The organism is Virgibacillus sp. W0430, assembly GCF_051846935.1.
GTDB lineage: Bacteria > Bacillota > Bacilli > Bacillales > Amphibacillaceae > JBPYCR01.
This window is the reverse complement of sequence record NZ_JBPYCS010000015.1, coordinates 1-57,671: the sequence shown is the minus strand read 5'-3', so window position 1 is coordinate 57,671 and position 57,671 is coordinate 1. Positions and strand designations below refer to the sequence as shown.

The 57,671-nt window shown below is 36.9% G+C and carries 56 protein-coding genes, 1 other RNA gene and 3 other annotated features (1 of these 60 running past the window's edge); of the genes, 50 read left to right on the top strand and 7 right to left on the bottom strand.

The genetic code is table 11. From position 1 onward, the window contains the following. On the top strand, positions 1–605 hold the 3' portion of the coding sequence (locus ACLIBH_RS09445; RefSeq protein WP_439316459.1) for a valine--tRNA ligase. It extends 2,041 nt beyond the left edge of the window; the window shows 605 of its 2,646 coding nt (coding positions 2,042–2,646); its start codon lies beyond the left edge, outside the window; its stop codon occupies positions 603–605. A gap of 199 nt (positions 606–804) precedes the next feature. Here the strand turns inward: ACLIBH_RS09445 and ACLIBH_RS09440 are convergent, their stop codons facing one another. Together ACLIBH_RS09440 and ACLIBH_RS09435 are read right to left on the bottom strand one after the other, a co-directional pair. Then, positions 805–1,662, bottom strand: coding sequence for an ATP-grasp domain-containing protein (locus tag ACLIBH_RS09440; RefSeq protein WP_439316458.1), 858 nt, complete (start codon positions 1,660–1,662; stop codon positions 805–807). After that, positions 1,652–2,566, bottom strand: coding sequence for an ATP-grasp domain-containing protein (locus ACLIBH_RS09435; RefSeq protein WP_439316457.1), 915 nt, complete (start codon positions 2,564–2,566; stop codon positions 1,652–1,654). Before ACLIBH_RS09435 ends, ACLIBH_RS09440 begins: the two co-directional genes overlap by 11 nt. A 100-nt stretch (positions 2,567–2,666) precedes the next feature. On the opposite strand from ACLIBH_RS09435, the gene ACLIBH_RS09430 reads away from it, so the two are divergent. The 27 genes from ACLIBH_RS09430 to yajC all read left to right on the top strand — a co-directional run bounded on the left by ACLIBH_RS09430 (position 2,667) and on the right by yajC (position 25,876). Further along, positions 2,667–3,947 (top strand): bifunctional folylpolyglutamate synthase/dihydrofolate synthase, encoded by a 1,281-nt coding sequence (locus ACLIBH_RS09430; RefSeq protein WP_439316456.1) that lies wholly within the window; start codon positions 2,667–2,669, stop codon positions 3,945–3,947. A gap of 112 nt (positions 3,948–4,059) precedes the next feature. Next, positions 4,060–4,923 carry an SPOR domain-containing protein gene (locus ACLIBH_RS09425; protein WP_439316455.1) on the top strand — a complete coding sequence of 288 codons (864 nt, stop codon included), beginning with the start codon at positions 4,060–4,062 and terminating at the stop codon, positions 4,921–4,923. Positions 4,924–5,084: 161 nt separating this feature from the next. Then, positions 5,085–5,777, top strand: coding sequence for a RadC family protein (radC, locus tag ACLIBH_RS09420; RefSeq protein WP_439316454.1), 693 nt, complete (start codon positions 5,085–5,087; stop codon positions 5,775–5,777). Positions 5,778–6,158: 381 nt separating this feature from the next. Then, the gene (locus ACLIBH_RS09415) at positions 6,159–7,202 is read left to right on the top strand and encodes a rod shape-determining protein (protein ID WP_439316453.1); all 1,044 of its coding nucleotides are present in this window, start codon (positions 6,159–6,161) and stop codon (positions 7,200–7,202) included. A gap of 12 nt (positions 7,203–7,214) precedes the next feature. After that, the gene (gene mreC / locus ACLIBH_RS09410) at positions 7,215–8,096 is read left to right on the top strand and encodes a rod shape-determining protein MreC (RefSeq protein WP_439316452.1); all 882 of its coding nucleotides are present in this window, start codon (positions 7,215–7,217) and stop codon (positions 8,094–8,096) included. Beyond that, positions 8,093–8,632, top strand: a complete 540-nt coding sequence (gene mreD / locus ACLIBH_RS09405; RefSeq protein ID WP_439316451.1) for a rod shape-determining protein MreD — start codon at positions 8,093–8,095, stop codon at positions 8,630–8,632. Before mreC ends, mreD begins: the two co-directional genes overlap by 4 nt. Positions 8,633–8,715: 83 nt before the next feature. Beyond that, positions 8,716–9,405 (top strand): septum site-determining protein MinC, encoded by a 690-nt coding sequence (gene minC, locus ACLIBH_RS09400; RefSeq protein WP_439316450.1) that lies wholly within the window; start codon positions 8,716–8,718, stop codon positions 9,403–9,405. Beyond that, the gene (gene minD / locus ACLIBH_RS09395; protein ID WP_439316449.1) at positions 9,398–10,195 is read left to right on the top strand and encodes a septum site-determining protein MinD; all 798 of its coding nucleotides are present in this window, start codon (positions 9,398–9,400) and stop codon (positions 10,193–10,195) included. Before minC ends, minD begins: the two co-directional genes overlap by 8 nt. 653 nt (positions 10,196–10,848) lie before the next feature. Next, positions 10,849–11,628, top strand: coding sequence for a peptidoglycan DD-metalloendopeptidase family protein (locus tag ACLIBH_RS09390; RefSeq protein WP_439316448.1), 780 nt, complete (start codon positions 10,849–10,851; stop codon positions 11,626–11,628). Beyond that, the gene (locus ACLIBH_RS09385; RefSeq protein WP_439316447.1) at positions 11,612–12,472 is read left to right on the top strand and encodes a site-2 protease family protein; all 861 of its coding nucleotides are present in this window, start codon (positions 11,612–11,614) and stop codon (positions 12,470–12,472) included. Before ACLIBH_RS09390 ends, ACLIBH_RS09385 begins: the two co-directional genes overlap by 17 nt. Positions 12,473–12,864: 392 nt before the next feature. Continuing rightward, positions 12,865–12,936 (top strand) — a sequence feature (ribosomal protein L21 leader region). Positions 12,937–12,952: 16 nt separating this feature from the next. Further along, the gene (rplU, locus tag ACLIBH_RS09380; protein ID WP_439316446.1) at positions 12,953–13,261 is read left to right on the top strand and encodes a 50S ribosomal protein L21; all 309 of its coding nucleotides are present in this window, start codon (positions 12,953–12,955) and stop codon (positions 13,259–13,261) included. Positions 13,262–13,270: 9 nt separating this feature from the next. After that, positions 13,271–13,609, top strand: coding sequence for a ribosomal-processing cysteine protease Prp (locus ACLIBH_RS09375; protein WP_439316445.1), 339 nt, complete (start codon positions 13,271–13,273; stop codon positions 13,607–13,609). Continuing rightward, on the top strand, positions 13,609–13,899 hold the full coding sequence (gene rpmA / locus ACLIBH_RS09370; RefSeq protein ID WP_439316444.1) for a 50S ribosomal protein L27: 291 nt from the start codon (positions 13,609–13,611) through the stop codon (positions 13,897–13,899). The genes ACLIBH_RS09375 and rpmA overlap by 1 nt, the downstream gene beginning before the upstream one ends. A gap of 137 nt (positions 13,900–14,036) precedes the next feature. Further along, positions 14,037–14,564: a Spo0B domain-containing protein gene (locus ACLIBH_RS09365; RefSeq protein ID WP_439316443.1), complete on the top strand. Its 528-nt coding sequence runs from the start codon at positions 14,037–14,039 to the stop codon at positions 14,562–14,564. Between the two features lie 14 nt (positions 14,565–14,578). Beyond that, positions 14,579–15,850, top strand: coding sequence for a GTPase ObgE (gene obgE / locus ACLIBH_RS09360; protein WP_439316442.1), 1,272 nt, complete (start codon positions 14,579–14,581; stop codon positions 15,848–15,850). Positions 15,851–15,878: 28 nt separating this feature from the next. After that, positions 15,879–16,328: an ACT domain-containing protein gene (locus tag ACLIBH_RS09355; protein ID WP_439316441.1), complete on the top strand. Its 450-nt coding sequence runs from the start codon at positions 15,879–15,881 to the stop codon at positions 16,326–16,328. A gap of 16 nt (positions 16,329–16,344) precedes the next feature. Beyond that, positions 16,345–17,199: a prephenate dehydratase gene (gene pheA, locus ACLIBH_RS09350; RefSeq protein ID WP_439316440.1), complete on the top strand. Its 855-nt coding sequence runs from the start codon at positions 16,345–16,347 to the stop codon at positions 17,197–17,199. Positions 17,200–17,680: 481 nt separating this feature from the next. Next, positions 17,681–18,598, top strand: a complete 918-nt coding sequence (gene safA, locus ACLIBH_RS09345; protein WP_439316439.1) for a SafA/ExsA family spore coat assembly protein — start codon at positions 17,681–17,683, stop codon at positions 18,596–18,598. A 381-nt stretch (positions 18,599–18,979) separates the two neighbouring features. Further along, on the top strand, positions 18,980–19,726 hold the full coding sequence (nadE, locus tag ACLIBH_RS09340) for an NAD(+) synthase (protein ID WP_439316438.1): 747 nt from the start codon (positions 18,980–18,982) through the stop codon (positions 19,724–19,726). A 59-nt stretch (positions 19,727–19,785) separates the two neighbouring features. Then, positions 19,786–20,337, top strand: coding sequence for a YhcN/YlaJ family sporulation lipoprotein (locus tag ACLIBH_RS09335; RefSeq protein ID WP_439316437.1), 552 nt, complete (start codon positions 19,786–19,788; stop codon positions 20,335–20,337). A 352-nt stretch (positions 20,338–20,689) separates the two neighbouring features. After that, positions 20,690–21,418 (top strand): YebC/PmpR family DNA-binding transcriptional regulator, encoded by a 729-nt coding sequence (locus tag ACLIBH_RS09330; RefSeq protein ID WP_439316436.1) that lies wholly within the window; start codon positions 20,690–20,692, stop codon positions 21,416–21,418. A 68-nt stretch (positions 21,419–21,486) separates the two neighbouring features. Further along, a complete protein-coding gene (gene ruvA / locus ACLIBH_RS09325) occupies positions 21,487–22,092 on the top strand; it encodes a Holliday junction branch migration protein RuvA (protein WP_439316435.1) in 606 nt (201 codons plus the stop codon). A 98-nt stretch (positions 22,093–22,190) separates the two neighbouring features. Further along, positions 22,191–23,195: a Holliday junction branch migration DNA helicase RuvB gene (gene ruvB, locus ACLIBH_RS09320; protein ID WP_439316434.1), complete on the top strand. Its 1,005-nt coding sequence runs from the start codon at positions 22,191–22,193 to the stop codon at positions 23,193–23,195. Further along, complete coding sequence (locus ACLIBH_RS09315; protein WP_439316433.1) at positions 23,192–23,389, top strand: DUF2905 domain-containing protein; 198 nt, start codon at positions 23,192–23,194, stop codon at positions 23,387–23,389. Before ruvB ends, ACLIBH_RS09315 begins: the two co-directional genes overlap by 4 nt. Before the next feature lie 21 nt (positions 23,390–23,410). Continuing rightward, the gene (gene queA / locus ACLIBH_RS09310) at positions 23,411–24,442 is read left to right on the top strand and encodes a tRNA preQ1(34) S-adenosylmethionine ribosyltransferase-isomerase QueA (protein WP_439316432.1); all 1,032 of its coding nucleotides are present in this window, start codon (positions 23,411–23,413) and stop codon (positions 24,440–24,442) included. A 15-nt stretch (positions 24,443–24,457) separates the two neighbouring features. Beyond that, positions 24,458–25,594 carry a tRNA guanosine(34) transglycosylase Tgt gene (gene tgt / locus ACLIBH_RS09305; protein ID WP_439316431.1) on the top strand — a complete coding sequence of 379 codons (1,137 nt, stop codon included), beginning with the start codon at positions 24,458–24,460 and terminating at the stop codon, positions 25,592–25,594. 21 nt (positions 25,595–25,615) lie between these two features. Further along, the gene (gene yajC, locus ACLIBH_RS09300; protein WP_439316430.1) at positions 25,616–25,876 is read left to right on the top strand and encodes a preprotein translocase subunit YajC; all 261 of its coding nucleotides are present in this window, start codon (positions 25,616–25,618) and stop codon (positions 25,874–25,876) included. 70 nt (positions 25,877–25,946) lie between these two features. On the opposite strand, the gene ACLIBH_RS09295 is transcribed toward yajC, so the two are convergent. Both ACLIBH_RS09295 and spoVB read right to left on the bottom strand, forming a co-directional pair. Then, a complete protein-coding gene (locus tag ACLIBH_RS09295; protein ID WP_439316470.1) occupies positions 25,947–26,324 on the bottom strand; it encodes a TIGR04086 family membrane protein in 378 nt (125 codons plus the stop codon). A 142-nt stretch (positions 26,325–26,466) separates the two neighbouring features. Then, complete coding sequence (gene spoVB / locus ACLIBH_RS09290; RefSeq protein ID WP_439316429.1) at positions 26,467–28,020, bottom strand: stage V sporulation protein B; 1,554 nt, start codon at positions 28,018–28,020, stop codon at positions 26,467–26,469. A gap of 115 nt (positions 28,021–28,135) precedes the next feature. On the opposite strand from spoVB, the gene ACLIBH_RS09285 reads away from it, so the two are divergent. The 7 genes from ACLIBH_RS09285 to dtd all read left to right on the top strand — a co-directional run bounded on the left by ACLIBH_RS09285 (position 28,136) and on the right by dtd (position 36,903). Beyond that, entirely contained in the window at positions 28,136–28,447 is a 312-nt protein-coding gene (locus ACLIBH_RS09285) for a post-transcriptional regulator (RefSeq protein WP_439316428.1), read from the top strand. 43 nt (positions 28,448–28,490) lie between these two features. Continuing rightward, the gene (gene secDF, locus ACLIBH_RS09280) at positions 28,491–30,746 is read left to right on the top strand and encodes a protein translocase subunit SecDF (protein ID WP_439316427.1); all 2,256 of its coding nucleotides are present in this window, start codon (positions 28,491–28,493) and stop codon (positions 30,744–30,746) included. 95 nt (positions 30,747–30,841) lie between these two features. Next, positions 30,842–31,135, top strand: a complete 294-nt coding sequence (locus tag ACLIBH_RS09275) for a LapA family protein (protein ID WP_439316426.1) — start codon at positions 30,842–30,844, stop codon at positions 31,133–31,135. 69 nt (positions 31,136–31,204) lie between these two features. Next, complete coding sequence (recJ, locus tag ACLIBH_RS09270; RefSeq protein WP_439316425.1) at positions 31,205–33,541, top strand: single-stranded-DNA-specific exonuclease RecJ; 2,337 nt, start codon at positions 31,205–31,207, stop codon at positions 33,539–33,541. Then, positions 33,531–34,043, top strand: coding sequence for an adenine phosphoribosyltransferase (locus ACLIBH_RS09265; protein ID WP_439316424.1), 513 nt, complete (start codon positions 33,531–33,533; stop codon positions 34,041–34,043). Before recJ ends, ACLIBH_RS09265 begins: the two co-directional genes overlap by 11 nt. A gap of 165 nt (positions 34,044–34,208) precedes the next feature. Beyond that, complete coding sequence (locus ACLIBH_RS09260; RefSeq protein WP_439316423.1) at positions 34,209–36,413, top strand: RelA/SpoT family protein; 2,205 nt, start codon at positions 34,209–34,211, stop codon at positions 36,411–36,413. Between the two features lie 40 nt (positions 36,414–36,453). Continuing rightward, entirely contained in the window at positions 36,454–36,903 is a 450-nt protein-coding gene (gene dtd, locus ACLIBH_RS09255; protein WP_439316422.1) for a D-aminoacyl-tRNA deacylase, read from the top strand. Positions 36,904–36,985: 82 nt separating this feature from the next. Here dtd and ACLIBH_RS09250 read toward each other — a convergent pair whose 3' ends face one another. Next, positions 36,986–38,062, bottom strand: coding sequence for an N-acetylmuramoyl-L-alanine amidase (locus ACLIBH_RS09250; protein WP_439316421.1), 1,077 nt, complete (start codon positions 38,060–38,062; stop codon positions 36,986–36,988). A 90-nt stretch (positions 38,063–38,152) separates the two neighbouring features. On the opposite strand from ACLIBH_RS09250, the gene ACLIBH_RS09245 reads away from it, so the two are divergent. The 4 genes from ACLIBH_RS09245 (at position 38,153) to ssrS (ending at position 42,554) form a co-directional block, all read left to right on the top strand. Beyond that, the gene (locus tag ACLIBH_RS09245; protein WP_439316420.1) at positions 38,153–38,326 is read left to right on the top strand and encodes a hypothetical protein; all 174 of its coding nucleotides are present in this window, start codon (positions 38,153–38,155) and stop codon (positions 38,324–38,326) included. Between the two features lie 591 nt (positions 38,327–38,917). Continuing rightward, positions 38,918–39,142 (top strand) — a binding site (T-box leader). Between the two features lie 74 nt (positions 39,143–39,216). After that, positions 39,217–40,506 (top strand): histidine--tRNA ligase, encoded by a 1,290-nt coding sequence (gene hisS, locus ACLIBH_RS09240; protein WP_439316419.1) that lies wholly within the window; start codon positions 39,217–39,219, stop codon positions 40,504–40,506. Then, a complete protein-coding gene (aspS, locus tag ACLIBH_RS09235; RefSeq protein WP_439316418.1) occupies positions 40,499–42,271 on the top strand; it encodes an aspartate--tRNA ligase in 1,773 nt (590 codons plus the stop codon). Before hisS ends, aspS begins: the two co-directional genes overlap by 8 nt. A gap of 101 nt (positions 42,272–42,372) precedes the next feature. Then, positions 42,373–42,554: non-coding RNA, 6S RNA (gene ssrS, locus ACLIBH_RS09230), on the top strand. 620 nt (positions 42,555–43,174) lie between these two features. On the opposite strand, the gene ACLIBH_RS09225 is transcribed toward ssrS, so the two are convergent. Continuing rightward, positions 43,175–43,828, bottom strand: coding sequence for an RsfA family transcriptional regulator (locus tag ACLIBH_RS09225; protein ID WP_439316417.1), 654 nt, complete (start codon positions 43,826–43,828; stop codon positions 43,175–43,177). 140 nt (positions 43,829–43,968) lie between these two features. Next, positions 43,969–45,252, bottom strand: a complete 1,284-nt coding sequence (locus ACLIBH_RS09220) for a replication-associated recombination protein A (protein ID WP_439316416.1) — start codon at positions 45,250–45,252, stop codon at positions 43,969–43,971. A 256-nt stretch (positions 45,253–45,508) separates the two neighbouring features. Here ACLIBH_RS09220 and cymR point away from each other — a divergent pair, with 256 nt between their 5' ends. The 11 genes from cymR to mltG form a co-directional block, all read left to right on the top strand. Continuing rightward, positions 45,509–45,928 carry a cysteine metabolism transcriptional regulator CymR gene (cymR, locus tag ACLIBH_RS09215; protein ID WP_439316415.1) on the top strand — a complete coding sequence of 140 codons (420 nt, stop codon included), beginning with the start codon at positions 45,509–45,511 and terminating at the stop codon, positions 45,926–45,928. 14 nt (positions 45,929–45,942) lie between these two features. Further along, entirely contained in the window at positions 45,943–47,100 is a 1,158-nt protein-coding gene (locus tag ACLIBH_RS09210) for a cysteine desulfurase family protein (RefSeq protein WP_439316469.1), read from the top strand. A gap of 6 nt (positions 47,101–47,106) precedes the next feature. Next, the gene (gene mnmA, locus ACLIBH_RS09205) at positions 47,107–48,225 is read left to right on the top strand and encodes a tRNA 2-thiouridine(34) synthase MnmA (protein ID WP_439316414.1); all 1,119 of its coding nucleotides are present in this window, start codon (positions 47,107–47,109) and stop codon (positions 48,223–48,225) included. Positions 48,226–48,288: 63 nt separating this feature from the next. Then, the gene (locus ACLIBH_RS09200; RefSeq protein ID WP_439316413.1) at positions 48,289–48,948 is read left to right on the top strand and encodes a tetratricopeptide repeat protein; all 660 of its coding nucleotides are present in this window, start codon (positions 48,289–48,291) and stop codon (positions 48,946–48,948) included. Between the two features lie 18 nt (positions 48,949–48,966). Beyond that, positions 48,967–51,291 carry an SF1B family DNA helicase RecD2 gene (recD2, locus tag ACLIBH_RS09195; protein ID WP_439316412.1) on the top strand — a complete coding sequence of 775 codons (2,325 nt, stop codon included), beginning with the start codon at positions 48,967–48,969 and terminating at the stop codon, positions 51,289–51,291. Between the two features lie 187 nt (positions 51,292–51,478). Further along, complete coding sequence (locus tag ACLIBH_RS09190; RefSeq protein WP_439316411.1) at positions 51,479–52,543, top strand: AI-2E family transporter; 1,065 nt, start codon at positions 51,479–51,481, stop codon at positions 52,541–52,543. A 44-nt stretch (positions 52,544–52,587) separates the two neighbouring features. Further along, positions 52,588–52,796 (top strand) — a binding site (T-box leader). A gap of 67 nt (positions 52,797–52,863) precedes the next feature. Further along, on the top strand, positions 52,864–55,506 hold the full coding sequence (alaS, locus tag ACLIBH_RS09185) for an alanine--tRNA ligase (protein ID WP_439316410.1): 2,643 nt from the start codon (positions 52,864–52,866) through the stop codon (positions 55,504–55,506). Between the two features lie 75 nt (positions 55,507–55,581). Further along, the gene (locus ACLIBH_RS09180) at positions 55,582–55,851 is read left to right on the top strand and encodes an IreB family regulatory phosphoprotein (RefSeq protein WP_439316409.1); all 270 of its coding nucleotides are present in this window, start codon (positions 55,582–55,584) and stop codon (positions 55,849–55,851) included. A gap of 1 nt (position 55,852) precedes the next feature. Continuing rightward, positions 55,853–56,269 carry a Holliday junction resolvase RuvX gene (ruvX, locus tag ACLIBH_RS09175; RefSeq protein WP_439316408.1) on the top strand — a complete coding sequence of 139 codons (417 nt, stop codon included), beginning with the start codon at positions 55,853–55,855 and terminating at the stop codon, positions 56,267–56,269. A gap of 13 nt (positions 56,270–56,282) precedes the next feature. Then, positions 56,283–56,567 (top strand): DUF1292 domain-containing protein, encoded by a 285-nt coding sequence (locus tag ACLIBH_RS09170; RefSeq protein ID WP_439316407.1) that lies wholly within the window; start codon positions 56,283–56,285, stop codon positions 56,565–56,567. Between the two features lie 119 nt (positions 56,568–56,686). Further along, a partial coding sequence (gene mltG / locus ACLIBH_RS09165) for an endolytic transglycosylase MltG (RefSeq protein WP_439316406.1) occupies positions 56,687–57,671 on the top strand: 985 nt, incomplete at its 3' end.

Sequence of the window (57,671 nt, the reverse complement as noted above, 5' to 3'; positions counted from 1 at the left end):
TGCGAATGCTGCACCCATATATGCCGTTTATTACAGAAGAAATATGGCAGCAGCTGCCACATGAAGGACAATCGATTACGATCGCCGAATGGCCAGTAGTAGACGAAGCGTTTCATAATCAAGAGGCTGCCCGCGAAATGGATCGTTTAGTGTCCATTATAAAATCTGTTCGTACAATCCGTGCCGAGGTAGACACGCCAATGTCTAAGCAAGTTACGATGCTTATTCAAGCAGAAAATGATGAGATCGTTAGAGAGCTTGAAAGCGAACGGATTTATTTAGAAAAGTTTTGTAATCCGAGCACTTTAAAAATAGCCTCTGCCATCGATGTTCCGGAAAAAGCTATGTCAGCAGTGGTAACGGGCGCAGAAATCTACCTTCCTTTAGAGGGGCTCATTGATTTTGATAAAGAAATTGAACGGCTTGAAAAAGAGTTAGAAAAATGGACTAAAGAAGTGGAGCGCGTTCAAAAGAAATTAACAAATACTGGGTTTGTTAACAAAGCACCAGAGCACGTAGTTGAAGAAGAAAAACGGAAAGAAACAGATTACGTAGATAAGCAGAAAAAAGTACAACAACGATTGAATGAATTAAAAGGGAAGTAATGGAAAAAAAGAGGCTGCATATTTAGCTTTAACGAAGTTTAATGGTTCCAGCTTATCATTTTGTTGATAAGTCGGAACCATATCTTTTTAATTTGTTTCTTTGGCAAATGACGTTGGTCAACTATTTTAAGTGGATTTTCGACCAACGTCATTATGATTAACCTATTTGTCTTTAATCCATTTATGTCATAGCAAACAATTACGCCAATTGATTTTTAATATGTGTAACGTACGTTTTTAATAGGTTAATATCGCTTACGGCACTTAAAATTCTTGAACCAACAACATCCTCAATTTCATTAAAAAGTAATTGGCCGTTATTTCCAATTAAAAAATCAATTCCGACTAAATCAAAATCGAAATGATCGATTATTTTTTGTATTAAAATGCGTTCCTTATAATTAAGAGGATACCACGTAGCTGTTCCACCAAGCTTATAGTTGGCTCTAAAATCATGCTCGTTTTTTCTTAATACCGCCCCAATTATTTCTTTACCAATTACAAATACACGAACATCACAACCGAGCTTAACGTTACAAGTTTGTACGATATAATCAGTTGATTGCAAGCTGTTTCGGCAATTTTCCCATTCCTGTTCATTCGAAATATAAAAAACTTGTTTTCCACTACGACCTGTAGCTTCTTTAACGACAAAAGGGAACGGAAAAGGAGGATAACATTGTTCTATATTTTTCGTACAGAAAATAGTATCTACCATCGGTATGTTTAAACTGCTTACTTCTTGATACGTCCATGCTTTATGGTTCGTCAGCATTGCAACGTTCAATTTATTGAACACCTTTACTCCCAATCCGATTAAGTTCATTTGGATTACCGGTTCTATTGTCCTAATAACAGCAAAGTCAGGTAATTGGACACTTGTATTACGGTACTGTACGATACGTTGATTGTTTATAATCCCTAGATTTAGATATTCTCGTACGATTAACGTGAGCGAGACATTTTGCAATGCTGCCTCTTTAATAAACCAGTCTATATATGCTTTATTCTCTGCCGCATCTTTTTTAGTATAAATAATCCAGCCATTATAACCCATGATTCTTCTTCCTGCCATTCATTATTTTTAAAATATATGCGATTATGTCATCAGCAACATTAATTTTCGTACAGTCGTACATATTACGAATATGTGCATTTGAATTTACTTCACAAATAATCGGACTATTGTTTGCACCGATTAATAAATCAACGCCAGCGAAATCGGCATGAATTGCTTTTGCAGCAGCGATGGCCATTTTACTCTCAGATTCAGAGGGCTGATACGCTTCCATTGTTCCCCCTGCACTTACGTTTGCTCGAAAATCATTTAAGGACGTCCGCTTCATTGCGGCAACTACTTGATCACCTACTACGTGTAAGCGCAAATCCTGTCCATAGCTTGAGGATACAAATGCTTGAAACATAAACGGCTTTCCTTGCAATGCTGCGACTTTATTTAGGAGATCCTTTTTATTATCTATTAAATAAACTTGTTGACCAAAGGAACCGAATGCTTCTTTTACGATCATCGGAAAGCCGAACTTGTTAATTGCTAAGTCGATACTATTTTCGTTAACCGTATTTGAATTAAAAAACGTTTTTGGAGCAATAATTGTATCAGGAACAGGGAGTTTGTTTGCTACAAGCATTTGATAGGTAGTGATTTTGTCATCGCTAATTGCAATCGTTTCCGAGCTATTAAACAGGCGAACTCCTAGTAATTCAAGCTGTTTAGCTAAGTATATATCTTTATCGGTAAATACAACATAGTCAGGAAGACGTTGCTCTTTATGTATTATATCCAAGTCATTCTTTGCTAAAAGAGCATGTAATTCATCGTTTTTAAAAATTGTTGTTGTACTGCTCTGTTTTGCAGCTGCTATTTGAATCCATTCTGCAAGTTCACGGAATTTTGGTCCGGGAAGCTGCCCATTATATATGATCCATCCATGTAATGTCACTTCGTGTTTTCCTCTCTAAATCAATTGCTTATCCATATTTTTCATTGCTATAATCATTCTAATAGAAACAAGACCTTTTACAAAGAAAAGTGGTGCTTTAATGTTTAAAGAGCTTATACAAGTTGAACGTTTTTTCACAAACCGACAATCACTTGGAATAAAGCCTGGACTGGAACGAATGCGGTATTTGTTAAAGCTTGTAGGGAGTCCAGAATCTGATCTGAACGCAATTCATATCGCAGGAACAAATGGAAAGGGTTCAACTGTCCAGTTTATTAAGCGTGCATTACGTGAAAATGGATATAATGTTGGGGTTTTTACTTCCCCTAGCTTTACTGGACTGCTAGGACATATACAAAAAAATGAAGCTGCTATTTCATCAGAAGAGTTTTTAGATATTATAAATGGTCTTTATCCGTTTATTCTTAAAATGGATGAACAACAAAATGGACCAACAGAATTTGAAATATTGACAGTAGTTGCTTTTTTATATTTTCAAAAAGAAAAAGATTTACATGTTACAATTATTGAGGCAGGAATGGGTGGGAGAGAGGATACAACGAATTGTATAACCCCAATACTTTCGATAATAACAAATATAGCGCTGGATCATACTGCGTTCTTAGGTACTACTCCGACTGCTGTCGCTTATCATAAGGCAGGAATTATAAAAAAACAACGACCTGTTATATTAGGCACTGTTAGCCAAACGGTTGAAGACGTTATAAAAAAAGAGGCTTTAAACAAAGATGCATGTTTATTCCAGATTGGAACGCATTTTACATACGAACAAATAACACAAAAATATAACGAGCAATCGTTTATATGGAGCGGGGGGGAACATGCATTTAAAACAGACATTCAGCTTGCTGGGGAGCATCAAGCTCACAATGCATCACTTGCTTTGATGGCATTAGAAATTTTGGAACATAAAGGGTTTTCTATGAATTGGAAGAAAAACATTGAAGGTTTAAAGACAACAACGATAGAAGGGCGGTTTGAGACAATCCACAACCATCCGACAATAATTTTAGATGGTGCGCATAACCCAGCAAGTATTCGCGCTTTTTTACATACTGTCGCGATGCGTCCAACAAAAGAACGACAGGTAATATTTGCAGCCTTCAAAGATAAAGCGATTGATCAAATGCTTCTCGATTTATACGAATGGTTTCCATCGCTCGTTGTTACAACATTCCCTCATCCGCGCGCGGCTGGAAAAGACGAATACGCTCAATCTAACTTTACGTTCGTTGAAGATTGGCAATGGTTGCTAAATGAAATAATAAAAGAAACGAGTGAAAAGGAGTATTATATTACAGGGTCTTTACATTTTATCTCTCTAGCTAGAAAATATATTAGCCAAGCTAAAAATCAATAATAAGCGCGTTTTTTGTAAAACGATTTAATTATATGGTGACAAATTGTTCCTTACTTTTTATATAAAATATGCTAGATTGAAAGAAATTACTCTAGCAAAGTGAGTGGGCGATATGAAAAACAATAATAAACAGCCACAAACGAATTCAACAAGCAAGGAAAATGAATCCCCTCCAGTTATTGATTGGCAACGTGATTACGAGCCTAGCGGTTTTAAAAAAACAGAGCGTCATTCCAATGGTTTTTGGGTTAAAATAAAGCCGATATTTTTAGCAGTTATATCTGCGGTGGCTATTGGAATAGTTTTGGGTAGTATTATGCTTAATCTTTTTACAACTGTAAAAAATGACAGTGAACCACCTGGGACAAGCCCGGCATCCATTCAAACGACAGAGGAAAATGACGAAGAAGAGAGCAAGACGAATCGTGCTTCAGATCATAGGAAAGAAACTGAAATTAAGTCTATGCAAGCGTATGTTATTCAGGGTGGGGTTTTTAAGGAACAACCGAATGCAGAGGAATGGTTACACACGTTTCAAACAGAAGGGCATAATGGTGTTATATGGAATAGAGATGATGAATTTTACGTAATTCTTGGACTTTTTACAACGAAAGAGAAGGCAAGCCGGCAAGTAATAAAAATTAAAGAACAAGGATTGGATGCATTTGTTAAACAGTGGACAACTGATTCAGTACGCGTTAATTTAAATGAAGAAGAAGAACAGTTGGTATTACAATTTCAAGAAATTTGGCTGCACTTTATGAAAGCTTTGGAGACGCACCAATTAAACGAATCATCCTGGGAAGATAAATTAAATAAGCTAGCACTCGAAAAAGAGTCATTTATACAATTACATAAAAAGACATCTGATCTTCTTCAAGACCTCAATCAGAAATCAGCTAAAGAAGTACAATTCGCCTTATTAAAAGCTTGGCACCACTTCGATGAAGCGATACGTGAAGAAATGAATGAATGAAAAATGATTTTCCGTTAGTATATTTGTGTATTTGTTTGCTTTCACCATATAAAAGTAAGCTAATTGTTAAACCTTCTATGTGATTCTTTCTTTTTCATAATTGGTGCTCCCTTAATAAACGACTTATGATACATATAAGCAAAATACAGGGAGGGCTATTGATGAAAGTATCACCAATTATGATTAAGAACGTACCAAAAGAAGATCGGCCACGTGAACGATTAATTTCTTTAGGATCGAATCATTTGTCAAACCAAGAATTGCTTGCAATTTTATTAGGAAGTGGAACGAGACAAGAGTCTGTTATGGATTTGTCCTATCGATTACTCATGCATTTCGAAGGTTTAAAGCTATTAAATGACGCTACGATTGAAGAATTAACCGCGATCAAAGGAATTGGGCCGGCAAAGGGCGTAGTCATTCTAGCGGCAATTGAACTCGGCAGGAGAATGCATCAATACAAGCCAGAGGACACGTATATTATTCGCTCTCCAGAAGACGGCGCTGATTACGTTATGGAAGAAATGCGGAATTTAAATCAAGAGCATTTTGTTGTATTATTTCTAAATACGAAAAATCAAATTGTACATCGGCAAACAATCTTTATCGGCAGCTTAAACGCTTCAATTGTTCATCCTAGGGAAGTATTCCGCGAAGCTGTAAAACGATCGGCAGCTTCAATTATTTGTGCCCATAATCACCCATCAGGCGATCCGTCCCCATCTCAAGAAGATATCCACGTCACTAAAAGACTCGTACAGGCTGGTAAAATGATTGGAATTGAACTTCTCGACCATTTAATTATTGGGAATAAACGGTTCGTATCGTTAAAAGAGAAAGGATATATAGGATAACTCGGCTTAGCATAGTAGTAGTCCATATGTTCGATATGATAAGGAACTGCTGCTTCAATTTTTAAAAAAGAAATGATACCCCTATCTATTTTATGTTTTTTTTCGTATAATTGAATAGATGTAAATGAACGCGCCATTTCACACATTGAAAGTGGCGCTTTATTTGGGAAAGAGCATATAAAAGAACGTTAATAGAGAGTAGAAGCTTCCTACAATATGGAAAATTTATATTTTGTACGTACTTTTCCTTCTCGTAGCGTAGCAAAGCAAAACCTGTTCATTATTCAGCTTGTATGAATTTTTTAAACGAACGCAAACTATACGTTCGTTTTTACTACAGTTTATACATCATAGAATGGCCATAGGGAAAGGGAGATCTTTTTGTCTAAATTTAGCTTATCTCAAGATTTAGGAATAGACTTAGGTACATCAAACACACTTGTTTTTATGAAAAATAAAGGAGTTGTCGTCAGAGAGCCTTCTGTTGTAGCAAAAAACATTGAAACAGGAGAAATCGAAGCTGTTGGAAGTACAGCAAGAAACATGATTGGTAGAACTCCAGGTAGTATATCTGTTGTCCGACCGATGAAGGATGGCGTAATTGCCGATTATGATACGACCGCCGTAATGTTGAAGTACTATATGAAACGTGCCAGCCGAAAACGTTCTGTTTTTGCAAGCAAACCGAATGTCATTATTTGTGTACCATCGGGAATAACTAAAGTAGAAGAACGTGCAGTAATAGATGCTGCTAAGCAGGCTGGTGCTAAAAACGCATTCCCTATCGCCGAGCCTTTTGCTGCTGCAATAGGCTCTGGGTTACCTGTTTGGGATCCGACTGGGAGTATGATTGTGGATATTGGAGGAGGCACGACTGAAGTAGCAGTAATTTCCCTCGGTGGAATTGTTACAAGTCGATCGATTCGTGTAGCCGGTAACAGTATGGATGAAGCAATTTCACAATACATTAAAAAACAGTATAATCTGATGATTGGAGAACGTACAGCAGAAGCGATTAAAATGGAAATCGGTCATGCAGGTGAAACTGTGGAGAAGCTCGACATGGATATTCGAGGTCGTGATTTGTTAACGGGACTCCCTCAAACAATTTCAGTTACATCCAGAGAAATAGCAGGGGCATTGAATGAATCCGTAGAGGCTATCGTTGATGCAGTGAAAAATACGCTAGAAAAAACGCCACCGGAATTGTCTGCCGATGTAATGGATCGAGGGATCGTTCTTTCTGGTGGAGGGGCTTTATTGAAAAACTTGGATCAAGTAATTAGCAACAGGACTGAAATGCCTGTATTTGTAACGGATAATCCACTGGACAGTGTGGCAGTTGGAACGGGAATGTCACTTGACTACATTAAACAATTTAGTTCACATCCAAATATTTCCTCACGTGCCACACTAGAAGATTAAGTAGGTGTTTGCATGTCTTTCTTTCAAAAAAAGCGTTTGTTTTTTTTATTAATAGGGATGATCATATTAGTTGTGCTTATCGGATACTCCTTAACAAATAGAGAACAGTTGTCAACTCCTGAAAAGTTTGTGTTGGATACAGTCGGTCTCGTACAAAATACAATTCAAACACCTGTCAAATATGTGACAGGTATATTTGGGAATGTTGGCGATTTTAAAAATACGTATAAAGAAAACGAGCTTCTTAAAAATAAATTAGCTGAATATAAAAGTTTGGCTTATGAAGTGCAAGAGCTAAAAGAGGAAAATGAACAGTTAAGAAAAGCACTTAATAAAACAGATTCCATTCATAAATACAAAGCGATACAAGCTACCGTTATTTCACGTTCTCCAGAGCGGTGGATTGAGCAAGTAACGATTAATAAAGGTAGTGCAGCCGGTGTGAAGGAGAATATGGCGGTCATTACTCCTGAGGGAATGATTGGCAAAATTCAAGCAGTTTCCACATCTGCTTCAACAGTGAAATTGTTAACGGGCTTTGATCAATTCAATCGAATTTCTGCGACAATCTCTCGTGACGGAAAGGACATTGTTGGGTTAATAGAAGAATACGACAAGGAAACAGATTCTTTATTATTTAAAATTATAGAGGAGTCTGATAAAGACCTTGAACAAGATGAACTCGTTGTATCTTCAGGACTTGGTGGTTTATTTCCAGCAGGACTGCCAATTGGTACGGTAAAAGAAGTTATTCCTGATCAATACGGTTTGACTCGAACGGCCCTCGTGAAGCCTGCAGCAGATATGTACGATATCAGTCATGTAATTGTAGTAGATCGTGAAGCGCCAGGAATAGGAGCGATACAAGAATTAAAGGAGGATGAAGAGTCATGAGACAATTGTACTTTTCCCTTATCCTCTTTTTTTTGCTCGTATTTGAAGGAATCGCTTTCGAATTACTTCCAAATAACTTAGTCGTTGGCGACTTATTTATTATCCCGCATTGGATATTTGTATTTTTGTTTTTAATGGCTGTTTTTTATGAAAATAATACGAATGCTTATTCTATTATTTTTGGAATTATTTTTGGGTTGCTAATTGATATTGTATATACAGGAATATTAGGTGTGTACATGTTTGCTTATCCTGTTACTCTATATATAATTAGCAATCTTAAAAATTTATTTCATGCAAATTTTATTGTTACGCTTTTTTTAGGTATAATTGGGATAACTATCGTAGACTCAATTATTCACCTCGTATACATAGCCGTCGGTATTATAAATATAGGCTGGAGCAACTATTTAATATATCGCTTACTTCCAACGTTAGTAGGTAATTTAATATTTTTAATAGCAATGTATCCAATTGTAAAAAATAGGTTCATCAAATGGAAAAGTGAGCAATTAGATCAAGGAACTGCTTTTTAAGATGCTTTTTTGTACTTCATCCGGCCATAGCATATCAAGATACACTGTAGCATTTGGATGAAACAGAATGAGGTGAACGTATCATGCTTGACAACAAAAAACAGAAAATAACGATAAAAGGAACGAGAGATGGGCTCACACTCTTTATTGACGATAGATGCTCGTTTGAAGCAGCTTTTCAGGAATTGAAAGAAAAAATAAAAGCTAATCGTCCATCCAAGGATGAACCCGTAGTCTCTGTCCTAGTAAAGCTAGGCAATCGATATTTACATAAAGAAGAAAAAGAACTATTAGAGCAAGTAATCGGTATGAACAATCGACTTACAATTGAAGGATTTGACTCAGACGTTATTTTAAAGGAAGAAGCACTACAATGGAAAGAAGAAAGTGAAGCAAAGGTGATTAACCAGATTGTAAGGTCTGGACAAGTGTTGCGAGTGAAAGGTGACCTAATTCTCATAGGAGATGTGAATCCTGGCGGACAAGTAGTTGCAACTGGGAACATTTACATCTTAGGAAACTTACGTGGCATAGCTCATGCAGGGGAAAATGGAGATCGTGAAGCGGTGATCGCTGCTTCCTATATGAAACCAACTCAGCTGCGGATTGCAGATTACGTCAGTAGAGCACCAGATTATGAATCCGAAGGTGTGTATATGGAGTGTGGGTTTATTAATCATGAACAAGACAAAATTATAATTGATCGATTACAAGTTCTTTCACAGATGCGGAATAAATTAAGCACGTTTGAAAGGAGATTTCTGAATGGGTGAAGCAATAGTCATTACGTCAGGTAAAGGTGGGGTAGGAAAGACAACAACGACTGCGAATATTGGCACCGCCTTAGCTTTAGTTGGTAAGAAAGTATGTTTAATTGATACGGATATCGGTTTAAGAAATTTAGACGTAATTATGGGTCTAGAAAACCGAATTATTTATGATATTGTCGATGTAATTGAAAAACGGTGTAGACTCAAACAGGCGTTAATTCCAGATAAGCGGTTTGACTGTTTATCTTTATTGCCCGCAGCACAAACGAGTGACAAATCCTCCGTTACAACGGAAGGGATGGAAGCAATTGTAGCAGAGCTAAAGCAAGATTTTGATTATATTTTAATAGATTGTCCGGCTGGTATCGAACAGGGCTTTCAAAATGCCGTTGCAGGTGCGGACCAGGCAATAGTAGTTACGACACCTGAAAAGTCAAGTGTGCGCGACGCAGACCGGATTATTGGCTTATTAGAACAATATGAGATGGAACGGCCTCGACTTATTATAAATCGCATTCGAAATCAAATGATGAAGGATGGAAATATGCTTGCCATAGATGACATCGTTCAAATTCTCTCCATTGATTTAATAGGAATTGTAGTAGACGATGATCAAGTAATTGCAGCATCTAATCAAGGAAAACCTGTAGCATTTGAGCCAAATACGAAAGCATCCATTGCATATCGTAATATTTCTCGCAGAATTTTAGGAGAATCGGTTCCTCTCCAATCGCTTGAAGAAAATACAGGAGTGTTTAAGAAAGTTAAAAAATTTTTTGGCATGCGATCCTAACTTAATAAATAACCGTTAAAATAACAAGCTATGATGATTCTAGTTGTACAATATATGACGTTGGTGAAGAAAAATCACATTACTTTTTGGCAGGGAAATGTGAAGGAAATTCACTAACGTCATTTTGATTTCATAATAGAAAACAAGTGAATTTCCCTGTAGAATAAAAGTCATCGAAAACCATATCCGAGAGTAATCACTTGTAGATTCGCTTATGGGTACAGAAGCTTCACGAATTATAAGATTCGAATCATGCTTTATTTAAAGCTAAAACCTAAAGAAGCAAGTGTAATACAAAACATACAGAAACACACTCCAATGCAAATTAAACAGAATGGAAGTGTGTGCAATAGTGATATTAGCCCTTTTTAAGCTGACTGGACGAAAGCCTTAGGACTCCCGCGGAAAGCCTGTCGGCTGTAGTGCAAATTAGCGAATCATAGCGCAAGCTTTGATATTTTTCAGCTTACAAAGACGCTAATGAGCTTCCATCCAGTTTCCGTGTATTTTCTTCACTAGCGTCGTTTATTATAGAACCTTTTTATGTTACTAGATGGAATAATTATCCAATTTCCTGCCCTTATTTTAATACATAACTTGTCCAGTGCTTTCATACAATGATAGAAAATGTGCAAACAAGGGTTGTGAAAATAATGGATAGAGGAGTAAATAAAGTAAGAGAGAAAATAAAACAGCGAAAAAAACTTCGTCATTCACAAACAAATCATAGGGCTCAAAAGCAGATGAGACAAATACATCCGGGGATTGTACAAGAAGAAGAAAAACACGGTTATTATCCTTCTGTCATGGATCAACCAATCGCTAGTCAAAGTGAAAGGAACCGACTTTCTGGCATGTTTATGAAAGCAATACTTTCAATAGTCCTCTTCTTTGGGACAGCTTGGATCTTAGAAGCAAATGCCGAATATATGGAAAACCCTAAATATTGGACAGTTACTGCTTTAACGGAGGAATTCCCTTTTGCTCGAGTGAATAAATGGTATCAAACAACCTTCGGCACACCCCTTGCATTCACTCCATCTGATAGCAATGAAGGAATACTATCTACAGATCAAGCAGCAATGCCGGTAGATGGTCGCTTGGAACAAACTTTTCAAAGCAATGGAGAAGGGATCATGATATCTCCAAAAGAAACGGCTCATGTGTCTTCCATTAAGGAAGGTATCGTAATATTTGCAGGAAATGATCGGGAAATGGGTAAAACGGTTATCGTCCAGCATCCGGATAATAGTAAATCAACGTATGGACATTTAAGTGCTATCCATGTTCATCTTTATCAATATGTGAATAAAAATCATTCAGTTGGTGCTTTTCAGCCAACAGTTGAAACAAAAACTGTGTTTTTTTCTATTGAAAAGGATAAACAATTCATCGATCCTATTCAGGTGATTCCAGTTGACGATTTACAATAATATATTCCCACGTGTTCATCTGCATCCAATTTTATTTATATTTGTAGTCATTTCTTTTTTAACAGGAACGTTTATCGAATTGTTTATTCTTATGTTTATCGTGTTTATTCACGAAATGGGACATTACACAATGGCAAAATTACTCCATTGGCGTATACAGCATATTACGCTTTGGGTTTTTGGCGGTGTCATGCGTACAGATGAACACGCGAACAAACCTATATATGAAGAATTTTTAGTTACGATAGCGGGTCCCGCTCAGCATTTGGTATTATATGTCTTAATTCTTGTATTGGAACATACAACTTCTTTACCAGATTCTATTTTTCAGCTTACCTATCAATACAATACAATTATTTTTTTGTTTAATATGCTTCCGATATGGCCATTGGACGGAGGCAAGCTCCTTTATTTAAGCTTATCCTCTTTTTTGCCATTTCGAAAAGCATATTATTTTATTATTCGTTTTTCTATAGGCCTTACATTGTTCTTCTTAATTTACCAATTGTTTATACACCAATTTACGTTGAGTGCATTCTTTATAATGATTTTTTTATTTATGGAAAACCGTACAGAGTGGAAACAGCGCTATTATGTTTTCATTCGGTTCTTACTGCAGCGTTTTGAAGGAAGAGAAATAATTAAAGGTTCAGTTCCGCTTTCGGTACATTATAATTGCTCTTTAATGCATATATTTTCTTTATTCAGACGTGGCCGTAAGCATCCAATCTATGTTTATTTCTCTGCTAACAACCGAATTGTTCTTGATGAACAGGAATGCTTGCACTATTATTTCAAAGACAAGAAATATGATCAAACGATCGGAGAAGCTGTAAATAAGTAATCGTATTCCGTTCTTATTTAACAGGAAAGGAATGTATAGTAGCGCTAAATAAAATAGATCTATTTATGTTTACAAATAAGAAACTCAATCGAAAGCCACCATTCGTATGAGTAAAATGTTTTTGGGGAACACATGCACGAATCTAACTAGATAATATGTGATCAATTTTACTTCGAACGATATACACATGAATAACACCGTTAATTTTCACTGCCCACGGAAAGCGTAGTGTATATCTACTGCGGTCGGTAGGAATCAATACTAAAATTAACGAATACAAAGAGAGGTTTTTTAACTTCTTAAAATAGCACCCACAAATACGTGACTCAATCCCACCATTCCCTTGACATGAAAAAATCAATGTGATAACATTGTTTTGTTATTATTGTAGCACCACGCTACAACCGCACAGATCAGGTTCAAACTTGTAATGGAGTACCTGTATGGCGAGTCTGAGTATATTAGGAGGTGCATTAAAAGATGTATGCAATTATTGAAACAGGTGGTAAGCAAGTAAAAGTTGAAGAAGGCCAAGCAATTTATGTTGAAAAGGTCAATGCTGAAGCAGACGAATCAGTAACTTTTGACAAAGTATTATTTGTAAGCGGAGAAGATGTTAAAGTTGGATCTCCTTACGTTGAAGGTGCTTCTGTTACTGCAAAAGTTGAAAAGCAAGGTCGTCAGAAAAAAATAAGAGTGTATAAATATAAGCGCAGAAAAAATTATCATCGTACACAAGGACATCGTCAGCCATATACGAAGCTTGTAATTGATAAAATTAACGCGTAAGGCAAACCGATGATTAATGTAAATGTTTTTCGCAAAGCGGACAAGATAACTGGCTTTCAAATTGATGGACATGCAGAAAGCGGCCCGTATGGTTACGATCTTGTATGTGCTGGAGTTTCTGCTGTCACATTTGGTGCGGTTAATGCAGTCATGGAGCTATGCAATCTACAACTTGAAATAGATCAAGCTTCTGATGGTGGTTTTTTAGATGTGAAACTACCTAAGTCGATTGTAAAAGATCAATTCGATCAAGCTAGTTATCTATTTGAAGCGATGTTAATATCTTTGCAGACAATTGAACGCGATTATGCGCAGTTTATAAAGATCAATGAAGGAGGTGCTGGATAATGTTACGTTTAGACTTACAGTTTTTTGCACAGAAAAAAGGTGCAGGTAGTACGAGAAACGGTCGTGACTCTCACGCTAAACGGTTAGGTGCGAAGCGTGCAGATGGTCAATTTGTAACAGGCGGCTCAATTTTGTACCGTCAACGCGGAACAAAAATCTATCCGGGTGAAAACGTCGGCCGTGGTGGAGATGACACACTTTTTGCTAAAGTTGATGGAGTCGTTAAATTTGAACGGTATGGCCGTGACCGTAAAAAAGTAAGTATTTATCCTGTATCACAAGAAGCATAATTATAAAAACTCCAATCGTACCGGTTGGAGTTTTTATTTTTAGTCTTTTCATCATATAAATATCAAATATTAAATATATCAATATGATTCATTTCTCCTATTTGCTATAATTTCTATAACAATAGGGGGAATTAAATGTGAATGAAGAAAAACTCGTCCAATTTATACAAAATTATCGGCATGATATTTTAAATGAACTGCAAATTATTCAAGGGTACATAAATATGGAAATGAATAAAAAAGTAAACGAGAAGGTCGCACAAGTCGTCGACAATTTTCACAATGAGCGCAAGTTACTCAGCCTCCAAGCTCCTAAATTTGCGATATGGGTTATGCAATTCAATCATGTGTATGGAAACATCCGAATAACATACGATATGTTTATTGAAAACCTTAATCTTCAAAGTACAGACGATCAACTTGTACTGTTGTGCGCAAATCTTATGCATTGCTTGGAAAAGCATAGTGAAAAGGACGCGTTTTTTGAAGGAAAGCTAAGTATTCATAAACAAGCGGACAATGCGAAGATTATAGTAGATTTTTCGTTTGATGGTAAGGATCTTTGCTTAGAAAATTTCAAAAAATGTGTTCAAAAGGATAAAATATATGATGTTCTAGGAACGGATACAGGATTTAATTGTAGGTTTACTGTTCCTTGTCATTAAAAGAGGTGAAAAAGATGTTTGTTGATCAGGTAACCGTATTTGTAAAAGCAGGTGATGGTGGAAATGGCCTTGTTGCTTATCGACGTGAAAAATACGTACCAAAAGGCGGGCCTGCTGGTGGTGACGGTGGTAATGGTGGAGACATTGTTTTTGAAGTTGATGAAGGACTAAACACTTTAATGGATTTTCGTTACAACCGTCATTTTAAAGCAAAACGCGGAGAAAATGGGATGAGTAAGGGCAAGCATGGCAAAAATGCCGATCCGCTCGTTGTTTACGTTCCCCCTGGTACGACCGTTTACGATAAAGATACTGGAAGTGTTTTGGCTGACTTGACAGCGAGCAAGCAGCGAGCGGTTATTGTTCAAGGCGGACGTGGTGGTCGCGGAAACATGCGATTTGCTACGCCTAATAACCCTGCTCCTAATATTGCAGAAAATGGTGAACCAGGCCAAGAGAAAGATATTACAGTCGAGCTTAAAGTTATTGCTGATGTTGGACTTGTAGGATTTCCAAGTGTAGGAAAGTCGACACTGCTTTCTGTTGTTAGTGCAGCGAAGCCTAAAATAGCAGATTATCATTTTACTACTTTAGCACCAAATTTAGGTGTCGTTGCAACGGAAGATCAGCGCAGCTTTGTTATGGCGGACTTACCAGGTTTAATTGAAGGAGCGCATGAAGGGGTCGGTCTTGGGCATCAGTTTCTACGTCACGTCGAACGAACAAGACTTATTGTCCATGTAATTGATATGGCACGTACGGAAGAAAGAGACCCTTATGAAGATTTTACAAAAATAAACGTTGAATTATCTGAATATGATACAACTTTGCTTGACAGGCCACAGATCATTATAGCAAATAAAATGGACATGCCCGGTGCAGAGGAAAATTTACAGCAATTTAAGAAAAAGTTAGGCGATCGTTTACCTGTATACCCAATCTCAGCACTAACAAAAAATGGGTTAAAAGAAGTATTGTTTGCGATAGCCGATCAATTAGAAACTATTCCAAAGGCTGAACAAGAGCACCAGGAAAAAGTACACTACCGATACGAGAAACAAATAGCTAACTTTAATATACATCGGGAATCGGACGGTACATTTGTTTTATCAGGAGAAAAGATTGAACGACTTTTCAAAATGACTGACTTTAGTACAGATGAGTCTGTACAGCGGTTTGCAAGACAGCTACGGAAAATGGGTGTCGATGAAGCGCTACGTCAGCGGGGTGCATTGGATGGAGATAGTGTTCGTTTACTTGACTTTGAATTCGAATTTGTTGAATGAGAACAGGATCAATAAATGAGGGATTGCTATGGAGAAAGATAAAGAAAAGTTTTATTTGGTGCGACAAGATGTTTTACCCGAAGCAATGAAAAAAACAATCGAGGTAAAAGAGCTACTTGAACATGGGAAGAATATGACAATCTATAAAGCCGTTCAAAAAGTAGGTTTGTCTCGAAGTGCTTACTATAAATATAAAGATTCGGTTTATCCATTTAAAGCAATGGTAAAAGAAAAAATTATAACGTTATTTTTTCATATTGAAGATCGGACGGGTACATTATCCAAGCTTTTAAAAATTGCAGCTGAGATGGGATGTAACGTCTTGACGATTCACCAAACGATCCCGATACAAGGAAAGGCAAATGTAACCCTGTCTTTGGATATTTCACTTATAGAAGGAAGTATTAGCGATTTAATTCATAATTTAAATCAACTGGATTTTGTTGAACGTGTAGATATGTTAAGCTCCGGGGTATAACGAGGAGGAAAATTGGTTGAGAAATAGAATCGGCTATTTAGGCCCAAAAGGTACTTTTACAAAATTAGCAGTGGATGCAGCATTTAATGGAGAACATAAACATAGTTTTACAACGATCCCTGAATGTATCGATGCGGTCGCATCAGATGAGATTGAGATAGGGGTCGTACCTATGGAAAATGCAATTGAAGGAACGGTCCATTTAACGATCGACTATTTAGTACACCAAGTTCGTCTGCCAATCGCAGCAGAAATAATAGTTCCAATCAAACAGCATTTACTCGTACCGCATTCATTCAGCGGTGATTTAAGCGATATTCAAGGTTTGCACTCCCATAGTCATGCAATAGCACAATGTCATCAATTTATTCATCAATATATGCCAAGTGCTTCGATTTATTATGAATCTTCAACTGGAAAAGCAGCAGAGCTCGTAAGCGAAGCCCACGCTTCCATTGCTGCAATAGGAAATTCACTAGCAGCAAAAGAGTACGGATTAAAGATTTATAAAGAAAACATTCATGACTATCCAAATAATCACACACGATTTGCGGTATTGACAAAGGACAAAAGTAAAGTAAAAATTAAACATGCTGTACAAACAGAAAAGACAAGTTTATTAATTACCCTACCAAGTGACCAGGCAGGTGTTCTTCATCAAGTGTTATCAGCATTTGCTTGGCGAAAAATGAACTTATCCAAAATTGAGTCGAGACCGATGAAAACAGGATTAGGAAACTATTTTTTTATTATTGATGTAAATGAACCATATGATGATGTGTTATTTCCAGGTGTAAAAGGAGAGCTGGAAGCATTAGGGTGCCAAGTTACAGTTTTAGGAACGTACCCTGTATATCAGTTGAATGTATAACAGAAATGTGCTCGCTTGTAAATCAGGGAATACGGAGTTATAAGCTGGTTGAAGTAAACTTAAAGTCGGTTGGATTTCAGCCGTCTTCTCATGTAAAAACCGTTACGAAAACGGTAAGGAGAAGACGGCTTTTTTGGCGTCAAAAAGACGAGATGTACAATATATGCCGTTGATGAGGGAAAATCACATTACGCCAGAGAACCTAAAAAAGATGTTACTTCTTTTAGAACAACGAGTAAAATCCGGTAGTATTATTGCTTAGAACAAATGCAAGTTTTTATAGGCAGCAACAAACTCTTATAATATTTTGATTAAATAAATGGTATATTACCTTCGAACCTATCCAGTTTTGCTCGATTTTCTTTTAATATCAGAATTAATAGTTGTTTCCTAAATTTTTTCAACTTTTATGAATCCGATGCATATGTTGATATAGAGTAATTAGCCTAGATCATTAACGATAGAAAGGAGTTTGGTTCGTTTGAAGATACACATTGTACAAAAAGGGGATACATTATGGGAGATTGCCAAGCAGTATGGTGTTGCCTTTGAGGAATTAAAGCAGATGAACGCGCAAGTAGCTAGTCCAGATATGATAATGCCTGGAATGAAAGTTAAGATTCCAAGTTCGGCCAAGCAAGTAAAAAAACAAATGGGAAAGGAACAAGCGATAAAGCAAACAGAGAACATTGAAGTTAAACCGAAGCCACAAATTAAAGAGGATGATAACGAAAAGCCAAAAGATATACAGCTAAAAATGCCGATGTACCATATGCCCGTCTATCCTATTCATCCGTTGCCAGTTATGGATCAAGAGCTGTATCAGACTAAGACATTTGATTATCCAAAGGCTCCGGAACCTCTAAAGCCAAAAGAAAATAAAAAAGAGATGGCAAAAGAACAATCGATAAACAAAACGGAAGCAAAAAAAGAACAGGATACGTATCTACATGATCAAATGAAGGTGCCAAGTTCATGCAACCAAATGCCAATGATGCCAATGTGCTGTCATTATATCCATCCTTGTTGCACACCTATGCACTTTAATCATATGCCAATGCAACCAATGCAAATGCCAGCTAATTATATGCAGTATGGCGGTCAACCACCTAGTTGTCCGCATGGAATGATGGACGGATCTTCAGAAATGCAACATCCTATTTCTGCGTATCCACATACGGGCTTATCGATGGAAAATCAACAGATGAATTTTGGACAGATGCCAATGACTAATATGCACCCCAACGATCATATGGGAGAAGGATATACGATGAATATGCACCATCACTCAACAGAGCCATATCCTCCAAATCGACAGTTACGCTCCAATCCTACACCACCTAATTTACATGGAAGCTCCCATACAGGATACGAAAAGTCTGATGAAGGAAAAAAATAAGAAGAGGCGATAGATCGTCTCTTCTTATTTTTGGTATGAGTAAAATGTTTGTGGGGGAACAGATGCACGAATCTAACTAGATAATATGTGATCAATTTTACTTCGAACGATATACACATGAATAACACCGTTGATTTTCACTGCAGGTGGATGCTTTCCGCGGGCACGGCTTCATCCTCCTCGGAAAGCGTAGTGTATATCTACTGCGGTCGGTAGGAATCAATACTAAAATTAAAGAATACAAAGAGAGGTTTTTTAACTTCTTAAAATAACACCCACAAATACTTGACTCAATCCTTATTTTTGTTTCTCTTTTGTTTAACTGGCATTCAATGTTAAAATAGATAGACGAGAAATAATACTAAAAGGAGCGATCTACACGTGGAAAAAACCGTTAATCAAATAGTGGAATGGTTGCAGCTACAAACGAAACAAGCAAATGCAAATGGACTATTAGTAGGAGTCAGTGGTGGTTTAGATTCAGCTGTCGTAGCATATTTAATAAAACGCGCTTTCCCTAACGCTTCCTTAGGTGTTGCAATGCCACTTAAGAGCAATCCGAAAGATATCGCTCATGCAGACCAAGTAATCGCTGAAAGTAAAATTACTCCTTTAACGATCGATCTAACAGAAACACACAAAATGTTGTATTCGAATATAAAAAATCAACTCATCGAAAATAACGAATGGAATAAAGAGACAGACCGTATGGCTGACGCTAACTTACGAGCTCGGCTTCGTATGAGTACGTTATACACGATAGCGACAAATTATCGCTATTTAGTTGTAGGCACTGACAATGCATCCGAATGGTTTACAGGTTATTTTACAAAGTATGGAGATGGCGGGGTTGATATGCTGCCAATCGTTGATTTTACGAAACAGGAAGTTCGTGAATTAGCGGAATATTTAGGTGTACCTCATGATATTATAAATAAAAAACCAAGTGCAGATCTGTGGGAAGGTCAAACAGATGAAGAAGAAATGGGTACAACATATGACAAAATTGACGCATTCATTAAAGGAGAGCCTGTACCAGATGAAGATCGCTTAATCATTGAAAAAATGCACAAACAGACAGAGCATAAACGAAACATACCTTCGCAATTTAGACGATCGTTACCTTAAATTAACACGATTAAAGACCTCCTTTGTTGAAAAACTATAAAATAAAGGAGGTTTTCTAATTGCTAAAAAAGGTGAACTTAATATGGATTGCAGCAATGTTTATGTTGTTTGTGGGCTGTTCGAATGGACAAAAGGATACGTCACAAGAAAAAGAGGGTACAAATCCAAACCCAATTCGATATGAAACGAAAGAAGAGTACAATGCACGCCATGGAATTAATGATTATGCCGACAAAGATTACTATCAAAGTGATGAAGCAGGAATCGCTCCAGATGGCAACGAAAGAAATATATTTAATACAGAAGAATCTTTATTAATCGCCCAAACGTTACAAAGAAAAACGGATATAAAGCAAGCACAGGCAGCTCTCGTAGATAGTAAAATCATTGTTTTTGTTACGTTGAACGATTATACGAATGACAATATTAGTAACAACATACGACAAATTGTACAAGAAATCGTCCCTGAAAAAGAAGTAATAATTTTTACGGATGAGATACACTGGAATAGAATGCGTCACCTTCAGGCTGGTTTAAAACAAAGGGAAATCGCAGAAAATTTAGAGCATTATTTTGAAGAGAATTTTAATATACGAATAAAGGATGAATAATGAGAAAAGATCGAACTGTAAGGACGATTGCCTAGTATTACAGTTCGATTATCGGAATTAAAACCAGTAGGGAGATAATAAAAAAATATAACGTTTTTTTACATGCAGCTACCAACTTATAATCACAAACCTTCTGTAAAAAAATAAGAAAGAGCGCATTAACGTTTTTCTGCTCCTAGCATATACTAAAAGCTCTTTAAATAATGCTAGGATTCCCCTTTTCCGCTACATAAATTCATAAGTGCAAGTAGTTTGCGATCTATTTGACAGACTCTACGAGAGGGTTGTGCTTAATATATAGTGATATTTTTGATATACTTAGATTTGAATTTTCTAGAGAGGAGAATGTCCAGTGGCTGGTCATTCCAAGTGGCATAATATTCAAAGACGTAAAAATGCGCAAGATGCAAAAAAAGGGAAAATCTTTATGCGTCACGCAAAAGCAATCTATACTGCTGCGAAACAAGCAGGAGGAGATCCAGAAACAAATCCAGCATTACGACTTGCTGTTGACAAAGCAAAGGCTGATAATATGCCGAATGATAATATAGATCGAGCTATTAAAAAAGCGACAGGAACGTTAGATGGTGCAAGTTATGAAGAAATTACATATGAAGGGTACGGACCAGGTGGAACGGCAATTATCGTTCACGTATTGACAGATAACCGTAACAGAACAGCAGCGGAAGTAAGGCATGCATTTACTAAAAATAATGGGAACCTTGGTGAATCGGGCTGTGTATCTTTCATGTTTGATCGAAAAGGCTATATTGTAATTATCGATGAAGAACGCTTAATAGATGAAGATGAGCTCACACTAGCTGCAATTGAAGCTGGGGCTGACGACATTGAAACGTCTGAAGGTGTATATGAAATTTATACCATCCCTGAACAATTACACGACGTGACATCACATTTGCGTGAAAACGGGTATACCATCGAAGAAGCAGAAATAACTCTTATTCCACAAACGTTTAGTCAGCTCACGGAAAGCGATGAGGAAAAAATGCTCCAATTAATTGGTATGTTAGAAGCTTCCGAGGATGTACAAGATATTCACCATAATATGGAGAGGTCTTAGAAAGAAAACGACTTGCACTCGGAGCCATTGTTTCCGAATTGGATTATTGTCTTAAAAGGGGACGGGAAATGATTAGTTATGTTAAAGGGGTTTTGACGTTTATTGCTGACGATACGATTACTGTTGATGTGAATGGAATTGGTTATGAAATACTTTGTTCCAATCCGTTTTCGTTTCAACAGATATTGAATAAGGAAATCTTTGTTTATACTTACCATCACATAAGAGAAGATGTGCAACAACTGTATGGATTTAAAACAGAAGACGAGAAGCGGTTATTTACAAAACTTATTTCAGTTTCAGGTATCGGACCTAAAAGTGGTATTGCGATCCTTGGTAGTATCGAAGTAAATGAGTTTATTCAAGCGATTGAACAAGAGGATGAAAAGTATTTGACTTCATTTCCAGGTGTTGGGAAAAAGACAGCACGGCAAATTATTCTTGATTTGAAGGGCAAGCTTACTGGGCTCCTTCGAGTTGGCTCAGTACCAATAACAGATAAGGAAACAGAACCAAATTTTTCTATTGCAATGGAAGAAGCATTTGCTGCGTTAAAAGCCTTAGGTTATACAGATCGAGAACTACGTAGCATAAAACCAAATCTTCTCCAAATAAACAAAGGAAATACGGATGAGATTATTAAAAATGGGCTGGCTTTATTAATGAAAAGTTGATTTTAAATATCAAAGCGTTTGCTTCTACAAAACGATTGTGAAGAGGAAATAAGACAGTGACAAGAGGAAAAAAGCATCGTATATAAGGGGGTTACTGTATGGAGGATCGGGTGGTTACTGGCGAAGAAACGCTTGAGGATGCTTCGGTAGAGTTAAGCTTGCGACCAGCAAGGTTAGATCAATATATTGGTCAGGATAAAGTAAAACAAAACTTACATATTTTTATCCAGGCAGCTAAAATGCGCAACGAGCCACTAGATCATGTACTTTTATATGGCCCGCCAGGTTTGGGAAAGACAACGCTAGCAGCAATAATCGCTAATGAGATGGGAGTGCAATTTCGATCAACCTCAGGGCCTGCAATTGAAAGGGCGGGGGATTTAGCCGCAATACTTTCCTCATTAGAGCCTGGCGATATTTTGTTTATTGATGAAATTCATCGATTGCCTCATTCTGTTGAAGAGGTGCTATATCCAGCAATGGAGGACTTTTTCCTTGATATTGTTATTGGTACGGGACCAAGCGCACGATCCGTTCGAATTGATCTTCCCCCATTTACATTAGTTGGAGCAACTACGAGAGCAGGTTTGTTATCTGCACCGTTACGAGATCGATTTGGCGTATTAAGCAGATTAGAGTTTTATGAGACGAAGGATTTATGCGCGATTATAGAGCGAACAGCTGAAATATTTGACATGACCATTACAAAAGAAGCAGCTGCGGAAGTAGCCGGTCGCTCAAGAGGAACTCCACGAATAGCAAATCGGCTTTTTAAAAGGATTCGTGATATTTCTCAAGTTAGAGGAGAATCAGAAATTCGTTTGGCCACTACGGAGCTCGCATTACAAATGCTGCAGGTGGACAGTGCTGGTTTAGACCATATTGACCATAAGCTCCTAAAAGGTATGATAGAAGGCTTTAAAGGAGGTCCGGTTGGCTTAGATACAATTTCAGCAACAATTGGGGAGGAGCCGCAAACAATTGAAGATGTTTACGAGCCTTATTTGCTTCAAATTGGATTTATTCAACGAACCCCTAGGGGAAGAGTTGTAACACATAAAGCATATACCCATTTTGGAATGAAAGGGTACGATTCCGAATGAATGTAGGAAAACTTTTTATGTTGCTCGGTATCACTTTTTTACTTATCGGTGCCTTGTGGACATTTATTGGTAAACTCCCTGGAGATTTCACTTTTAAAAAAGGGAATTTTTCCTTTCATTTTCCAATAATGACTTCTATTGTTGTTAGTATTATTTTGTCGCTCGTTTTATTTATTATTAGTAAATTTCGGTAAACACTTAGGGAGAATATACAAATGAATGTAGAGGATTTTGATTTTAATTTACCTGAACAATTAATCGCTCAAACACCATTGAAGGATCGTACATCGTCTCGCTTGCTCGTATTAAATAAGCAAGCGGATACAATAAACCACACCGTTTTTTCGGAAATTGTTCACTATTTAAAAGAAGGGGACTGCTTAGTACTTAACGATACGCGCGTGTTGCCAGCAAGGATTTACGGTATAAAAAAGGATTCAGGCGCAAAAATAGAAATATTGTTGCTCCATCAAATAGAAGGCGAACGCTGGGAAACACTCGTAAAGCCGGCAAAGCGTGTGAAAATCGGTACGGAAATAATTGTAGGTAATGGAAAATTACGTATGATTTGTGTCGAAAAAAAAGCGCATGGTGGATGTGTATTTGATTTTTATTATGACGGAATTTTTTATGAGTTGCTGGAGGAGCTGGGAGAAATGCCTCTTCCTCCATATATTAAAGAGCAGCTACCCGAAAAAGAACGGTATCAAACAGTTTATGCAAAAGAAACAGGATCAGCAGCTGCACCTACAGCTGGCCTTCACTTTACAGAAGAATTACTTGAAGAAATTAAAAAGAAAGGCGTTCTGATTCAGTACATAACGTTGCATGTTGGGCTTGGTACATTTCGTCCGGTGAGCGCTGAGTCGATTGAAAATCATGAAATGCATGCAGAGTTTTATCATATGTCAGAAGAAACAGCGGAGACATTAATGAACATTAAAAAACAAGGTGGAAAAATAATTGCTGTTGGAACTACAACAACACGAACATTAGAAACAATTGCTCGCGATCATAATGGCGAATTGAAGCATTCAAGTGGATGGACGAACATTTTTATTTATCCACCATACACGTTTCGAGCAATAGACGGACTTATTACAAACTTTCATTTACCGAAGTCTACTTTAATTATGCTTGTAAGTGCATTCGCTGGAAAGGATCGTGTGTTGAAAGCGTATAATGAAGCAATTTGTAAGCAATACCGCTTTTTTAGCTTTGGAGATGCTATGCTAATTTTAAAATAAGGAATGACAGTAACTATGCCAATTACGTATGAACACATTAAAACATGCAAGCAAACAGGTGCAAGGCTTGGAAAGGTTCACACACCTCACGGGTCTTTTGATACTCCTATGTTTATGCCAGTAGGGACATTAGCTACTGTCAAAACGATGAGCCCAGAAGAATTACTTGAAATGAATGCACAAATAATATTATCTAATACGTATCATCTTTGGCTTCGACCAGGAGAAGACATTGTAAAAGAAGCTGGCGGATTACACACTTTTATGAATTGGAAGAGACCGATATTAACGGACTCGGGCGGTTTTCAAGTGTTTAGTTTGAGTAATACGAGAGAAATTACTGAAGAAGGTGTACACTTTCGTCATCATTTAAGCGGCGAAAAATTATTTTTTTCTCCTGAAAAAGCAATGCAAATACAAAATGATCTAGGACCCGATATTATGATGGTATTGGATGAGTGCCCGCCATTTCCTGCAACACATGCTTACATGAAGGAATCGATCGAGAGAACGTCAAGGTGGGCGGAGAGAAGCCTGAATGCACATATGCGGCCAAATGAACAAGCTCTATTTGGAATTATTCAAGGTGGCGAATTTGAAGATTTGCGAAAACAAAGTGCAGCGGATCTGATTTCTTTAGATTTTCCAGGCTATGCTATCGGTGGTTTGTCTGTAGGCGAGCCAAAGCATATTATGAACGAAGTATTGGAATATACAACACCACTAATGCCTGCTAATAAGCCGCGTTATTTAATGGGAGTTGGTTCGCCAGACTCATTAATTGAGGGCGCCATTCGAGGAATTGATATGTTTGATTGTGTCTTACCTACACGAATTGCTCGAAACGGCACATGCATGACATCTAATGGTCGTTTAGTAGTAAGGAATGCGAAGTTTTCTCGAGATTTTCGACCTATTGATGAAAATTGTAGCTGTTACGTATGTAAAAATTATACACGAGCATACATCCGACATTTAATAAAATGTAATGAAACATTCGGATTTCGACTTACTACTTACCATAACTTATATTTTCTGTTAAAATTAATGGAGCAAGTACGAGCAGCAATTATTGATGATCGACTTGGCGATTTTAAAGAAGCATTCTTTGAACAATATGGATTCAATGATATGCATCCGAAAAACTTTTAATGAGGGGAGGAATAACTCATAATGGAAACTCTTATTTCCTTGTCACCAATTATATTAATGTTTGTAATCTTTTACTTTTTGCTTATTCGACCACAACAAAAGCGTCAAAAGCAAGTTAGACAAATGCAGTCTGACTTAAAAAAGGGAGATTTAATTGTAACGATTGGTGGTTTGCATGGTGAAGTACATGCAATTGATGAAGATACAGTCGTAATAGCTTGTGGTGATAATAACAGGCTAAAATATGATCGATCTGCAATTCGTGAAGTAAAACAAAGCTAGACTAGTTAAAAACGATCTGCAGTACATAAACAAGGCAACTGTTTGTACAGCTGCCTTGTTCCAATTTATATTACTTTTTTTCTGCAACAAGATTAACCCCAACAATTCCACCGATCAAAGCTGCTAGAATATAGCCAACATGGTGTAAGGATTGTTGCAGCGAAAACCCTTGTTCAAAACCAAGGTATTGAACTAAAAATGTAAAAAATGTAAAACCAATACCTGTAATTCCGCCTATTAACCAACCTTTTCCTTTCCCTTTAACACCTGCAACAATGCCTCCAGTAAATAAAGAAATAAGACCAATTGCCAATGTGACATAGGAAACCATCGGCTCATTTAACGATGTAAAACGCAATAGAAAGGCAAGTGTAACACTTGAAATAAGAACAAGTCCTAAAACGACAATCCAACCATAAACGAGCGCAGTAAACTGATTGCTATTTATATTGATTTATGCCACCCCCTTTGTTTGTCCACTTATTTTCATTTTATTCATCGTGGTAAATTTTAGACGGCTTTTTTAAAGATAGTTTGGTTCCTTTTCTGGCTAGGAAACCATTTTGAAACAAAACCATTCGTTACATTATTTATACGAACCACTTTTTAATAATCGGTATTTGCTTTAATTCTTCTTTTGTAATGAATTTTAAAGTAAATAAACAAATGAGATAAGCAACAGTCAATAATCCAAGCATACATATAAAAACAATTACGTTTGATGCCGTTGTGCCAAATAATACTTTTAAACTGTTCCCGATTGTGGCTGTTAGTAAGACAAGTACGACCATCTTTCCTAGGTCAACAATTTGAATAGAAAAATGAATTTCTTTATAAAGAGTGGCTAAATGAAGCAACGTAATAAGTACGACACCTACAGACATTGCAATGGCAACGCCAAAAATTCCAAAATCATTATTGGAAGCCAAAAGGAATAGTACAATAAATTTACAAGCTGCACCTATTAAACTATTTTTCATCGCTGGCTTTGCTAAATCCAGAGCCATAAGAGCGGCTTGCAATGGAGATTGGATATATAACATAATAAAAAAAGGAGCCATTAAAACTAAATATTTACTTGCGTTTGCTGTGCCATACATATATGTTAGTATTGTTACAGAAAAAATAGATAGAACGATTGTGGCAAGAGCACCAGAAGCAAAAGATATTCGTATCGATTGATGAATCCTGTAATGGATCAATCGTTTATTATTTTTGGCTTCTGCTTCAGCGATAGATGGCACTAATGCAATGGAAAGTGAATGTGTAATAAATGTAGGTAAAAATAATAGCGGCAGCACATAGCCTGTTAATTCACCGTATTGTTTTGTAGCTACTGTTGTAGCTACACCGGCAATTGCCAAGCTTTGAGAAACGATAATTGGTTCCATAAAATTTGAAATCGAGCTAATCAATTTACTCCCTGTATTAGGAAGTGCAATGGAAAACAATGATCTCAATGTATCTTTACTATCTTTTAAGTAGGCGAAAAAGCGATAGCGTATAGAAACGACCTTTTTACTTTTAAATAAGAAAAGCATAAATACGAGTGATGCGAATTCTCCTATAATTACACTAATCATTGCACCTGCTGCGGCAAATTCTACACCATATGGCAAAGCGAATTTTACTAACATAAATACACAAGATATGCGTATCACTTGCTCAATAATCTGAGCATAGCTTTGCGGCTTCATGTTTTGTTTGCCTTGGAAGTATCCTTTTAAAACAGATGAAATTGCAATAATCGGTACGATTGGACTAATAGCCATTAAAGGGTAGATCGTGCGTTGATCCGTTAATAACGTAGTTGCAATGTATGGAATTGCAATAAACATTCCAATTGTAAAGATTATGCTCGTAATTGTAACAATTACTAAGGATACGACAAGAATTTTTTTCACTTTCGTTGTGTCATTTTTTGCATCCGCTTCTGCTATTCGCTTGGAAATAGCTACAGGCAATCCGATTTGAGCGAATGTAATGACTAAAAACAAGGTTGGCAGGGCCATCATATACAGACCAACACCTTCTTCACCCATTAAACGAGCAACGACGATACGATTAATAAAACCTAAAAAACGGGTGATCATACCAGCGAAAATTAAAATAAGTGTACCTTTTAAAAATGACTGTTTCGTCATTATGAACGACCTGCCTTCTCAAAAAATAAAAATTCATATACAATGATATATATGCTTGTATGTCGGCCAAGCATGACAAGAACTAATACTTGTTCCGTGTTGAGGAGGGTACTTGTTGGAAGAGGTAAAGACGGTTGATAACTGGAAAACTTATGTAGAGCCTGCTTTAATAAGCAAGGCTAAGGAAATGCAATTAATGGGGTATTCAGAAGCAACTCTTGAAGGAATATGGGAATGTTTAGTAAATAAAGTGTGGAAAAATAATCCATCTAAGCGACTTTATGAGATCGTACAAGATATTTTTCATTTAAATAGTACTACATATATGAGTTATTTAACGGTACAGAGTCAGGATCAGGAAGATGATTTACTAGCAACTATTAACGCTTTAAATGATCCATTTAATGAAGCAATAACAAACGAATAGACGCAGCGTTATTCCCCATTGAATAAGGGAGGAAAAGAACTATATGAAAAACAGATGGAGAATTATTGCCTTTTTATTAATTGTATTAATCTTTGCAGCAACGATCGGTACTACGTCTACAAGTATTAGTAAAAATATTAATCTTGGGCTAGATTTACAAGGGGGATTTGAAGTTCTATATGAAGTAGAACCAGTTGATGAAGGACAGGAAGTAACGAGAAAATTGTTAGAATCAACTGTTCAGACACTTAATGACCGAGTGAACCGATTAGGTATAAGTGAAACTGTGATAGATATTGAAGGCGAAGACCGCATTCGAGTCCAACTTGCTGGAGTAGAGAACCAGACAGAAGCTAGAGAAATATTATCGACATCGGCTAGATTATCTTTTCGTGATGTGAATGATAAGGAATATTTAGACGGCTCGGATATAAAAGAAGGTAGTGCAAAACAAGACTTTCATCCAACTTCCAATGCTCCAATCGTTACGTTGCAATTAAAAGATGCGAATAAATTTGGCGAAGTTACGAAAGAAATCTTAGAAATGAAACCGAATAACTTACTCGTTATTTGGATGGATTATCATGAGGACGATTCATTTTCTGAAGAAATACAAAAAGCGGAGCCAAAGTTTATTTCAGCACCACATGTTAATGAAATTATTCATTCTAATAGTGTACAAATAACAGGTGATTTCACAGTAGAATCAGCTCAACGTCTTGCTAATATAATTAATTCAGGTTCTTTGCCTGTTCATATGAATGAATTATATTCCACTTCAGTAGGCGCGCAATTTGGAGAACAGGCTTTAAATAAAACGGTATATGCAGGATTTATCGGCGTCTCACTTATTTTTGTTTTCATGATAGCTGTTTATCGTTTTCCAGGTATAATTGCGACAATAAACTTGGCGATTTATATCTATATTATATTGCTTGTTTTCGGCTTAATGAATGGTGTGCTAACTTTACCTGGTATTGCCGCATTGATTCTTGGAGTCGGGATGGCTGTTGATGCCAACGTCATTACATTTGAGAGAATAAAAGAAGAAATTAAAGCCGGGAAATCAATTATGGCGTCTTTTAAAGCTGGAACTAAAAACTCACTTGTAACAATTGTCGATGCAAACATAACTACATTGCTTGCCGCTTCTGTATTATTCATATTTGGTACGAGCTCTGTTAAAGGGTTTGCAACAATGTTAATTGTAAGTATAGTCGTTAGCTTTTTAACAGCGGTTTATGGCACACGACTGCTACTCGGCTTATGGGTGAAAAGTCGTTATTTAAGTAAAAGACCAGCTTGGTTTGGTATTCGTTCATCCGACATTAAAGATATCTCTGATACAAAAGAGGAAAGTCCGACAATATTTAACCGTACCGTTAATGTTGTCCAACATCAGAAGAAGATATTTATTGCAACATCGATTGTTGTTATAATTGGCTGTTTATCACTTCTTCTATTTAAACTAAATCCTGGAATCGATTTTACGAGTGGTTCTAGAGTTGAAATTTTAGCAGATGAGAGCTTAACAACGGAAGAAGTACAAGAGAATATAGAACAATTAGATTTGGAAGCAAAATCGATTGTTTTATCCGGAGAAGAAAATGATATAGCTGTTGTACGTCATGATACTGTACTTACAGATAAAAAAATCGCTGAGGTAAAAGATCACTTTAAAGCATTGTACGGTACAGAGCCTAACGTTAGCGTAGTTTCTCCAATCGTTGGTGAAGAGCTTGTTAAAAACGCTATATATGCTCTAGCAATTGCTTCTGTTGGAATGATAATATACGTAACAATACGATTTGAATTTTTCTTCGCGATTACCGCGATCATCGCTTTGTTGCACGATTCATTTTTCTTGCTCGTTGTATTTAGTCTGACACGAATCGAGTTTGATATAACGATTGTCGCAGCCATCTTAACGATTGTTGGGTATTCGATTAATAACACGATCGTTGTTTTTGATCGAATACGAGAAAATATTCGAAAAAGAAATCGAGTTGTTAAATCCACCAAAGAGCTTGCAAAGATTGTTAACATAAGTTTAATACAGACGTTTATGCGGAGTATAAATACAACAGCTACAACATTAATAGCAGTTATGGCCTTTCTCGTATTGGGAGCACAATCTATTTTTGGCTTTGCTATAGCATTAGTTGTCGGTCTTCTTGCGGGAACTTACTCCTCCTTATTTTTGGCATCCCAATTATGGCTTGTTTGGCGTGGTAAATCATTAAAGCAAAAGCCGCTTGATTTTACTAAGAAAAAGAAAGTGGAAGGTCCACAAGTTTAGTAAGTAATAAAATGTGCCCAAATACGTCGATGCAAAATATATTGCAGCTCGGTGTTTGGGTATGTTTTCTAATATGAGTATGCAGGAGGTATAGCGTGAAAGGACAAACTTATGTAATCTTAACGATTATCTTTATTATCGTAATATCCGTTTTTGCATTGTTGAATACGAGTAGTGTGGAAGTCAATTATTTATTTTGGAGTGGAGAATCACCATTAATTTTAGTGATTTTATTCTCTGTACTGCTCGGTTGCCTCGTAACTACAATCGCAGGTAGCTTGAAAATCGTTCGTTTACAACGTGAAATTAAAGCTTTGAAAGCAGATATTGAAGAAAAAGAAGCGATAGTAAACGAGCATCAATTACACGAAGAGGATATCCAAGAATAAAGTATCGCCTCCTTTGAAATTGCGCTCCTTGCTCTACTTTTATATAATAAATTCGTCAGGAGTGACTGTATGTTAAAGAGTAAGGCTAACTGGCAATTTATTGAATCAAAAAATAAATTGCAGGAACAACTAGATGTAAACGAATCAAATTCATTTATTGGAGAGCTTCTTAAGCAGCGAGGGATCTATACAGAAGAAGCTGCTCACCGTTTTTTAAACCCAAATATTGAAAATTTACAATGTCCGAGTAATTTGGCAATGATTAATATCGCTTCCGAGCGCGTGTTTAAGGCAGTAGAAGCTCAAGAAAAAATACTTGTCTTTGGAGATTATGATGCAGATGGGGTGTGCTCGACCGCACTCTTAATGCACACACTAATCGAGCTTGGAGCAAATTGTGACTATTATATACCGAATCGCTTTACAGAGGGGTATGGGCCAAACGAGGAAGCTTTTAAAAAAGCGGCAAATCAAGGTTTTCAATTGATTATTACGGTCGATACTGGAATTGCATCGGTGCATGAAGCTTTGATTGCAAAGGAGCTTGGTATTGATTTAATAATTACGGATCACCATGAAATTCAAGACGAATTACCAGACGCGCTCGCTATCATCCATCCAAAGTACTCTCCAGAGTATACATTTAAAGAACTGGCAGGTGTTGGTGTTGCATTTAAGTTTGCGCAACACTTACTCGGTTACTTCCCTGAGCAATTTTTGGATCTTGTCGCAATTGGAACAATCGCAGATTTAGTTCCGCTTCAGGACGAGAACCGAATTTTAGCGTACTATGGCTTACGTGCTCTACAAACGACAAAAAATATTGGCTTGCAGGCGCTAATGAAAAGTTGTGGAATAGAAGAAGTACTGACAGAGGAGACGATTGGATTCTTAATTGCACCACGAATTAATGCTGTTGGCAGGTTACAAAATGCTGAGTTTGTAGTGAAATTGCTTTTAACAACAAGCAAGCAGCAAGCGGATGATATTGCACAAGAAGTAAACGCTATTAACCAAGAACGTCAGCAGATCGTTGCGAAAATTGTTAAAGAAGCCGACAAACTACTAGAGAACGAAAAACAAGACGGTATTATTATTGTTTATAAAGAAGGCTGGAACGAAGGAGTACTAGGTATTGTAGCATCACGCCTCGTACAAAAATACGACCGTCCAACGATTGTTCTAACTGTTCAAGAAGATACAGGACAACTTAAAGGATCTGCGAGAAGTATTCCAGCCTTTAATTTGTTTAAAAGCTGTATGGAAATCAGAACATTATTTACGCATTTTGGTGGACATTCTCAGGCGGCAGGTATGACGTTTCCTATTGAAAACTTACAGCAAATTAAAGACTATTTAAATTGTCAGATTGCGGAACAATTAACTGAAGAAGATTTCAAGCAAGTTATCGAAGTGAGTAAAACAGTTAAATTATCAGAAGTTAACGAACAGCTCGTCCATAAAGTGAATAAGCTGGCACCATTTGGGATGAAAAATCCAAAGCCGATATTTCATATAAATGAAGTTCCTGCTCAAATAAAACAAATGGGAGCAACGAAAAACCATTTAAAGCTGCAATTTAAAAGTAATGGACAGTGGGTTGATGGAGTCGGTTTTCGTAAAGGAGATTTATTTTACAAAATCGCTGGCAATACACCTGTTTCTATCGTAGGCGAGCTCGGCATTAATGAATGGAATGGCAATAAAAAACCACAATTCATCATAGAAGATATAAAAGTAGAAGAATGGCAACTTTTTGATCATCGTGGGAGAAAAAACCGTTCCGAGTTAGAAAATTATGTGTTGGCAAACAATACCCATTTACTTATCGGTAACGAACCATACTCGATTGGTGAGCAACAAGAAGCAGTTGATCAACTAACGTACGGAGCAAAAACAGATCATCTCCAAGCTTACGATACTTTATTTATTTTTGATTTACCACCGAGCTTAGACAAATTACGAGAAATTATTAATAAGACACAACCAACGATCATTCATGCAAGCTATTCCGTAAAAACAAGTTCTTTTTTAGATGGACTGCCTGATCGAGCGGCATTTAAATGGCTTTATGCTTTCTTATTGCAACGAAAGGAAATCCATTTAGAAAAGGAACAAGCTTTTATTCTCAAGCATAAGGGCTGGTCGAAAGAAAGGTTGCATTTTATTATAGAGGTCTTTATAGAATTAGGGTTTATATCGTATAAAAACGACGATATACTCCACTTGAATACAAATATAAAAAAACGAAACTTACACGATTCGGTTTTGTATAGGGCACAACTTACTCGTGCTGAAATCGAAGAAGAACTTTATTATTCAAATTATCAGCAATTAAAGGAATGGTTTTCAAACTGTCTTTCAAGCGTGGAAACTCCTAAGGAGGAAGTAGTATATGGATTTTAAGCAGCACATTAAAATTGTTCAGAACTGGCCTAAAGAGGGCATACAGTTTAAAGATATTACCCCATTAATGAATAATGGACAAGCGTACAAACAAGCTATTGATGAAATAATTGATTATGCAAAACAAAAGGAAGTAGATATTATTGTAGGACCAGAGGCAAGAGGGTTTATTATAGGGTGCCCTGTTGCGTATGCTTTGGAAACTGGATTTGTCCCAGTTCGAAAAGAAGGAAAGTTGCCACGTGAAGTAATAAAGGTCGACTACGGTCTAGAGTATGGCGAAAATGTATTGACGATACATAAGGACGCGGTCAAGCCGGGACAACGCGTATTAATTACGGACGACTTATTAGCAACTGGTGGTACAATTGAAGCTACGATTAATTTAGTTGAGCAATTAGGTGGGGTCGTTGCAGGATGTGCCTTTTTAATAGAGCTTTCCTACCTAAATGGGATGGAGAAGCTAAAGAATTATGATGTTTTAACACTCATGCGTTATTAGAAAAAAGTAGTGTTAAGGTCTGACTTACAACGCTGAAAGTCAGGCCTATTCTTATATAAAACTTTTGTACGTTTTTGCTTTACTTTTTAATGAATTTTTTCAATACTATGTAAAACAGTAAATATACGTTTAGTTATTTTTAATAGCGAATAAAAAGGTGATTATGTGGCTAAAGATGAAAATTTAACAAGTGAACAGGTTATCGCACAGGCGAGTAACTATCTAACAGCAGATGATACTGAATTTATACGACGGGCATATGAATTTGCAGAAGAGGCACATAAGGAACAATACCGAAAATCGGGTGAATCTTATATCGTTCATCCGATTCAAGTTGCAGGAATATTAGTAGAGCTTGAAATGGATCCGGAAACAATAGCCGGCGGTTTTTTGCATGACGTTGTAGAGGATACAGATGTATCACTCGAAGCTATTGAATCGGCCTTTAATCATGAAGTAGCGATGCTCGTTGATGGTGTAACTAAATTAGGTAAAATCAAATATAAATCAAAGGAAGCTATCCAAGCTGAAAATCACCGTAAAATGTTTGTTGCAATGGCAAAGGATATTCGGGTCATTTTAATTAAATTGGCGGATCGTTTGCACAATATGCGAACATTAAAGCATTTAGCACCAGAAAAGCAGCGGAGAATTGCGAATGAGACGCTGGAAATATTTGCTCCATTGGCCCACCGCCTTGGGATGTCAACAATTAAATGGGAGCTGGAGGATACAGCTTTACGATATTTAAATCCGCAACAATATTATCGAATTGTACAATTAATGAAACAAAAACGAAACGAACGGGAATCATATATTGATGAGGTTATGGTTGAAGTTGCTGATCAATTAAAGAAAGTACACATCGAAGCAGAATTGTCTGGCAGACCGAAGCACTTGTATAGTATATATCGGAAAATGGTGAAACAAAAGGTCCAGTTTAACGAAATATATGACTTATTAGCTGTGCGGATAATAGTTAATAGCATAAAAGATTGTTATGCCGTTCTCGGTATTATCCATACATGCTGGAAACCGATGCCAGGTCGATTTAAGGATTATATAGCAATGCCTAAACCAAATCTTTATCAGTCGTTGCATACGACTGTAATTGGTCCTAAAGGCGATCCGTTAGAGGTCCAAATCCGAACGAAAGATATGCATGAAATTGCGGAATATGGAATTGCAGCCCATTGGGCATACAAAGAAGGAAAGCAAATTAGTAAAGATAAGAAGTCGTTTGAGGAGAAATTAACCTGGTTTAGAGAAATATTGGAATGGCAAAATGAAACACATGATGCCGAAGAATTTGTTGAGTCACTAAAGGTTGATCTCTTTTCCGATATGGTATACGTATTTACACCGAAGGGCGATGTAATTGAGCTGCCTAACGGATCGATTCCTTTAGATTTCGCTTATCGAATTCATACTGAAATCGGGAATAAGACGGTAGGTGCCCGAATAAACGGTAAAATGGAACCGTTAGACTACAAATTGAAAAATGGCGACATTGTAGAAGTAATGACCTCCAAACATTCTTATGGGCCATCACAAGACTGGCTAAAGATTACGCAAACGTCGCAAGCTAAAAATAAAATTAAGCATTTTTTTAAAAAACAAAAGCGCGATGATAACATAATAAAAGGTAAAGAACAAGTTGAAAAAGAGATTGAAGCGTTAGGATTTACAATAAAAGATGTTATTATACAAGAAAATCTGGAGCGTATTTTTGAGAAGTTTAACTTTACAAGTGAAGAAGATATGTACGCCGCGGTTGGCTACCAAGGTATAACCGCAGCTCTAATTGCTACACGTTTAACGGAAAAGCTAAGACAGACAAGAAAAAAAGAGCAGGATTTACAATCAACGATTGATGAAGTAAAGAAAGAAGAAAAAGTAAATTCTAGATCGAAAAGACGTGACTCCGGCATTAAAGTAGAAGGAGTCGAAAATCTACTTGTTCGGTTGTCTAGATGTTGTAACCCTGTACCAGGGGATCCGATTGTTGGCTACATTACGAAAGGCAGAGGGGTTTCCGTTCACCGTGCCGATTGTCCGAATATTCAAACAGAAGAAGCGAAAGAACGCTTTTTACATGTTGAATGGAAAAGTGAAACTACTGATACGAAAGAATATCATCTTGATTTAGAAATATCCGGTTTTGATCGTCATGGGTTATTAAATGAAATTTTACAAGCAATAAATGAATCAAAAACTACGATTACTCAAGTTACTGGCAGGTCTGACCGAAATAAAATGGCCGTCATTCATTTAACAATCTTAATCAAAAATATAGGACACTTACAACAAATTGTCGATCGCATTAAACGAATACAAGATGTGTATACGGTAACAAGAACAATACATTAATTATTAAATAGGATCGATGGAGTTCGAAGGAGACGAGAGGATGCGAATTGTACTACAACGAGCCGAAAATGCGAGCGTAACAGTGGCTCGTCAAATGGTTGGACAGATCCAACATGGGTTCGTACTATTGGTCGGTGTTACGCATGAAGATACAGAAGAAGATGTAGCTTATTTAGTAAATAAAATCATTCACCTTCGGATATTTGAGGATGATGAAAATCGCATGAACCGATCCTTATTAGATGTTGGTGGAAGTGTTTTATCGATTTCACAATTTACATTATATGGTGACACACGAAAGGGAAGACGTCCAAGCTTTATAAATGCAGCACCACCGGATCATGCACTAGAATTATATAATCGATTTAATCAAATGCTCGAGGAAAAAGGTATCCATGTTGAAACAGGTGAATTTGGTGAGATGATGGACGTTACCTTCACAAACAAAGGGCCGGCAACCTTTATATTAGAAAGCGAAGAAAAAAAGTAATTCTATTATTTTTTAGGCACCGGATGGATTGCGAATAATAAACGGAAACATTATAAAAAGAACAGAAGCGATTTCATTGGAATCACATCTGTTCTTTTTGTGTAAAATAAATGGTAAACCCATGAACAATACCTTCAATAAGCTTTTGTTCATGCGGTGTTTCTGTGAGTAAGTGTTCGAGCTGAGGGTTCGATATGAATCCTAATTCTAATAAAGCAGATGGCCGATTATTTTGCCTTAATACTTGAAAATCTCCAAATTCGACTCCTCGATCTTTTACGACTGTTTTAGTAGTTAGTCCGTATTGTATGTTTTTAGCGAGCTTTTGGTGATGTTCATCATAATAATACGTGCTTATTCCTTCAACATGAGGTGAATCTGGAAAGCTATTGTAATGAATACTTATAAATGCATCTGCGTTAATTGTATTAGCAAGACTCGCTCTACTTGACAGCGAAACGTATGTGTCCTTGGTCCTCGTTAAATATGAAGTAACACCGAGCTTTGTTAATTGGCTTTGCAGTCCCTTTGCAATTCTTAATGTTAGTTCTTTTTCATATGTACCTTGTACTCCAATTGCACCGACATCATAGCCCCCATGTCCAACATCAATGACGACTATTTTATCTTTCAGAGGTTTAATAGCTGGTATTAAGGTAGTATTCAATAAGTCCTCTTTAATATATCCATTCACATTATTATTTTTAACATGAAGCCATTCGTCTTGTATGTCAACAATCTCATAAGCATCTCCCTTAGTAGCGAAGTGCGTAATGTTGCTATCGGATGCTGGTTTTTTTCGAATGTGCGTGTTATTATGTGAAATCTTTATTGTAGTTCCTTTTTCAAGCTGTCGGTACGGCATGGCTTCTATTTGTTCTACTTCATCCATTAAAATATATTCTCGAGCTACCCAGGCTGTATGTCCGTTGTATTCTATTTCTGCCCATTCTCCAGCCAATTGAATTATCGTATACGACTCACCTGTATGTACTTGGGCAATCGGTTCGAATTCTATTCCAGGGCCACTACGAACATTTAAGTTATCCGCCATAATTGTTGCTTGTTGTTCAGTTGCATAGCTAGTAAAGGCTAGAGGATCTACCTTTACAAATAATGAAACAACGATAAAAAAGGATATGAAATATTTAACATACACTACAGAACACCACATTTCGTAACGACGTTTTATACAGTATAATAAATTATCGTAAATCAGGCAAAACTAAGCGCATAAGGAGGAATTTTTATGCGTGTACAAAAAAAGCATTGGCAAGCGTTAAAGACAAACGATATATATGATATAAATTTCCATCAGTTTATGGAATTAGAAAATGAAAGAAGTAATATTGAAATTGCAGAAGAATTTGGAATTACATTAGGCGAAGTAAAACTGTTGAAAAAGAAAATCAACCGTTCATGAGTGGAAGAACGGTTGAACTTTTTATTATAATTTATTTTACATGGCTACTAGCGAATGGAATTTACAAAACAAGCAAGAAAAGCAAGACCCAAAACTCCATTTTAGAAAGTTGATAACACCTCCGTCACTAGTTGAGGCATAGCCCCTAATAAGCGAAGAATATGATAACGGCGGTACGAGCATATTGGAAAAGCGCCTATACAAAAGCGTGTTTTTAAAGATTGTAATTATCCACCGACAAATACGTGAGTCAGTCATTAGTATGAGTAAAATGTTTGTGGGGGAACAGATGCACGAATCTAACTAGATAATATGTGATCAATTTTACTTCGAACGATATACACATGAATAACACCGTTGATTTTCACTGCAGGTGGATGCTTTCCGCGGGCACGGCTTCAGCCTCCTCGGAAAGCGTAGTGTATATCTACTGCGGTCGGTTGGAATCAATACTAAAATTAACGAATACAAAGAGAGGTTTTTTAACTTCTTAAAATAACACCCACAAATACGTGACTCAATCCAGTCATTAACCGTACTTGACAATGTTAGCAGGACACCGTAATATTATAATCGACTTAACGAATATTTGTAAATCCGATAAAAGGGATCAGTAATTAAGTTTCAGGTGTGAAAAGAGAGAAAATGTCTAGGCTGAAAACATTTTCAACACAACGGCTTGATGAATGACAATCCTCTAGGAGCTATACTGAACCATTCAAGTAGGTATGGCCGTGCTGCAGACGTTATATGCCATGAGCGGGTGCATTTTGAGCACCAATCAGGGTGGCAACGCGGGTAACTCTCGTCCCTTATTATACGTAATAGGATGGAGAGTTTTTTTATGTCCTTTTTTCTAAATTATTTAAAATGCTATAGGAGGTTTTGCAATGAAAATGAAAGCCCCACGAGGAACGGTAGATATTTTACCACCGAAAGTTCAGCATTGGCAATATGTTGAATCAATAATTAAAAATATTTGTGATCGGTTTAACTTTAAAGAGATACGTACGCCTTTGTTTGAGCATACGGAAGTATTTCAAAGAGGGGTTGGAGATACGACAGATATCGTCCAAAAAGAAATGTATACGTTTATGGATCGGGGAGGTCGCAGTATTACACTGCGTCCAGAAGGAACTGCAGCTGTCGTTCGCGCTTTTGTAGAAAATAAACTGTATGGTTCCGTTAATCAACCGGTGAAGCTGTATTATTTTGCCGAAATGTTTCGGTACGAGCGACCACAGCAAGGAAGAATGCGTCAATTAAATCAATTTGGAGTTGAAGTGTTAGGAAGTGCAGATCCAGCAATTGACGCTGAAGTTATTGCGCTTGCGATGACATGTTATAAAGAACTCGGTTTACAATCGATTAAGCTTGTAATTAATAGTCTTGGGGATAAAGAGAGTCGAACGAATCATCGAAACGCTCTTGTTGATCATTTCGACCCTCATATAAACGAGCTTTGCTCGGACTGTCAAAATAGATTACATCATAATCCGCTTCGCATTTTGGATTGTAAAAAAGATATGGACCATCCGTCGATGGCTTCTGCACCGTCAATCCTCGACTATTTAAACGAGGAGTCAGCAGCGTACTTCAATAAAGTACAAGCATATTTAGATGGAATGAATATTCCTTATGTAGTTGATAAAAATTTAGTACGTGGATTGGATTATTACAATCATACGGCATTTGAAATTATGAGTGAAGCAGAAGGATTCGGTGCCATTACGACTCTACTAGGTGGTGGAAGATACAACAATTTAGCAGCAGAGCTTGGTGGGCCTGATACTCCTGGGATAGGCTTTGCGATGGGGCTAGAACGGTTGTTAATGGCTTTAGAAGCAGAAGACATTTCAATACCAACGGATGACCAGCTCGATTGTTATTTACTTGCAATTGGTGAAGAAACAGATACGAAGGCAGTAGAGCTGCTTAATACATTAAGACAAAATGGTATACAGGCGGACAAAGACTATCAAGGGAAAAAGATGAAAGCACAATTTAAGCAAGCCGATCGGCTACAAGCAAAATACGTGCTTATATTGGGTGAAACTGAATTAGAAAACGAAACAATAATTGTTCGGACGATGGAAACAGGCGAACAGGAAGAAATACCAATGAATCAACTTGTTGATAAGCTAGAAAAAGAGTTATTAGGAGGAAGTACTATTGAATAAACGGGTATTAGCTGGTACATTAAGCGAGCACCATACAAATAAAGAGGTTTTGTTAAAAGGGTGGGTCGATCGTAGACGTGATTTAGGAGGGCTTATTTTTATTGACTTACGTGACCACTCTGGAATTGTTCAAATTGTTTTTAACCCTGATGAGTCAAAAGCAGCATTGGAAATTGCTGAATCCGTGCGTAGCGAGTATGTATTAGAAGTAAAAGGTACGGTAGTTAAACGTGAGGAATCAACCATTAACCCCAATTTGGCAACCGGAAAAATTGAAGTAGTCGTTCAGCATATAGAAGTATTGAATAAGGCAAAAAACCCTCCTTTTTTACTACATGAAGCTGGTGAAGTAGCAGAAGAACTTCGCTTAAAATATCGTTACATGGATTTACGGCGAAAAGAGATGCAGGATACATTTAAATTACGTCATAAGATTACTCAAGAAATTCGTGAATTTTTAAATGATGCTTCGTATTTAGAAATGGAGACACCGATATTAACAAAAAGTACACCAGAAGGAGCGCGTGATTATTTGGTTCCTAGCCGTGTCCATGATGGTGAATTTTATGCGTTACCACAATCGCCACAATTATTTAAGCAATTACTAATGGTTGGTGGATTTGAAAAGTATTACCAAATAGCACGTTGTTTCCGTGACGAAGATTTGCGGGCAGATCGCCAGCCTGAATTTACACAAATAGATATTGAAACTGCCTTTCAGACAAGTGAAGAAATTATGGAATTAATCGAACGTATGATGAAAAAGGTAATGAAGGCAGTTAAACAAAAGGATATTACAATTCCGTTTAAGCAGATGAGCTATACAGAAGCGATGGAACGATACGGATCAGATAAGCCGGATACGCGCTTCTCTCTAGAGTTAATCGAAGTATCGGATATTGTAGCGAACAGTTCTTTTAAAGTGTTTAGTAGCGCAGTTAATAAGTCAGGAAAAGTTGCGTTACTAAATGTAAAAGGAGAAGCAGATCATTTCTCACGAAAAGATATCGATCAATTGACTGAATTTGTAGCCATTTACGGTGCAAAAGGACTTGCTTGGCTAAAAATAAAAGACGAGGCTTTAACAGGTCCGATCGCTAAGTTTTTATCGGATGAAGAAAAGCAGTTAATAACCGAACGGGCCGCTGGTGAAAATGGCGACTTATTGTTATTTGTAGCAGATCAAACAGCTATTGTTCATGACAGCTTAGGAGCGCTTCGGTTAAAGCTAGGTAAGGAATTAAATTTAATTGATCAAACAAAATTTAATTTTCTTTGGATTGTTGACTGGCCATTATTAGAGTACGATGAGGAAGAAAAGCGTTATACTGCTGCACACCATCCATTTACATCGCCGATGGATGAGGATAAAGCTAAACTAAGTACTGAGCCAGAAAATGTACGAGCAAATGCGTATGATCTCGTATTAAATGGGTATGAGCTTGGCGGCGGTTCGATGAGAATTTATGAAAAAGAATTACAAGATGAAATGTTTCAAGTGCTTGGCTTTTCTAAAGAACAGGCTAAAGAGCAATTTGGCTTTCTGCTTGAAGCACTTGAATACGGTGCACCTCCTCATGGCGGCGTAGCACTGGGTCTAGATCGAATTGTTATGCTGTTAGCAGGAAAGGATAATTTACGGGATACGATTTTATTCCCTAAAACAGCTTCCGCCTCAGATTTATTAACAGATGCACCGAGCGAAGTGAGTCCTAAGCAACTGGAAGAGCTATCTATTCAGTTACAAGAAAAAAATGACGATTAAATTAAATTGATGAGAATTTGTAACATTTGTAACGAATAAGTAAATTTCTAAATTATTGAAAAAAGTTAAAAGCTATGGTAAGATAAATTTACAAAAGTTAGTCAATCCTGATGTGTTCGTCTATTAAAATCGTTTTGACCGAACATCTACAATATTGGGAGTTTGCTCGTTTTTACATTGCTTGCAAGCCTCTTGTATGTGGAAGCATAAGATGTAAAACAAAACACCCACCTGCCGAGAGCGGGATCAAAACTGGATGTTAGACGGCATAATTGGGATTGATAAATTACATGAAAAACTGACTTTCTTGTTGCGTATGCAATAGGTAAAGTCAGTTTTTTTGGTGATATACAAACGTTTTTTAATTTAAGTGGCTCCTTGTAAAATGATGTTGGTGATGTATTTTAAGTCGAGGAATACCTACTCATGAATTAGAACGAAACATGGAAGCTTGCGCTCAGATTTAACTGACTTGTACTACAGCTGACAGGCTTTCCGCGGTTACTGCCTCAGCTTCAATAGCTCCTCTGTCCGAGTCGCTTCAGTGATCTTCGGACGCGTGCTATTTCCGCAGAAGTCCGTCAACTTCCGTTCCAGTCAGCTTAAAGAGGGCTAATGTCATTATTGCACACACTTCCATGCTGTTTAATTTGCATTGGAGTGTGTTTCTTTATGTTTTGTATTGTATTTTGCGTCTACAGATTTTCGCTTGAATTAAAGCATGATTCGATTCTTATAATTCGTGAAGCTTCTGTACTTATAAGCGAATCGACAAGTGATTTCCCTCCTGGATTTGGCTTTTGACGACTTTTATACGACAGGGGAATTCACTTGTTATCTATTAGAAAATAAAAATGACGTTCGTGATTTTTATTCACCAACGTCATATATTGTACAACCAATTTAGTTTGAACCTTGTGCTAGCTGTTCAAGATTTCCGTTTTTATCCATTTTGAAAGCAGGTGCTTTTAGAGAGCCTTGGTCTTCTAGTACAGTCATTTTTCTTGCACGTTCCATAATTTGGATAAACATTTGATAGTCCTCTTGAACTGTTTCTAGCTTTTCTTCCGTTAAAGAAAGTTGTTTTTCAAGCTTTTCAACGTGTGCGCGCAACATTTGATTCTCATTTTCTAATTGCTGCAAGGATAGCTTTGATTGATTTGCAGCATAATAGTCTTTCTTTAAGTTGCTTAAGTAATGAATTACCGTATCTAATGTTATAGATGAATTGTGTTCTTCAGCCGTCGATCCATTGTCAATTGTAATGGGAGCAGGATTCACAGTATGCTGTGTATGCTTTGTTAACCGAGTTTGAGCTGCTGCAGCACGCTTCTTTTCTTTTCGTTGCCTTTTTGCTAGATCAATTGCATTTTCATACTTTCGTCGTACTTCAGCGTTCCAGCGAAACCCACAGGCAGCAGATGTTCGATTAAGCTTATCGCCAACTTCCTCAAAGGCATTGAGCTGTGTACTTCCTTCTCTTACGTGGCGGAGGACGGTTTCTGCTAACAATAAGTCATCTTCATGAGACCAGGCATCTTGTCTTACTTTGGCCAAATAATTCAACTCCTTTTTCACTATACTCCAATGATTAATAGAATGTTATAACTACCTCTATTTTTTAAGTGTCATTGCTTTTTTGCTTAAGCAACCACACTATAAGTAGTATCACCGGCAGAAAAAGGAATTATACGTGTCTATAAATGTTTCTTTTGATCGTTTTGGATTTTTTCATACACTTGTTTCATAGCTTGTTCAAATTTACCAGTAGTTTTTGGATGGTAATACTGCTTTCGTTGTAATGGATCAGGCAAATATTGCTGCGGTACCCAGCTATTTTCATAGTTATGTGGATATTGATAGGTAACGCCTCTCCCCAAATGTTTAGAACCTTCATAATGTGAATCTTTTAAATGGGCTGGAATTTCTCCAGTGTTTCCAGTTCGGATATCTCTGAGTGCTTCGTCGAGTCCTTTATAAGCAGAATTGGACTTAGGCGATAATGCGAGTTCAGCAATTGACACTGCAAGCGGTATACGTGCTTCTGGAAAGCCAACCCGTTCCGCTGCTTCTATTGCGGCTAATGCTCTTGGCCCAGCTTGTGGATTAGCAAGACCGATATCTTCATATGCAATTACGAGCATTCGACGTGCGATACTATCAAGGTCACCTGCTTCGATTAAGCGACCTAAATAATGGAATGCAGCATTCACGTCGCTCCCACGGATTGACTTTTGAAAAGCAGAGAGCACATCATAATGTGCATCCCCATTTTTATCATGGGAAAAGCTCTTCTTTTGCATACACTCCTCAGCAATCGTTAAATCTATTTTAATAACATGATCAGCATTTTCCGGCGTCGATAAAACAGCGAGCTCTAATCCATTCAAAGCGGATCGTAAATCCCCGTTTGAACTATGTGTTAAATGCTTAAGAGCTTCATCAGTAATGGATATGTTAAGGTTACCGTATCCATTTGTATGATCTTCAAGTGCTCGGAAAATAGCAGTTTCAATTTGTTCGCTAGTTAATGCGTGTAACTCAAATAAATGGCATCTGCTTCGGATAGCGGGATTAATGGAATGGTACGGGTTACTCGTTGTACAACCAATTAAAGTAATTAGATTGCTTTCAAGGTGTGGGAGTAGGAAATCTTGTTTGCCTTTGTCTAGGCGGTGAACTTCATCAAGAATTAATACAATACTTCCCGTCATTTTTGCTTCTTCAATTACTATCTCCATATCTTTTTTTCGATCTGTCACAGCGTTTAGTTTACGAACAGGTAGCTGCAAGCTGTGGGCTAGTGCAAAGGCCATGGAGGTTTTTCCAGTACCCGGAGGACCAAATAATATCATGGAAAGGAGGCGTTTTGCTTCAATCATTCGACGAACTATTTTACCTTCTTGTACAAGATGCTCTTGACCAATAATGTCATGGATATGAGTTGGACGCATTCGTAAAGCAAGTGGTTTTTGGCTCATTTGTATCGATCCTTTATCTAATCATTTGTTTAAAACTTAAAAACATAAGCTACAATTTGTAAACTGCAAGAAATATAGGATTCATGTTATAATAGCATGTATTATTTACATTTATACTAAATGATAGGAACGTATCGTATCGTTAAAATATAGTTTAGCACATACGTTCCTTTTTTGTTAAGTAGTGTTTTGCACAGTCTCTTATAATTATTATTAACATAGACGGCTCATTAAAGATAGCAGAGGTGTAATAGGAATGAAGATTTCTACTAAAGGGCGGTATGGGTTAACAGTTATGATCGAGCTAACACGGAGATATGGAGATGGCCCTGTATCATTAAAATCGATTGCCGATCAAAAAAATCTATCGGCACATTATTTAGAGCAATTGGCTGCACCGTTACGAAATGCAGGGCTTATAAAGAGTATACGAGGCGCTTATGGTGGTTATATTTTAGCTGAAAACCCTGAACAGATTACAGCTGGTGATATTATTCGTGTGCTTGAAGGGCCGATTACTTTAGTCGAAGGAATGGAGTCTGAGGAAGCTGCACAGCAAGCGCTTTGGTTACGTGTGCGCGATGCCGTTAAAGAAGTATTAGATAATACGACATTGTTGGATTTAAAAGAATATGGCGACAAAGAGCCAAATAAAGAATATATGTTTTATATTTGAATATGAAAGGATCGATTACAATGATCTACTTAGATCATGCTGCAACTACTCCAATTGCTAAGGAAGTAATGGCAACGATGACTGCATGGGCAGAGAACAAAGATGCATTTGGCAATCCGTCGAGTGTCCACCATTTTGGCCGACGTGCAAGACGTGATTTAGACGATGCGAGAAGAAGTATTGCCCAAACAATACAAGCGGAAGAAAAAGAAATTATTTTCACTAGTGGTGGCACGGAAGCAAATAATTTGGCAGTAATAGGTACAGCTTTAGCAAACAAAGATAAAGGTAATCATATTATAACATCGAAACAGGAACATCATGCTGTTTTACGTGCAGCGGAATATTTAGAGAAAAAAGGTTTTGAAGTAACGTATTTACCTGTAAATAATGAGGGGATTGTACGTATAGAAGACGTAAAGGCTGCATTAACCAATCGAACAATACTCGTATCGTTAATGGCTGTGAATAATGAAACAGGAATCGTTCAGCCAGTACAGGAAATTGGAAGCATGTTAAAAAATCATCAAGCTTTCTTTCATACAGATGCAGTCCAAGCATTTGGCTTACTGAAATTAAATGTTTTGCAGCTTGGTGTTGATTTACTGACAGTATCTGCCCATAAGATTAACGGACCAAAAGGAATGGGTTTTTTATATGCTGCTTCACATGTGCCTATTTCTCCTATCCAATTCGGTGGAGAACAGGAAAGAAAGAAACGAGCAGGCACGGAAAATACAATGGGCGTGCTCGGGCTAAGAAAAGCGGTTGAAATTGTTATGGATGAACGAGAATATCGTTATCAAAAATATTCAAGCTATAAAAAAGAATTTGTACGCGTTTTAACTGAAAAAAAAGTAAGGTTTCAAATAAATGGAACGATAAATAATACGGTACCTTCAATTATAAATATTAGCTTTCCTAATACGGATGTACAAGCGCTATTGACGAATTTTGATATAGAAGGGGTTGCGGCATCAAGTGGTAGTGCATGTACAGCTGGAGCTATAGAGCCATCTCATGTTCTAACTGCAATGTATGGTGCAAATGATGAGAGAGCAATTAATTCGATTCGCTTCAGCTTCGGATTAATGAATTCCAAGGAAAACATTAGCGCAGCAGCGAACATTGTTGCATCAGTCGTTAACCGTTTAACGAACCAAAAAGGGTGATTGAAAGTGTTAGAAAATAAAAACAAGGATATACGTGTTGTTATCGGGATGAGCGGAGGAGTAGACTCGTCAGTAGCCGCACTATTGCTGAAGGAACAAGGCTATGACGTGATTGGTATCTTCATGAAAAATTGGGAGGATACAGATGAAAACGGGGTGTGTACAGCAACTGAGGATTTTGAAGATGTCGCACGGGTTGCAGACCAAATCGGCATCCCGTATTATTCAGTTAATTTCCAGAAGCAATATTGGGACAATGTATTTACGTATTTTCTCGATGAATATAAAGCCGGAAGAACACCGAACCCGGATATAATTTGTAATAAAGAAATTAAATTTAAAGCATTTTTAAACCACGCAATTTCTTTGGGCGCCGATTATGTAGCAACCGGGCATTATGCTCGTGTAGAACAAAGCGATGGTCGCTTTAAAATGATGCGAGGTAATGATCCAAATAAAGATCAGACGTATTTTTTAAGTCAGTTAAATGAGGAAGTTCTTGAAAAAGTCATGTTCCCTTTAGGTCATTTACCAAAAGCAGATGTAAGAGAAATTGCCCAAAAGGCTGGGCTCGCTACAGCAAATAAGAAAGACAGTACGGGAATTTGCTTTATAGGTGAGCGTAATTTCAAAGAGTTTTTAAGCAATTACTTACCAGCGCAACCTGGGGATATGATGACATTGGCCGGGGAATTTAAAGGAAAGCATGATGGATTAATGTATTATACAATAGGTCAACGGCAAGGACTAGGCATTGGTGGGCCAGGCGCACCTTGGTTTGTTGTAGGAAAAAATGTAGAAAAGAATATATTATATGTTGAGCAAGGCTATAATAATGATAAATTGTATTCAGAAGGATTAATTGCATCCGGCATAAATTGGATAAATGGAAAACGGCCAGAAACATCGTTCACTTGTACAGCTAAATTTCGATACCGTCAAGAAGACTGTGAAGTAACAGTAACTCAAATGGAAAATGATCAAGTAACCGTTCAATTTGCTGAAAAGCAACGGGCCGTAACACCTGGTCAAGCAGTTGTTTTTTATGATGGTGAAATATGTCTTGGTGGCGGAACGATTGACTATATTTTAAAACATAATGAACGATTGCATTATGTTGGATAACGACAAAAGAAAAAGGTCATGTGCATAAATAAAGCACGTGACCTTATTCAGGGAGAATCGATAATGGATAAGAATAAACAAGCGATAGAATTATTAAAGCAATCTAAATACGAAGAAGCGGCTAAACTATTTAATGCGATAATTGAAGAAAATCCGAACGATCCGATCGGCTACATTAATTTTGGCAATTTATTAATGCACATAAAAGATTTTGAACGTGCAGAAAGATTTTTTATAAAGGCGATTCACTTAGATAAAAATGCAGCTACAGCCTATTACAGCTTAGGGAATTTGTATTTTGAACAAGGAAGCTTTAAAAAGGCTCAAGAAAAAATAATGGAAGCGATAAATCTTGGCTTAGAAGAAAGCGACTCTTTTTATTTACTCGGACTCGCCCACCTAAATCAGGAGCAACCAAAGCTGGCATTGGCTTATTTATTACGGGCAACTGAGATGGATCCGGGCGATAGTGAGAAGTTATTTCAATACGGATTAACACTGGCCAAATTGGAACATTTAAAAGAGGCAAAAGCTGCTCTTGAACATGTTTTACAAATAGATAAAAACCATAGCGACGCCCATTATAATCTAGCAATTATTGCGTTGTATGATGACAAAATAGAAGAAGCATTGGCTCATTTTAATCAAGCATTAAAAATACAGCCAGATCATCTTCTCGCAGCGAATGGAAAAGCAAAGGTTGAGGAAATGTTGAACATGTAGGATCGTGAGGGATAGCTAATGGAAAATGAGACGAATCCAAATAATAAATCAAATAATTATATTCGTGGCGAACTCCTATATACAATTTTTCATAATCAAGATACGCATTTTTCAATTGCAAAAATAAAAATTCATAACACGAATGAAAATTATAAAGAAAAAGAAATTGTAATTAAAGGTTTTTTTTCAAAATTACAAGATGGCACTGTTTATACGTTTGAGGGAACACTTGAGCGACATGAGAAATTTGGTATTCAATATAGCATTGATTCTTTTCAAACCTACATACCAACATCTGAAGAAGGCCTAGTAAACTATTTGTCCAGTGATTTATTTTTTGGGATTGGTAAAAAGAGCGCCCAAAACATCGTCCAGCATTTAGGAGAAAATGCGATACAGAAAATAATGAATGATCCCGATCGCTTAAAAACGGTACCAAAGTTAAACAAAAAATCGAGAGAATCATTAGTTAAGACGTTGCAAGATAATCAAGGATTTGAACAAGTTGTCATTTATTTAACAAAATATGGGGTCGGTTTAAAGCTAGCTCAAAATATATATGAAACATATAAAGAAATGGCTTTGGAGCAAATAAAAAATGATCCATTTCTGCTAGTACTTGATATTGAAGGGTTTGGCTTTCATACGGCTGATAAGCTCGCAATCGCTAATGGACTCCCAATGACTCACCCAAACAGAATAAGTGCTGGTTTTATATACGTATTACAAAATAGTGTACAGGAAGGTCATGTATATTTGCCGATCGATATCTGTGTAGAACAAGTATTTAACCTACTTTCTACACCTGGTCTTAACGAGCAAATGGTAATCGATTGCTTAGAGGAATTAAATAAAGAAAAAAAAGTAATTCTATTAAATGGCAATGCATATTTACCATCGCTATACTATGCAGAGGATGGATTCGTGGCTAGCCTTGAACGATTGATTCAACATCCTGTTGAGGAAACGACGAACTTGGCTGAATTAATGAAAATTATTGGTGGAATTGAAGAATCAGAGGTAATTAGTTATGGAGAGGAACAGTTTAAAGCGATTCATGAAGCAATTCATTCTAAAATAATGATTTTAACTGGTGGACCTGGAACAGGGAAAACAACAGTAGTGAAGGGAATAATTAATGCTTATGCTTCGATTCATTCATTATCCATTCAACGTGATGATTACGATAAAAAAGAAGATTATCCGTTTATATTGGCTGCACCGACAGGAAGGGCTGCAAAACGACTGCAGCAATCTACTGGAATAACTGCTACAACTATTCATCGTCTGCTTGGTTGGGACGGGAAAGATTACTTTGATAAAAATGAGAATGAACCGCTTTCTGGCCAGTTATTAATCGTAGACGAATTTTCTATGGTCGATATTTGGTTAGCCCATGCCTTATTTAAGGCCGTTCCCAATCATATGCAAATACTACTCGTAGGCGATGAGGATCAATTGCCTTCTGTAGGACCTGGTCAAGTGTTAGCTGATTTAATAGGAACAAATGTATTGCCCTCCATTACGCTCGAAGAAGTGTATCGACAACAAGAAGGCTCTAAAATAATTGAGCTTGCGCATCATATTCGCAATGATACTTGTACGATTGATGTGTTACAAAATAAGCAGGATTTCAGCTTTATTACGTGCAAGGAATTTCAAATTGTAGATGTAATCGTCAATATTTTTAAAAAAGCGCTCGATAAAGGGATTAATACGAGGGATATACAAGTGTTAGTGCCGATGTATCGAACGGAAGCGGGTATACTTGCGATAAACAAGCAGCTTCAACAATTAATAAACCCAAAAACTCGACAAAGACGAGAAAAGAAATTTAAAGATGTTATTTTTAGAGTAGGGGATAAAGTAATTCAGCTTGTAAATCGACCTGAAGATGGAGTGTCTAATGGTGATATTGGCACTATTGTTGCTATATTTGAAGAGGATGAGAATGAAGAAAATGTAGAGCAAGTAGTTGTATCTTTTGATGGAAAAGAAGTAGTCTATGAAAAAAAAGATTACAATGAAATAATGCATGCGTACTGTATTTCAATTCATAAGGCGCAAGGGAGTGAATTTCCTATTGTAATTTTACCAGTGACGCCAGCTTATAATCGAATGCTTCGTAAAAACTTATTATACACTGCAGTTACGAGAAGCCAACAATCGTTAATTATTTGCGGTATGAAGGACGCTTTTTTAAGAGGAGTTCGTACGAAGGACACGAACAAAAGGTATACATCGTTAAAAGAACGAATAATGGAACGTATAAAAGATATGAAGGAAGCAACAACTGGACAAACAGATCCGGAAGATGAGATTAGTCCTTATGATTTTATGTAGTAGTTGAGAATAGCGAACGCCAAGCTGGTTAAACTAAGTTCATCATGAACATTACTTGCAGAGGAAGCTTGCTATGCCTTCACAATGTGCTATTGAGGTTACACAGACGGAATTTCAAAAGAAAAAAAGAAATTTCATTCCACCTTGTTAAATAACATCGAACGGTTTTTAATAAAGGAGAGTGAATATGTTTCATAAGAAGGAAGTCCGTCTGTTCTATATTTTAGCTTTAGTTGCTTTTATTTGCTTGCTTATATTTCTGTTTAGTAAGACTTTTCCATTTCTAAAACATTTGATTTTATTTTTTTGGCAATTGTCGGCTCCTTTTATTATCGCTATTTTTATTGCGTACTTGCTCTATCCACTCGTAGTAAAGTTACATAACTGGAATATTCAAAAACCGTTAGCAATTTTATTCATTTATTTTATCTTTTTTGGTGGGATAGCATATTCAATATATCTTGGGTATCCTGCAATCGTACATCAAGTAAGAGACCTTAATGAACAACTCCCTCACGTAATCCGAATGTATGAGGCATTGATTTATCAGTTGTACGAATCGACTTCTTTTTTACCAGAAACCGTACATGAAAAAATGGATAAGTTAATTTACCGAATGGAATTGGCACTGGAAAATATTTTGGAAAAGCTAGTAGGTGGCGTGACAAAGCTTTTTGATTTTATTATTGTTCTGACAGTTATTCCTGTCCTCGTATTTTATTTTCTAAAGGATTATTTGAAAATAAAAGATACTATAAAAAGGTTCCTCCCAGCAAAGCACCGTGCAGCGATTGAGCAAATGATCCATGCAATTGATAAAAGCTTAGGTAATTATATTAGAGGTCAAATGATTGTAGCAGTTTTCGTTATGGTAACGACATGGGTCGTTTTTTATTTTATGAATATAAAATATGCGTTACTTCTTGCTGTAATTATAGGACTAACAAATATTATTCCGTACTTCGGCCCTATAATCGGAACAGTCCCAGCGGTACTTATTACTCTGTCGGTGTCGGGGAAATTAGCAATCATTGTTATTGTAGTCAGTTTTGTCATTCAACTTGTGGAAAGTAACTTTTTATCGCCTTACATTGTTGGAAGAACTACAAAAATACATCCAGTGACAATTATTTTTGTCTTGCTTTTAGGTGCAAAGTTAAGTGGAATTATTGGTATGATTGTAGCCGTACCAATTTATATGATTTGTAAAGAAGTATTCCGACATACGATCGGTTTACGACTCTTGAATTGACATTTTCCTAATAGTTTTCTATACTAACTTTAAAATTATATAGTTTTAAAACGAAGATAGTTCCAAGTACATGATGTTGATTTTAAAGAGAAGGATTTTCAATGGCTGAGAAAAATCCTAAAATCTGATTCATGGAAAGCTAAACTGGAGTATGGTTAATACCCATCGGTTTCAAACCGTTATTATGATCAAGTGATGGACAGTTGTTGTTTGTTCATAATGAGGGTGGTACCACGGTAATCTCGTCCCTGCAGAACGCAGTGAGGGGATTTTTTTATTTTTAAAATAATGCAGCAGTTAAAATAATGGAGGAGATGGAAATGAAACAGTTGACGTCAGCTGAAATCAGACAAATGTTTATCGACTTTTTTAAAGAAAAGGGTCATCATGTGGAACCGAGCGCATCGTTAGTTCCAAAAGATGATCCGAGCTTACTATGGATTAATAGTGGCGTCGCGACCTTGAAAAAATACTTTGATGGAACCATCATCCCAGAAAACCCGCGTATTGTTAATGCCCAGAAGTCAATTCGCACAAATGATATTGAAAATGTAGGCTATACAGCTCGACACCATACTTTTTTTGAAATGCTAGGAAACTTTTCGATCGGGGACTACTTTAAAAGAGAAGCGATCGAATGGGCTTGGGAGTTTTTAACAAGTGAGAAATGGATCGGTTTTGATGCAGACCGCTTATCAGTGACTGTTCATCCGGAAGATGATGAGGCTTATAACATATGGCTGAATGAAATAAACATACCGGCACACAGAATCATCCGATTAGAAGAAAATTTTTGGGATATAGGAGAAGGGCCAAGTGGTCCAAATACAGAAATTTTTTATGACCGTGGAGAAGCGTTTGGAAGTGACCCATCTGATGCGGAACTATATCCTGGTGGAGAAAATGAACGATATCTTGAAATATGGAACTTAGTTTTTTCTCAATTTAACCATAACCCAGATGATACGTATACGCCATTACCGAAGAAAAACATTGATACTGGAATGGGCTTGGAACGGATGGCATCAATAATCCAAAATACAAATACAAATTTTGAAACCGATTTGTTTATGCCTATTATAAAAAAGGTTGAGCAATTTGCGAATATGGAATATGGAAGCGATTCGCAAACAGATACAGCCTATAAAGTAATTGCAGATCACATTCGTACGGTTGCTTTTGCAATTGGCGATCATGCACTCCCATCAAATGAAGGGCGGGGGTATGTATTACGAAGACTTATCCGACGAGCTGCTCGTTTTGCAAAGCAAATAGGTATTGAGAAACCGTTTATGTATAAGTTAGTATCAACAGTAGGAACGATTATGAAGGACTATTATCCTGAGGTTATAAATCAGTGCGCTCATATTGAAATAATTATTAAAGTAGAAGAAGAACGATTTCTTGCAACATTAAATGAAGGATTAACCATTTTGACAACGATTATGGAAAAAGCGAGTAAAGCACAAAATACGGTTATTTCAGGAGTAGATGTATTTCGTCTATATGACACATATGGATTTCCGAAGGAGTTAACGGAAGAATATGTGAAAGATCAAGGTTTTACGATCGATGTAGCAGGATTTGAGCTTGAAATGAAAAAACAACAAGAAAGAGCTAGAGATGCTCGAAAATCTATAGACTCTATGCAAGTTCAGGATGACTTATTAAGCAGTGTAAACGTTGAAAGTAAATTTGTAGGCTACGACAAAACCGAAGTTAAAACAGTGATCGAGGCAATGATTAATCATGATGCACCTGTAAGTACAGTTTCAACAGACGAAGAAGCATATTTATATTTACGTGAAACGCCTTTCTATGCAGAGAGTGGGGGACAAATCGCCGATAACGGTTGGTTATATACTGAAAACGCGATTGCTTATGTAAAAGATGTTAAGAAAGCTCCAAATGGCCAGCACGTACACCATATCGAAATAAAGCAAGGAACATTGAATGTTGGTGAGCACGTAAAAGCAGCTGTCGATTATGTTTTTCGAACAGAAATAGTGAAAAACCATACAGCGACACATTTGCTGCATCAAGCATTAAAAGATGTGCTCGGTGATCATATAGCTCAAGCTGGTTCACTCGTAACGCCAGATCGACTACGCTTTGATTTTACTCATTTTGAGAAAGTAAAAGATGAAGAGCTGTTACAAATTGAACGAATCGTAAATGAAAAGATCTGGCAACACATCCCGGTCACGATTGTGGAGGAACAATTGGAGCAAGCAAAAAGTATGGGAGCAACTGCATTATTTGGTGAAAAATATGGTGATATTGTGCGCGTAGTTCAGATTGGTGAATACAGCATAGAGCTTTGTGGCGGTTGTCATGTTCACAATACATCGGAAATAGGTCTGTTTAAAATTACAATGGAGAGTGGTATTGGAGCAGGTACTAGAAGAATTGAAGCGAGCACTAGTAAGCAAGCCTACGAATTAACATTGAAAAAAGAAGATATACTTCATACTTCTGCGCGCTTATTAAAAACAAAACCAGAAAATGTGCCAGCTCAGATTGAACAAATGTATGAAGATATTAAAGGACTACAAAGGGAAAATGAATCCTACAGTACAAAGTTATCTAAATTAGAGGCTTTAACGCTTGTAGAAAAAACGGATATAGTGAATGAAATCCCGTTTTTAGCACAACATGTACAAGTAAAGGACATGAATCAGCTCAGAAATATGGTGGATGAATTAAAACAAAAGCTAGGTTCAGCAGTTATATTGCTTGCTGCAGACAACAATAAAAAAGTTCAATTAGCTGCAGGGGTTACGAAGGATTTAATGGGTAAAGGACTGCATGCTGGTAATTTAATCAAGCAAGCAGCACAAATTTGCGGCGGTGGCGGCGGTGGTCGTCCAGATATGGCACAAGCTGGCGGGAAAAAGGTTGAAAACATTCAAGATGCCTTAAGTTATGTAGAAACGTACATTTCACAAACAACAGAAAGATAAGCGAAAAAGATATTATAATCTTTTCAAACATGGTAGAATAACGAAAGAAGGTAAAACATGGAATGAGGTGTCACTATGAGTTCGATTGACAAAACGATGAAGTTTAATTTTTCGGATGAACCTTTTGATCAAGATATTAAACAAATCCTCTCCACGATTCATGAAGCTTTGAAAGAAAAGGGCTATAATCCAATTAATCAGATTGTAGGTTATTTATTATCGGGAGACCCAGCGTATATACCACGCTATAAAGACGCTCGTAATTTAATACGTAAAGTCGAACGAGATGAAGTGATTGAAGAACTCGTAAAGTTCTATCTAAATGAACAGCATAAGGATCGATAAAATGAAAATTCTCGGATTGGATGTTGGATCAAAAACAATCGGTGTAGCTGTTAGTGACGCACTTGGTATAACTGCACAAGGAATAACGACAATAAAATGGGATGAAAACAATCGGTGCTCTGCAGATGCAGAAATGAAGAAAATTATTGCAGAGCACGAAGTACAGCAAGTTGTAATAGGTCTTCCCAAACATATGAATGGTTCTGTTGGTGAACGAGGGAAAGCTTCCGAATTATACGCAAAACATATAGAACAAACGTATAAGCTACCTGTTCATTTATGGGATGAACGTTTGTCAACAGCAGCTGCTGAGCGTGTTTTGCTAGAGGCTGACATGAGCCGAATGAAAAGGAAAAAAGTAATTGATAAAATGGCAGCCGTAATGATTTTACAAGGCTTTCTTGACCAACAACGATAAAAGGAGTGGGGAAATGGCTTTAGAAGAAAAAGAGCGAATCATTATACCAGATGAAAACGGGGAAGAGCATTTGTTTGAAGTATTGTTTAGTTTTGAATTGGATGAAACTGAACAGACTTACATTGCTTTAATACCTGCAGAGCAAAGTGAAGAAGAGGAAGACGTTGAAGTGTATGCGTTTCGTTACGAAGAAAAAGAGAATGATGATAACGATTTATCTTTGTATCCAATTGAATCGGATGATGAGTGGGACATGGTTGAGGAAATGCTCCATACGTTAACAGAAGAAAGCGAATAAATACGATATCGTTGTAATTCGAAATTGGTGCCAATTATGGCGCCAGTTTTTCTTCATAAAATTATAATAGATTATCTTCTTTATTTTTAGTATAATGTAGCAGATAAGGAGGATGATCCGTGTCGAACGATATAAAAAAACAATATAAAGAAAATATAGCAGCACATTCTGAAGAGGCAAAAATAGTCAGAAAGATAGTTGCGATCGTCATTTTCTCGCTCTTGCTTATAATTGTAATTGGAAGTGTTTCCGGTTACATGTATGTAAAGTCGGCACTCGCACCAGTAGATCCAGACGAGACTTCAGAAGTAAAAATAGAGATCCCTTTAGGTTCATCAACATCAAATATAGCAACCATTCTTGAATCGAATGGAATAATTAAAGATAGTCGTGTATTTCGTTTTTATTTAAAATTTAAAAATAAAGGTGATTTTCAAGCAGGAGAATATGCACTTTCTCCTTCGCTGAAGATTGATGAAATTATTGAGAAGCTACAGAGTGGAAAAGTGCACGAAGAGCCTATTTTCACAATTACTATACCAGAGGGAAAAACGGTCGATCAAATAGCAGAAATATACGCAAGCACGCTCCCTTTCAGTAAGGAAGAATTTCTTACACAAGTAAGCGATGCTGATTATGTTAATCAATTAATTAATACGTATCCGAGCCTACTTACCGATAAAATTTTAGACCCTAACATCCACACACCATTAGAAGGATACTTATATGCAGCTACGTACGATTTTTATGAAGAGGACCCAACTGTTGACTCTGTCGTAAAGAAAATGCTTGATAAAACAGAACAGGTAGTCCTTCCTTTTTCAGATCAAATTGATGAAAAGGGATTTACAATTCATGAAGCGTTAACCTTTGCATCTTTAATTGAAAATGAAGCGAAAACAGAAGAACAGCGAACAATGATTGCGGGAGTATTTTATAATCGATTAGAAATAGACATGCCATTACAAACAGATCCAACCGTGCTGTATGCATTAGGACAGCATAAGGATAAAGTGTTAAATAAAGATTTAAAAACAGAATCCCCGTACAATACGTATCATATAAAAGACTTACCAATAGGCCCTATTTCTAACTTTGGTAAAA

What these genes read in the sequence shown, in the direction of transcription:
- ACLIBH_RS09440 (WP_439316458.1), bottom strand. Translation starts at nt 1,662, where the DNA reads ATGGGTTATAATGGCTGGATTATTTATACTAAAAAAGATGCGGCAGAG.
- ACLIBH_RS09430 (WP_439316456.1), top strand. Translation starts at nt 2,667, where the DNA reads ATGTTTAAAGAGCTTATACAAGTTGAACGTTTTTTCACAAACCGACAA.
- ACLIBH_RS09425 (WP_439316455.1), top strand. Translation starts at nt 4,060, where the DNA reads ATGAAAAACAATAATAAACAGCCACAAACGAATTCAACAAGCAAGGAA.
- radC (WP_439316454.1), top strand. Translation starts at nt 5,085, where the DNA reads ATGAAAGTATCACCAATTATGATTAAGAACGTACCAAAAGAAGATCGG.
- mreC (WP_439316452.1), top strand. Translation starts at nt 7,215, where the DNA reads ATGTCTTTCTTTCAAAAAAAGCGTTTGTTTTTTTTATTAATAGGGATG.
- mreD (WP_439316451.1), top strand. Translation starts at nt 8,093, where the DNA reads ATGAGACAATTGTACTTTTCCCTTATCCTCTTTTTTTTGCTCGTATTT.
- minC (WP_439316450.1), top strand. Translation starts at nt 8,716, where the DNA reads ATGCTTGACAACAAAAAACAGAAAATAACGATAAAAGGAACGAGAGAT.
- minD (WP_439316449.1), top strand. Translation starts at nt 9,398, where the DNA reads ATGGGTGAAGCAATAGTCATTACGTCAGGTAAAGGTGGGGTAGGAAAG.
- ACLIBH_RS09390 (WP_439316448.1), top strand. Translation starts at nt 10,849, where the DNA reads ATGGATAGAGGAGTAAATAAAGTAAGAGAGAAAATAAAACAGCGAAAA.
- rplU (WP_439316446.1), top strand. Translation starts at nt 12,953, where the DNA reads ATGTATGCAATTATTGAAACAGGTGGTAAGCAAGTAAAAGTTGAAGAA.
- ACLIBH_RS09375 (WP_439316445.1), top strand. Translation starts at nt 13,271, where the DNA reads ATGATTAATGTAAATGTTTTTCGCAAAGCGGACAAGATAACTGGCTTT.
- rpmA (WP_439316444.1), top strand. Translation starts at nt 13,609, where the DNA reads ATGTTACGTTTAGACTTACAGTTTTTTGCACAGAAAAAAGGTGCAGGT.
- obgE (WP_439316442.1), top strand. Translation starts at nt 14,579, where the DNA reads ATGTTTGTTGATCAGGTAACCGTATTTGTAAAAGCAGGTGATGGTGGA.
- ACLIBH_RS09355 (WP_439316441.1), top strand. Translation starts at nt 15,879, where the DNA reads ATGGAGAAAGATAAAGAAAAGTTTTATTTGGTGCGACAAGATGTTTTA.
- ruvA (WP_439316435.1), top strand. Translation starts at nt 21,487, where the DNA reads ATGATTAGTTATGTTAAAGGGGTTTTGACGTTTATTGCTGACGATACG.
- ruvB (WP_439316434.1), top strand. Translation starts at nt 22,191, where the DNA reads ATGGAGGATCGGGTGGTTACTGGCGAAGAAACGCTTGAGGATGCTTCG.
- ACLIBH_RS09315 (WP_439316433.1), top strand. Translation starts at nt 23,192, where the DNA reads ATGAATGTAGGAAAACTTTTTATGTTGCTCGGTATCACTTTTTTACTT.
- queA (WP_439316432.1), top strand. Translation starts at nt 23,411, where the DNA reads ATGAATGTAGAGGATTTTGATTTTAATTTACCTGAACAATTAATCGCT.
- tgt (WP_439316431.1), top strand. Translation starts at nt 24,458, where the DNA reads ATGCCAATTACGTATGAACACATTAAAACATGCAAGCAAACAGGTGCA.
- yajC (WP_439316430.1), top strand. Translation starts at nt 25,616, where the DNA reads ATGGAAACTCTTATTTCCTTGTCACCAATTATATTAATGTTTGTAATC.
- spoVB (WP_439316429.1), bottom strand. Translation starts at nt 28,020, where the DNA reads ATGACGAAACAGTCATTTTTAAAAGGTACACTTATTTTAATTTTCGCT.
- secDF (WP_439316427.1), top strand. Translation starts at nt 28,491, where the DNA reads ATGAAAAACAGATGGAGAATTATTGCCTTTTTATTAATTGTATTAATC.
- recJ (WP_439316425.1), top strand. Translation starts at nt 31,205, where the DNA reads ATGTTAAAGAGTAAGGCTAACTGGCAATTTATTGAATCAAAAAATAAA.
- ACLIBH_RS09265 (WP_439316424.1), top strand. Translation starts at nt 33,531, where the DNA reads ATGGATTTTAAGCAGCACATTAAAATTGTTCAGAACTGGCCTAAAGAG.
- dtd (WP_439316422.1), top strand. Translation starts at nt 36,454, where the DNA reads ATGCGAATTGTACTACAACGAGCCGAAAATGCGAGCGTAACAGTGGCT.
- ACLIBH_RS09245 (WP_439316420.1), top strand. Translation starts at nt 38,153, where the DNA reads ATGCGTGTACAAAAAAAGCATTGGCAAGCGTTAAAGACAAACGATATA.
- hisS (WP_439316419.1), top strand. Translation starts at nt 39,217, where the DNA reads ATGAAAATGAAAGCCCCACGAGGAACGGTAGATATTTTACCACCGAAA.
- ACLIBH_RS09220 (WP_439316416.1), bottom strand. Translation starts at nt 45,252, where the DNA reads ATGAGCCAAAAACCACTTGCTTTACGAATGCGTCCAACTCATATCCAT.
- cymR (WP_439316415.1), top strand. Translation starts at nt 45,509, where the DNA reads ATGAAGATTTCTACTAAAGGGCGGTATGGGTTAACAGTTATGATCGAG.
- ACLIBH_RS09200 (WP_439316413.1), top strand. Translation starts at nt 48,289, where the DNA reads ATGGATAAGAATAAACAAGCGATAGAATTATTAAAGCAATCTAAATAC.
- recD2 (WP_439316412.1), top strand. Translation starts at nt 48,967, where the DNA reads ATGGAAAATGAGACGAATCCAAATAATAAATCAAATAATTATATTCGT.
- ACLIBH_RS09190 (WP_439316411.1), top strand. Translation starts at nt 51,479, where the DNA reads ATGTTTCATAAGAAGGAAGTCCGTCTGTTCTATATTTTAGCTTTAGTT.
- alaS (WP_439316410.1), top strand. Translation starts at nt 52,864, where the DNA reads ATGAAACAGTTGACGTCAGCTGAAATCAGACAAATGTTTATCGACTTT.
- ACLIBH_RS09180 (WP_439316409.1), top strand. Translation starts at nt 55,582, where the DNA reads ATGAGTTCGATTGACAAAACGATGAAGTTTAATTTTTCGGATGAACCT.
- ruvX (WP_439316408.1), top strand. Translation starts at nt 55,853, where the DNA reads ATGAAAATTCTCGGATTGGATGTTGGATCAAAAACAATCGGTGTAGCT.
- ACLIBH_RS09170 (WP_439316407.1), top strand. Translation starts at nt 56,283, where the DNA reads ATGGCTTTAGAAGAAAAAGAGCGAATCATTATACCAGATGAAAACGGG.